Here is a 41,898-nt window from a genome sequence, read left to right as displayed (position 1 = left end):
GTCAACAGCGGCGCCACCTGGACCAACGACATCAGCCACGGTGAGCTGCTGCGCACCAACGCCGACCAGACCATGACCGTCGACCCCTGCAACCTCCAGCTGCTCTACCAGGGCCGCGACCCCAGGTCCGACGGCGTCGACTACGGCCTCCTGCCCTACCGGCCCGGCCTGCTGACCCTGCAGCGCTGACACCGTGACAGCCGATCCGACTCCCCTGCTGACCATCCTTCCGTCCTGATGAGAGGGCCTCCGGTGCGGCGCGATCCGCCGCACCGGAGGCTTCGGCGTAGGCCTTGGCAGGGCAAGCCGTCGGCGGAGTGGCTGGAGGCGTCCCGGCAATCGAAAGGCATGACGTGAAACGAAGGCTCAGGGCCGTACTGGCGGCCGCCATCTTGCCCTTGTTGATCGCGGTCTCGCTCCTGGCGGTACGGCCCGCCGCGGCAGCGTCGCTGACCCAGGTGACCAACTTCGGCACCAACCCCACGAACCTGAACATGTACATCTATGTTCCGGACAGGGTCGCGGCACGGCCGGCGATGCTGGTCATGGTCCACTACTGCACCGGCACGGCCGCCGGGGTCTTCAACAGCGTCGGGCGCGACTACGTGACCGCGGCGGACCGGTACGGGTACATCATCGTGGTCCCCGAGGCCACCCGGGAGGGACGCTGCTTCGACGTCTCCACCCCTGCCGCGCTCAGGCGCGACGGCGGCGGCGACTCCACCGGCATCATGTCCATGGCCGCGTGGGCCCGGCAGCGCCACAACGTCGATCCCGCCCGCATCGTGGTCAGCGGCTTCTCCTCCGGCGCGATGATGACCAACGTGCTCGCCGCCCAGTACCCGGACGTGTTCACGGCCGCCGCGGCGTTCTCCGGCGTCCCCGCCGGGTGCTTCGCCACCACCAACGGCTCGCTGTGGAACAGCCAGTGCTCCGGCGGGAACCTCATCAAGACCGCGCGGCAGTGGGGCGACCAGGCGCGGGCGATGTATCCCGGGTACACCGGCCGCTATCCCCGGATGCAACTGTGGCACGGCAGCACCGACACCACGCTGGCCTACCCGAACTTCGGCGAAGAGATCAAGCAGTGGACCGACCTGCACGGGTCGAGCCAGACACCGGCGTTCACCGACAACCCCCGGTCGGGCGTGACCCGGACCCGGTACGGCGCCACCACGACCCAGGCTCCCGTCGAGGCGTTCAGCTTCGCGGGCCACGGCCACTCCCTGCCGCTGGACGGCATGTTCCCTCACGCCATCACGTTCCTCGGCCTCGACGGCGGCGCGAACCCGTCTCCGTCGCCCACTCCGACTCCGACGGTGACTCCGACGCCGGGAACGGCCGGGGGAATCCGGGGTGTGGGCTCGGGCAGGTGCCTCGACGTGAGCGGCGTCTCGCAGGCCAACGGCGCCGCGGTGCAGCTGTGGGACTGCAACGGCCAGAGCAACCAGCAGTGGACCTCGACCGCCGCGAACGAGCTGCGGGTCTACGGCAACAAGTGCCTGGACGTGGCCGGCCAGAGCACCGCCAACGGCGCCCTGGTCCAGATCTGGGACTGCAACGGCCAGAACAACCAGAAGTGGCGCCTCAACACCGACGGCACCATCACCGCCATCGGCGCGAACAAGTGCCTGGACGTGCCCAACAGCGCCACCGCCAACGGCACCAGACTCGCCCTGTGGACCTGCAACGGCGGAGGCAACCAGCGCTGGACCCGAACCTGATCCCACCGGGCGAACCCGCCCCGGCCGGGTTCCTCACCCGGTCGATCCGAAGCCGGTCCGCGGCAGGCTCACGCGGACCGGCGCGACCGCGTCGGGCGCGCCCCGGCTGTGTCCTGCCCGCCCTGCCCGCCCTGCCCGTGCGGTCCGCTCGCGGGGAGTCGATCGGTCGGCGAGAAGGGGGGTCAATCGGTCGGCGAGAAGATGCGCTGCTGGATCTCCCTGCGGTAGTCGTCCAGCGTGTTGTCGATGTGCGTCGCCGCGGCCTGGGCCGCCGCTTCCGGGTCGCCTGCGCGGATGGCCTGGTAGATGGCGTCGTGTTCCTCGACGGCCTTGGCCGCGTGCCCGCCTATCGAGCCGCGCAGTCCGATGAGGTTGGACTGGGCCTGCAGCCGGCGGACCTCTCGCACCGCTATCTGGAGGAACATGTTGTGCGAGGCCGTCGCGATGGCGGCGTGGAAGGCGTCGTCGCCCTCGATGAAGAGATCCTCGCGCCCGTTGTCGAATCCGTAGCGGCACACCCCGGCCGACTTCTCGATGTCTCCCAGCTCCGCCGGGGTCGCGCGGCGGGCGGCCAGCCGGCTGGTCTCCATCTCCTGGGCCCGGCGGAACTCGAAGAGCATGTAGACGTGGTCCAGGTCGGTGGGCAGGAAGAAGGACGCCCAGCGGCCGGTGCCGAGCATCCCCTCGTCGTCGGCCACGTAGAGGCCGCGCCCCTTCTGGGCGCGTACCCGGCCGAGCGCCGAGAGTATCTTCACCGCCTCGCGCACGACGGTCCGGCTCGTGCCCAGTTGCCGGGCCAGCTCGTTCTCGGTGGGCATGCGGTCGCCGGGCCGCAGGCGCAACCGGCTGATCAACTCCAGCACCTGCTCCGCGGCCACCTCGTAGCCCGGCCGGTACGCGCCTTCCGCGCGCGGAGTATCGATCACGCTGCCGCTCCCCTCCCTGCCACCACCTCCCCAAGAGTACGGCCAACTGACGGCCGGACCAGCACCAATCCTTACCGATTGTCCGGCATTGAATGCTACACATCTGACGTGCTTCCGAGTCCGCCCATCGATGGGGAGGAAAGGGAAAGCCGTCTAGCTGCACTTATATGCGGAAGGGTTCCCACTCCGGCAAAGGCCCTCTTGTGATGAGTCGGAAATAAGTGGGCTTAAGGTCTTGACGCGCCTCAGCGCGAGGAACGTAATTAGTAGCTAAGTCTCCGGGATGCCTCCTGTCGGGGGTCTCCTCCTCGGCTGGACCGCATCTGGAGCGGGGCACTCCGCGGCTGTCGTGGCCTGACCGCCTCGGGCTCACGCAGTCCCTCCGGGATACGGCCGTTCGGCGACACCGGCAAGAACCGGCCGGGTGCGGTGTTCGGCGCGGGAACCAACGAAACGGCGTCGAGCCACCATGCCTGCCGGCTGAGGCTCTCACCCCCCAACGAAGGAGAACCAAGTGGCGTCCCCATCCAAACGTGTCGATGTCCGAACCGCAGGAGGAGTGACGTGATGTTGAAGCACAGATCCCTCTTCGGGGCGATCGCGGCCGCGGCGCTTCTCGTCCTGTCCACGGGTCACGCGGCGCTGAGCAACAGCGCCGGCGCGACCACGTCGTCGACGGGCACCGCCGCCCTCGCGCCGACCGCCGGGTGCGGCAAGGCCCCGGCGCTGACGAGCGGCACGCGCACGATCCAGAGCGGCGGCAAGACGCGCTCCTACATCCTGAGGCTCCCCGACAACTACAACAACAACACGCCCTACCGCGTGTTCTTCGGGTTCCACTGGCGTGGCGGCACGATGAACGAGATCGACTCGGGCGGCACCAGCGGGTACCCCTGGTCCTTCTACGGCATGCGGCAGATGTCGAACAACAACGGGATCTTCGTCGCGCCCCAGGGCATCGGCAACGGCTGGGCCAACTCCAACAACGAGGACGTCGTCCTCGTCGACGACCTGAACAGGCTGCTCGACGCCTCCCTGTGCGTCGACACCACGCAGCGCTTCGCCATGGGCTTCAGCTACGGCGGCGGGATGAGCTACTCGCTCGCGTGCAGCAGGGCGACGGTCTTCCGCGCGGTCGCGGTCTACGCCGGCGCGCAGCTCAGCGGGTGCAGCGGCGGCAACGAGCCCATCGCGTACATGGGACTGCACGGCATCGGTGACAACGTCCTCAACATCTCCCAGGGACGGTCGCTGCGCGACAGGTTCGTCCGTAACAACGGCTGCACCCCCCAGAACCCGCCGGAGCCGGGTTCGGGCAGCAGGACGCACATCACCACCACCTACTCGGGGTGCCGTGCCGGGTACCCGGTCGTGTGGGCCGCCTTCGACAACGGTCACATGCCCGGCCCCGTGGACGGGACCTACGCCGAGAGCGGCATCACCACCTGGACCAAGGGGGAGGTGTGGAGGTTCTTCTCGCAGTTCGGGAGCGACCCCGACCCCACTCCGTCTCCGACTCCGACGGTGACTCCGACGCCGGGAACGGCCGGGGGAATCCGGGGTGTGGGCTCGGGCAGGTGCCTCGACGTGAGCGGCGTCTCGCAGGCCAACGGCGCCGCGGTCAACCTCTGGGACTGCAACGGCCAGAGCAACCAGCAGTGGACCTCGACCGGCGCGAGCGAGCTGCGGGTCTACGGCAACAAGTGCCTGGACGTGGCCGGCCAGAGCACCGCCAACGGCGCCCTGGTCCAGATCTGGGACTGCAACGGCCAGAACAACCAGAAGTGGCGCCTCAACACCGACGGCACCATCACCGCCATCGGCGCGAACAAGTGCCTGGACGTGCCCAACAGCGCCACCGCCAACGGCACCAGGCTCGCCATCTGGGACTGCAACGGCGGAAGCAACCAGCGCTGGACCCGAACCTGATCCCTTTTCCGGACCTCTGAGACACCTTCAGGATCCCTCGCCGGGGAAGGCACCGCCCCGGCGAGGGATCCCCTTCCACTGCAGGGGTACTTTCACCGCCTGCCCGCCCCCCGGGGGGCAACGCGTCGTCCGCACCCGGACGACCGCGCCCCGGACGGCGCGAGGACCGGAGCCGTACCCGCCGGGCCGGCTCCGATGGGATGTTCCGTCGGCCGCTCCCCCACCCCCCACATAAGGAAATCCTGTGTTCGAATTCTCGTACTCCGCGATGCGGAGACTGGCGTTGGCCGGAGCCACCGCGCTCGGGCTGACCGCCGCGGCCGCCCTGGTGGCGCCGGTCTCCCCCGCCTCGGCGGCCACCACGACCCTCTACGCCTCCCCCTCCGGTACCGGCACCAGCTGCTCCACGGCCCAGCCGTGCTCGTTGCCCGCCGCGCAGACCGCGGTGCGGGCGCTCACCGGCGCGATGTCCGGTGACATCGTCGTGGAGCTGGCCGCCGGGACGTACCGGCTCTCCGCGCCGCTCCGGCTGACCGCCGCCGACTCCGGCAACAACGGCTACACCGTCAAGTGGCAGGCCGCCGCGGGCGCCCGTCCCGTCGTCAGCGGCGCCAGGGCGGTCACCGGGTGGTCGCTCGCCGACTCCGGGAAGAACATCTGGCGGGCCAACGTCGGCACCGGGGTCGACACCCGGCAGCTCTACGTCAACGGCGCCATCGCCACCCGCGCCCGCACCCAGGTGAACCGGGCGGACTTCACCGCGAACAGCAACGGCCTCTCTTTCAGCAACGGCGCCCTGGGCTATCTGAACAACCTGGCCAACAAGAGCCGGGTGCAGATGGAGGCCGTCAACTCGTTCACCGACCGGTACGTGTCGGTGCAGAACATCACCGGCAACTTCATCTCGATGCAGCAGCCCGGCTGGAGCAACAACAACTTCGGGTACGACACCTTCACCAGCCCGCACCGGGCGGGACCGCTCTACCTGTCCAACGCCTACGAGTTCCTCGACGCGCCGGGCGAGTGGTACCTCGACCCCTGGACCGGGGCGCTGTTCTACATCCCGCTGTCCGGGCAGAACATGAGCACCGTCAGCGTCGAGCTGCCGCAGCTGCAGTCGCTGGTCAACGTCGGCGGCACCTACGACGCGCCCGCGCACCACATCGCCTTCACCGGCATCACGTTCACCGGCACGACCTGGATGGCGCCGAGCGGCAACCAGGGCTACGTCGACCAGCAGACCGGCGTCTACATGGCCGGCAACTGGAGCTGGCCCGCCTTCACCTCCTGTCACAACGGCTGCCCGCAGTTCGAGGCCACCCGGCCGAACTGGTACCAGATGCCCGCCGCCGTGCAGGTGTCGGCCGCCAACAACATCACCTTCAGCGACTCGCAGTTCTTCAACCTGGGCCAGACGGCCATCGGCATCGGAAACGACGCCAACGCCCACGCCAGCGGGGTCGGCCTGGGCGCGAGCAACATCACCGTCACCCGCTCCGAGATCGCCCGCAGCTCGGCCGGCGGCATCGTGGTCGGCGGCGTGCGCGCCGACGCCCACCACCCCGGTGACCAGCGGATGGTCAACCGGAACGTCACCGTCAGCAACAACCGCATCCACGACCTCGGCGTGGAGTACCGGGGCATCGTCTCGGTCCTGACCACCTACGTCAGCACCTCCGCCGTCACCAACAACGAGGTCTACAACATGCCCTACACCGGCATGTCGATCGGGTACGGCTGGGGCGCCAACGACGCCGGCGGCAGCGAGCACTACGCCGGCCGCGGCCTGTACAACTACCAGCCGCGCTACAGCACGCCCACCACCGCGTCCAACAACCGGCTCTCCGGCAACTACGTGCACGACGTCATGCAGCAGATGAACGACGGCGGATGCATCTACACGTTGTCGGCGAACACGGGCGGGCTGATCAGCGACAACTACTGCCTGCGGACCAACGGCTACTTCGGCGTCTACTTCGACGAGGGATCGCGGTACTACACCGCCCGCAACAACGTCTTCTCCTCCACCGGCACCTGGGCCACCGCCAACTACTGGTACGCCGAGAACATGGGCAACTTCACCGTCACCGGCAACTGGTCGACCAACGGCAGCACCAACGTGACCAACGGCGACCGCGGCAACGTCGTCAACAACAACGTCACGGTCACCAACGGCAACTGGCCCTCGGGCGCCCAGGCCGTGATGGCGGCCGCCGGACCCCAGGGAACCACCCCCCAGCCCCAGGGGGTGCAGCTCGTCGGCGTCCAGTCGAACCGCTGCCTCGACATCCCCAACTCCACCACCACCAACGGCACCCAGGCCCAGCTGTGGGACTGCGGCACCGGCACCAACCAGCGCTTCACCCACACCCCCTCCAAGCAACTGCAGGTGTACGGCAACAAGTGCCTGGACGCCAACGGGCAGGGCACCGCGAACGGCACCCAGGTGATCATCTGGGACTGCAACGGCGGGACCAACCAGCAGTGGAACGTCAACGCCGACGGCAGCATCACCGGCGTGCAGTCCGGCAAGTGCATGGAGGCGACCAACTTCGGGACCGCCAACGGGACCAAGGTCCAGCTGTGGTCCTGCACCGGCACGACCAGCCAGAAATGGACCCTGCGCAACTGATCCAGCCGGTCTCACACCTTCGCCGGGACGGTCCACCGTCCCGGCGAAGGCCATCGCCCGGACACCCCGGCCGCGCAAGGCCGGGACGGGGAGACCGCCCCGGACGGACCCACCTGTCCGGAGCGGCCCGGGGGACGTCGTCACCGGAACGCGGTGCCGGGCGTCCCCCACCCCGACGACACCACCGATACGAGGGAAAGCGCCGAATGAGCACGCCAGGCGACATCGACGACCTCCTGCTCCACCTGGAGCGTGAAGGCCTCGTCCTCCATCTCGGCATCGGAGACGCCACCGTGTGGTTCGCCGCCGAGTTCCGCGAGCGCATAATCGCCGAACGGCTGGCGATGCTGCCCGACGAGCCCCTGGTGAGCGTCGCCACGGCCGCCGCGGTGCTCAACGTCCCGCACTCCCACGTCATCGCCGAGGTTCACGCCGCCACCCTGGCCGGTTACGACGGCGGCCGGCAGGTCCAGGTGCGGCGCGACGCCCTGGTGCGGCGCATCACCACCCTGGGCCTGCCCTGCCCGGCTCCCTCCGCCGATCCCTCGGACCTCCCCGACAGCCCTACGCGGGAAAACACGCGTCCGTAACCGCCGACCTCACCGGGAGCACTTCCGTGCCGGCCCCCTCCCACGCGCCTCCGCGCGCTCGGGGAGCGTTTCCTCCGCTCTCACGCCTGCCCCATCCGCTGACACTGGCGGCCGAGGCCGTCGATCTCGAGCTCGACCACGTCGTCCGCCCGCAGGTACGCCTCCGGGCCGATGCCGAGGGCGACCCCGGCGGGGGTGCCGGTGTTCACCACGTCGCCCGGCTCCAGGACCATGAACTGGCTGAGGTACCAGATCACGTGATGGACGCCGAAGATCTGGTTCTTGGTGCTGCCGTTCTGGCGGAGTCGCCCGTTGACCCACAGGCGCAGGCCGAGCGCCTGCGGATCACCCACCTCGTCCGGGGTGACCAGCCACGGGCCCAGCGGGTTGAACGTCTCGCACGACTTGCCCTTGTCCCACTGGCCACCGCGTTCGTTCTGGAACTCCCGCTCGGAGACGTCGTTGGCGATCGCGTATCCGGCGATCACGCCCGCCGCCTCCCGCGGAGAGGACAGATAGCGGGCCGTGCCACCGAGGACCACCGCCAGCTCCACCTCGTAGTCGGTCTTCACGCTGCCGCGCGGCACCAGGACCTCGTCCTCGGGGCCGACGACCGTGTTGGGCGCCTTCATGAAGACCACCGGCTCGGCGGGGATGGCGGCACCGGTCTCCTCCGCGTGGTCGGAGTAGTTCAGCCCGATACAGATGATCTTCCCCGGCCTGGCCACCGGAGCGCCGATCCGCTCGTACGGCCCGGCCTCGGGCAGGCCGCCCTCGGCGAGGGCGGCACGCACCCGCTCGACGCCTCCCCCTGCGAGGAACGCGCCGTCGATGTCGGCCGTCAGTCCCGACAGGTCCAGCACCCTGCCGTCGGGCCCCATGACGCAGGGCCGCTCCTGACCCGGCGGCCCCACCCGAAACAGTTTCATGAAAAGCCTTCTTCCACTTGGTTCGCAGGCATGCCCATCGGGCCGAGCCTGGCGGATTCATCGGATCGGAGTAAAGTCGACGGACCCCGCACGCCGATCGAGCGGGGTTCGCGCTCAGCGCTCCAGGCGCACGGGCTCGTCCGGCCCGCCGCGACGGACGAGCCAGGCGTCGGTGATGTGCTTGAACATCGCCTCGGCGGCGCCGCCGGGGTCGTGGGCGGCGATGCGCTCGTAGATGCGGCGATGGCCGAGGTTGGACGCCACGCACAGGGCCCGCTGAGGCTGGCCCATGTAGCGGGCGGTGTTGATGACCTGGCTCTCCAGGGCCCGCACCACGCCACGGGCGATACGGTTCCCGGACGCCTGCATGATCACGTCATGGAAGGCGCGGTCGTGGTCGGCGTACGTGACATGATCGTCCACGAGCTCGTCCATCCGGTCCACCAGCGCGCACAACCGGTCGACGGTGTCCTGGTCCGCGAGGCGGGCGGCGAAGTTCGCCATGTCGGACTCCAGCACGCGCCGGGTGACGACGAGGTCGTCGAGGATCGCCAGGCTCTCGTCCTCGGCGATGGTCGCCGCGAGGACGAGCTCGTCGAGCATGTCCCACATCGTCGGCGGGGTGACGATGGTGCCGCTGCCCTGGCGGACCTGCACCAGCCCCTTCTCCTGAAGGATCTTCACCGCCTCGCGGACGACGGTCCTGCTCACCGAGAAGGCGTCGCAGAGCGCGGGCTCGGCGGGCAGCGGCGTACCCGGGGGGTGCACTCCCCGGACGATGCGCTCCACCAGCTCCGCCGTCACCGCCCTGGCGAGGTTCGCCGGCCGTCGTACCCATGCCGGCGGGGACGCGACGCTCGGCGGCGACTCCTGCGATGTCGTCATATCTCCTCCGGTGCCCCGGGCGGCGCCACATTTCGACATCAGTATATGTCACACATATTGACGTCAGACGTCATACGAATTACGTTTCGCCTCAAACCGCGGCCGGGCGAGCCGGCCGTCCTCTGGAAAGTGAACATCAATGAAGCAGCGAACATTGTGGTCGGTCGCCCTGGTCGCCGGCCTGGCCTTAGCAGGCTGCGGGAGCGCCACCCCGCCCGCGGCGGCGCCGAGCGATTCCGCCAAGGCCACGAAGCTCGTGGTCTGGGACTGGAAATCCGGTGACGCGGCCGCGGCTTCCTACATCAAGAAGGCGAAGGACGACTTCGCCAAGAAGCATCCCGGCGTCACGGTCGAATTCGTGGCCCAGCCGTTCGACCAGTACTACACCCTGCTGGGCGCGGCCATCCAGGCCGGCACGGGACCGGACGTCATGCTCTTCAACGGAGGCGGCCAGATCCGCGACCGCGTGGACTCGCTCCTCCCCCTCGACCAGTACGTCGCCGAGGACAAGGAGCGCCTGGCGGGCTGGGACGCGTTCAGCAAGGACGGCAAGATCTACGGCGCCCCGGTGACGTTGCAGGGCCATCCGATCTACTACAACAAGACGCTTTACGAGAAGGCCGGACTCGACCCGGCGAGCCCCGCCACGACGTGGAAGGAGTTCGTCGACGACTGCGCCACGATCAAGCAGAAGGCCGGGGCCGACTGCTTCGCGCTCGGCAACAAGGAGGGCGCCGGCATCCAGTTCTTCATGTCGGGTCTCGGCTCGGGCATCCTGACGGCGCAGGAGTACGACGACTGGATCGCCGGGAAGCGCGCCTGGGACTCTCCCCACGTGAAGCAGATCTTCCAGCTGTGGAAGGACGCCGGCGACTCGGGGCTGAACAACAAGGGCGGCAACTCGACCGCGATGTTCAACGACGCCTTCACGATCTTCAACTCCGGCAAGGCCGCCCACATCATCGGGCTGATGTCGGACATCGGGCACTGGAAGGACTTCAGCGAGTTCCTGGGCGACGACAAGGTCGGCGTCATGTCGTCCCCGGTCGTCACCGACGGGACCACCCCGAGCCTCGCGTACGACGGCGGCATCGGCTACGCGGTCGCGAAGGGGGCGAAGGACCCGAAGGTGGCCGCCGACATGGTGCGGTCGCTGACCACGACCGACGCCCTGACCTCCTTCTACGCCGACGCCGGCGCGATCGCCTCCGACACCACGATCGACGTGTCGCAGGGCCCCGTGGCCGTCGGCACGATCGTGTCGCAGCTCAAGGAGGGTAAGCCGGCCCTGCACGTCGCGTTGTCCTCGAAGACCCTGGACCTGATGGGAAGGCTTTCCCAGCAGCTCCTGAGCGGATCGGCGACCGTCGACGAGGTGGTGGAGCAGCTGGCTGCCTCGGATCGGGCGAGCTGATCTCGTGCCGATCCGAGATTCGTCACCGTTGGTCCGCCCGGTCGACTCCGGGCGGGCCGGCGGGGAGGGGGCGAGGCGACGGGCACGTCCCGATGGGACCGGGCCCGTTTCCCGCCGCCCGACCTCGCGCACGTGGCGTTCCGAACGCCTCGCGCCCTACGTACTGGTGGCTCCGGCCCTGCTGATCATCGTGGCGCTGCGGCTGTGGCCGCTGCTGCTGGGCGTCAACTTCTCCTTCACGGGCGACGGCGATCGCAACGGCATGATGGTCGGTTTCGACAACTACCTGGAGATGTTCCAGGACGCGACGTTCCAGAGCGCGCTGCGCAACGTCGGGTTGCTGGTGCTGCTGCTTCCCGTGGCGGTGGCCATCCCGGGCCTGCTCGCGACGTTCATCTACCTGCGCGTGCCCGGGCACCGGGTCTTCCGCAGCGTCTACTTCTTCCCGGCCGTGCTCTCACCGGTGATCGTCGGTGCGATCTTCAACCTCATGCTCGCCTTCGACGGCTCGTTGAACACCGTCCTCGCCGTGATCGGCGTCGGCCCGGTCGACTGGCTCGGCGACCCGGACGTCGCCATGTTCGCGGTGGTCGGCGTGCACATCTGGGCGACGTTCGGAATGGCACTGGTGGTGTTCCTCGCCGGATTCGCCACCCTGGACCCCGCGCTCCTGGACGCGGCCCGGATGGACGGCGCCTCGCTCCGTCAGACCATCTGGCACGTGATCATCCCGGGCCTGACCCGCACCATCCAGTTCGTCTTCGTGACCACGATGATCGGGATGCTGACGTCCATGTTCGGCCTGCTGTACATCATGACCAGCGGCGGCCCGGAGGGTTCCACCTACCTTCCGGAGTACTACGTCTGGATCCAGCAGGGACAGATGAACCGCCCCGCGCTCGCCTCGGCCGCCTCGACGGTTCTCTTCCTCATCATGCTCGTGGTGGGGCTTCTGCAGATCAGCGTGCTCCGCCGCGCCGGAAGGGAGGACTGATGCTCGGCAAACGTCTGGGCAAGTGGGTGCTCGCCGTTCCGATGGCGCTTCTCGCGCTGGCGACGATCTATCCCCTCGTGTTCACCGTCAACGTCGCGATGAAGACCCGGCGTGACTACGTCCTCGACCGGTTCTCCCCGGTGACCTCCCTGAACTGGGACAACATCGTCACCGCGTGGACCAGCGTCGGCATGGCACGATACTTCGCCAACTCGCTCATCGTGGTGACGATCTCGGTGGTCGTCCTGCTGCTCCTCGGGTCGATGGCGGGCTTCGCGCTGAGCCAGCTGCAGTTCCGCGGCTCCAAGGCGCTCTTCCTGGGCTGTCTCGCGGCGCTGTTCATCCCGTTCCAGGTGATCATGGTGCCGCTCACGCGGGTCATGGCCGACAGCGGCCTCATCGACACCTACCCGGGACTGATCCTGGCCTACGTCGCGCAGTTCCTCCCGTTCACGATCTTCCTGATGACGAGTTACTACAAGACCGTTCCGAGGGAGATCATCGACGCGGCGAGAATCGACGGGAACACGACGTACGGCGTCTACCGGCGGGTCATGCTGCCGATAGGCATTCCGGCGCTGCTGTCGGTCGGCATCCTCAACGCCCTGTTCTGCTGGAACGACGTGCTCATCTCCCTGCTGATGATGCCGTCGGCCGACCACCGCACCCTCATGGTCGGGGTCACGTCGCTGCGCGGGCAGTACTCCGACGACATTCCCACCTTCGCCTCCGGGGTCCTGATCGCCGCGGTGCCCGTGTTGATGGTCTATCTCTTTCTCCAACGTCAGATCGCCGACGGCGTCACCGCCGGTTCCACGAAGGGCTGACATGCGTATTTCGGGGTATCGCACTTTGAAGACGGTCCAGGAATGGGACCGTCCTGTCGGTGACGCCAACGGCGTCTACGCCGACGGGGTCGTCCCGGTGTCGATCATCATGGTGGACACCGACGAGGGGATCACCGGCGTCGGCGTCGGGCCGCACGTGGAGCTGGACAACGTCTTCGCCGCCATCGAGGGTGAGGACCCGCGCGGCGTCACGGCGCTGTACGACCGCATGCTGCGGCAGACCTTCAAGGCGGGCCACGCGGGCGCGGTGTTCGGGACCATCGGCGCGCTCGACACCGCCCTGTGGGACATCAAGGCGAAGGCGGCCGGTGAACCGCTCTGGCGCCTGCTGGGCGGGCGCGACAGGCGGGTTCCCGCCTACGCCTCGGGCCTGGACATCGGCCTGACCGACGACGAGCTCGTCTCGGTGTACGAGGTCTACGCCCAGCACGGCCTGCGGGCTGCCAAGATCAAGGGCGGCCTCGACATCGAGCGGGACCGGCACCGCCTGACGCTGGTCCGGGAGGTCCTGACCGAGGCGGGGCGCGGAAAGCGGCCGGGCCTGATGCTCGACGCGAACGAGGCCTGGTCGCGCAAGCAGGCGATCCGGCACGTCTACGAGCTCGAGCGCACCCTGGATCTCACCTGGATCGAGGAGCCCGTCCGGCGGTGGGACGCCGAGGGCCTGGCCACCGTCGGCCGCGGGATCCGCGCGTCGGTCGCCACCGGGGAGAACCTCACCGGGCTCGAGCAGTACCGTCCGCTGCTGGCCGCGGGTGCCGTCGACATCGTCCAGGCGGCCGTGGTCTGGGGGATCACCCACTTCCTGCGGGTGTCCGCCCTGGCGCACGCCCACGATCTGCCGGTCAGCCCGGTCGGCAACGTCCCGGTCGGGCTGCTGCACGCCGCGACGTCGGTGCCGAACCACATGGCCAGCGAGCTGCAGGACCTGCGTCCGCCGCTCGGGGTGTCCCTCGACCTTCACATCGAGGACGGCGCGTTCCACCTCGGGGACTCGCCCGGCCTGGGTCTCAGGGTCGACGAGGACGCCATCAGGGGGCTCACCCGCCGGCCGGGCACCCTGTCGGCCGACGGTCCCGGCGTCCGGCCGGAACAGGCCGGCCGGCGGCTGCTGGCGGTGTCCGACAACGGTCACGTCGCGCAGCAGCGCCTGCTCGCCCCCCTGGTCATGGACGGTCAGCACCGGACGCCGGGGTGAGTCCCGCCATTTGACGCCGACCGTCCACACCGCATCCCGGACCGGAAGAAGGGAAGGCACGTGCGTCCGTCACCCGTGCCGCACAGACGTACATCGGCCCCGGCCCGGGCGGACGCCGTCCGGGCGGGCCACCCGATCGTGGTCGCGCCCGCCGGGGCCGCGAACGCCGACGACGAGGGCCCGGGTGACGGCGACCGGCCGCTGGCGACCCTGGAGGAGGCGCAGCGACGGGCGCGTGACGCGGCGGCCGGGGGGAACCGCGACGTCACCGTCCTGCTGCTGGACGGGACCTACCGGCCGGCCTCGCCGCTGCGCTTCGGCGCCGCCGACTCCGGCCGGAACGGGCACACCGTGACCTGGAAGGCGGCACCCGGAGCCAGGCCCGTGCTGAGCGGTGCCCGGCCCGTCACCGGCTGGGAGCCCGACGACCCCGACGGCGCGGCCACGGGCGTCTACCGGGCCCACGTCGGCACCGGATTCGACAGCCGGCAGCTCTACGTCGACGGGATCCCGGCACAGCGCGCGCGGATCGAGCTGGCACCCGGTGACATCACGCTGACCCCGACCGGCTTCACCATCGGCAACCCGGACCTCGCCTACCTCGCCACCCTGCCCGACCAGGGGCGCATCGACTTCCAGGCGATGCTGACGTTCACCAACCGGTTCGCCCCCGTGCGGAGCATCTCCGGCTCGACGGTCGTCATGCGGCAACCGGCCTGGGACAACAACACCTACGGCTACGACACCGTCCAGGCTCCGTTCCGCACGCCGAGGTTCTTCCTGCTCAACTCCAGGAGCTTCCTGGACGAGCCCGGCGAGTGGTATCTGGACACCTCAGCGGGGACGCTCTACTACAAGCCGCTTCCGGGACAGGACGTCTCGCGCGCGCGGGTGGAGCTGCCGCGGCTGGAATCGCTGGTCCAGATCGGCGGTACCTACGACGCGCCCGCCCGCGACCTGCGGTTCGAGGGCCTGACCTTCACCGGCACCACGTGGCTGCGCCCCGGCTCGCCCGACGGGTACGCGAACCAGCAGACCGGCGTGTTCGTCAGCGGCGTCCAGCCCCACCGGCCGGCCGACGCGTTCACCTCGTGCTCCTCCGGCTGCACGGGATTCGAGGCCTCTCGTGACGGCTGGGAGCAGGCGGCCGCGGCGGTACAGGTGTCCGCGGCGGACGACATCGAGTTCGCCGGCTGCACCTTCGTCAACCTCGGTTCCGTCGGGCTCGGCATCGGCAACGACGCGGGCGCCCACGCCACCGGCGTGGGACTGGGCGCGCACCGGGTCTCGGTCGTGGGGAGCACGTTCACCGCGAGTTCCGGCGGCGGCATCGTGGTCGGCGGTGTGGGCCCCGACGCGCACCACCCGTCCGACCCTCGCATGGTCAACAGCGACATCGTGCTCAGGGACAACCGCGTCCACGCGACCGCGCTCGAGTACCTGGACCAGGCCGCGATCCTCGCCAGCTATGTCACGCGGCTGACCATCGCGCACAACTACGTCTCCGACATGCCCTACATAGGCATCGGGCTCGGTTACGGCTGGGGCGCCAACGACCCGGGGGGCAGTCCCGACTACCTCGCCCGGGGGCTCTACGACTTCCGGCCGGTCCACGACACGCCGACGACTCTGAGCGACGTCCGCGTCGTGGGCAACCACGTGCGCAACGTCGTGCAGGCCCTGTCCGAGGCGAGCTGCCTCTACACGCTCTCGGCGATACCCCGCGGCGTCATCGACGAGAACTACTGCGAGAACAGCGGGCAGTACGGCCTGTACTTCGACGAGGGTTCCCGATACCTGAGCGTGAGCCGCAACGTGTTCCTCGACACCGCGGGGCAGTGGGCGCACGCCAACACCCAGAACGGCAACCACACCGGCGACCTCGCGCTGATCGAGAACTACGTGACCGACCCCGCCGTCACCGGCGTCGCCGACGGCGACCGCGGCAACGTCGTCCGCGGCAACGTCACCGTCACCCGCGGCAACCTCCCGATCGAGGCCAGCCGGGTGATCTACAACGCGGGCCCCACCGGCCCGTACCGCGGCGCCCCCGACCCGGGGCGTCCCCCGGTCGGCGCCTTCCTCGCGGCCGGTCCGGCCCCCGCGACCGCCGGTGATCCGGCCACCGTCACCGCCACGGTGCGGAACCTGGGCGACCGTCCGGTCACCGGCCTGACCGTCTCGATCACCGTCCCCGGTGGCCGGCGGGCCGAACGCACCGGCAGGCCGGTGAGACGCGTGCTGCCGCCCGGCGCCTCGGACACCGAGACGTGGAGGATCACCGCACCCGAGTCCTCCACGACCCCGGCCGACCACGCGGCCGTCGAGGCGTCGGTGATCTTCCAGGTCGGTGAGGCCGGTCACGTCCTGGACAGGTCGCTGACGCTGACCGCGCCCGGCGCGCCACGGTGAGGCCGGTGACCGGGGGTTCGCCCCGGATGTACATATGGGGCCGCTGGAGATGTTAGCGCTCAGATAAAGTCCGCCGGTGGACCGCTTCATTTCTCTGGCCGAAATGGGTGCGTGTGCGGAGCCAATACGATGCGGCCGATCCGCGTCAAGGAAAGACCCTCAGCCCTTTTCCCCGCACTCCCACCCCGGCGGGTCTTCGGCTGCCCTTACGGGCACCCGATCGCATCGTGCGGGACCGGCTTCGGGGTGAAGCGTTCAGCGATGGCGGTGATCACCCGTCATACGCGGCAGGTTCGCCGCGAGTCCTCCCGGCCTGGATTCCGGCGCTGGTCCGCGTCTCCGGTGAGCCAGGCCGGCTCCGGGCGGCGCGCCCCCGCTCGCTCACGGATGCCGCAGCAGGCTTCCCAATTGTTTCGGGCATCTTTCGAAACAACTCTTGTCTGGAATGCCCCGTCATTTTACAGTCTCACACGAGGGTCATGAAAGTCTTGCGAAACTTGCCGTCATCCCGTTGACGGGTTCGACGGACGCCGCCCACCCCCTCGTTCTCCCGAAAGGGTCTCCTGTGTTGCGATTCGGATACCGGGTGTGCATCGCGCCCGTTTTTGTTAGCGCTAACACCTCTTATCACCGTACTCCGTCCTCATCGAGGACGAAGCCGACCTGAGAGCGGCGGGACTCCACCACCGTCTCCGCGTCCGGCGGATCGCCGTCGCTACTCGCGCGGCAGCACGCCCGATGAGCAGTCCGGCCGATGAAGTCAGCGCTGACACCACGCTTGTCTCCGATCTCCGGGGCGCGCCCCGGCAGGCACGTCAACGATCACTTCTGGGCGCTCGTGGCGCCTCCACCTCCGGAGTTCGCATGTCCGTGTCCCTCCGCTCCCGCACCGCTCGTCCACGACTCCCCTCCAGGCCGCCCTACGTCGCCTTCGGCACCGACAACCTCGCAGGCGCGTACCTCTACCGGACCGACGACATGGACGACGGCAAGGGGGAGCGCACGGCCCTCGGCCGGGACCTGTTCGGCGTCCGGGCGAGCCTCCCGGACGGCGACACCCGGGCGCCGTCCGGCTACCGGTGCACGAGCCCCCGGCTCCCGGCCACACCCGGGAACAGACGCCCCGGGCGCCATCGGGGACCAGCCCTCCTGAAAGGGTCCCCACCCCCCGCCTCGATTCCCCTGGAGGTCCAATGCACAACAAACGCACGGTCCATCCGATACTCCGCCGAACGGCCGTCCTGGTGGCCGCGACGCTCATGCTCGTGGTCAATCTGGTCGGCAGCGGTTCGGCGGAGCGGGCGCTGATGTGGGACAACGGCGTCGCCGACACCCCGCCGATGGGATGGAACAGCTACGACTCGTTCAACTGGAGGGTCACCGAGGCCGACGTCAGGGCCAATGCCGACTACATGGGCACGAACCTGCGGCAGCACGGCTGGCAGTACGTCGTCATCGACTGGGCCTGGTACTACCCCGGGCAACACAACGGCAGCCCCAACCAGGACGCGAACCTGCAACCCCGGCTCCGGATGGACGCCAACGGGCGGCTGCTGCCCGACACCACCCGGTTCCCCTCGGCGACCGGCGCCAACGGGTTCAAACCGCTGGCCGACCACGTGCACGCGCAGGGGCTGAAGTTCGGCGTACACCTGATGCGGGGCATTCCCCGGCAGGCGGTCGCGGACAACGTGCCGATCCTCGGCACCGACTGCCGCGCCGGTCAGATCGCCAACAACACCACCGCGGCCTGGCTCAACCTCATGTGGGGTCTGGACATGACCAACCCCTGCGCGCAGGCGTACCTCGACTCGGTCTTCCAGCTGCTGGCCTCGTGGGGTGTCGACTTCGTGAAGGTGGACGACATCGCCGCGCCGACGTACCGGCAGGCGGAGGTCGAGGGGTACCGGCTGGCGATCCAGCGCAGCGGTCGCCCGATGGTGCTGAGCCTGTCGCCCGGCGCGACGCCGCTGGCCAGCGGGTCGCACGTGCGGGCGAACGCGCACATGTGGCGGATCGTCAACGATCTCTGGGACAACTGGCCGGCTCTCGACGCGTTGTTCGACCAGCTGCACAACTGGACGCCGCACCGGGCGACGGGAGCCTGGCCCGACCCGGACATGATCCCGATCGGACGGCTGTCGAAGTACGGCCCGGTCGGCTCGCCGCGATACTCCAACCTCACCGCCGACGAGCAGCGCACGCTCATGACCCTGTGGGTGATCAACCGGGCTCCGCTGATGTGGGGCGGCAACCTCGTCGAGAACCGGGCGTCGGAGCTGGCGCTGATGACCAACTCCGCAGTGCTCGCGGTCGACCAGCACAGCACCAACAACCGCCGGCTCCAGGGAGGGACCCGGCAGGTGTGGACCGCCGACGTGCCGAACAGCGACCACCGGTACGTCGCCCTGTTCAACCGCGAGAGCGCGACGGCCAACGTGTCGGTGAACCTCGCCGACCTCGGCATCGGCTCGGCCGTCGTGACCGACCTGTGGTCCGGCGCGAACCTCGGCACCTCAGCCGGGACGTTCACCCGTTCGCTACCTCCTCACGGTTCCGGGATCTACCGGCTGGCTCCCCAGACCACCGTCCCGACACCGGCCACCTACACGCTGACCGCACGGCACAGCGCGAAGCTGCTGGACGTCAACAACGCCGCGACGACCGACGGCGCGGACATCGTGCAATGGACGGCGAACGGGCAGGCGAACCAGCGCTGGCGTTTCCAGGACGCCGGTGGCGGCCACTACACGGTGACGAGCGTCAGCAGCGGCAAGTGCCTCGACGTGTACGGCGGTGCCACCGCGACCGCCAACGGCGCCCGGGTGGTCCAGTGGACCTGCAACGGCGGCACCAACCAGCAGTGGCGGCTCCAGGACGCCGGCAACGGCTACGTGCGTCTCGTCGCCCGCCACAGCGACAAGTGCCTCGACGTGCTGAACGCCGGCACCGCCAACGGAACCCAGGCCGTGCAGTGGACCTGCGGCACCGGCACCAACCAGCAGTGGCTGCGCACCCAGGTGTGATCACGGGCGAAAGCGGGAAACCGCGAAACAAACAGCGGAGAGGTCCGCGGGAACCCGCACGTCGCCCGCCCGCCACACCGGAACCGCCGTGACGGGGGCGGTCCGCCGGAAGCGGATCCGCCCGGTCCCGCTCGTCGGGGCGTAGGCGATCGACCGGGATCTGAAACCGGTGAAGAAGCTCTGGTTCCGGATTCCGGTAGGTCTCTTTTCAAGGGCGGAGCGGCTCGATGTTCAGGGCTCCCGAGCGGAAGGCCGCCACCTCCACCTGGGCGCCGGGAAAGCCGGCCTCGCGTACGGCCGGCACCAGGCCCGGCAGGCCGGCGGCCCGGGGCGTCAGGCCGGCGTCCAGCTCCACCCGCACCCGGTCGCCGAGGTCGCGGACCCGCAGGTCGGTGACCGGCAGGCCGGCTCGGCCGAGCAGGCGGCGCACCGCCCGCTCGGCCGTCTCGATCCGGTGCAGCCGGGCCGGCGTCACCTCCACGCCGTAGGCCACCCGGCTGGCCAGGCAGGGCGCGGCCGGCTTGTCCCAGGTGACCAGGTCCCATGCCTTGGCGGCCCGCCGTACCTCGGCCTTGGTCAGGCCGGCGTCGCGCAGCGGGGCGAGCACCCCGCGCTCGTCGGCGGCCCTGATCCCCGGCCGGAACGGGTCCACGGCGTCGTCGGCGTTGGTGCCGGTGGCGACGTGCGCGAAGCCGTGCTCCGCCGCCACCCGGCCGATCACGTCGAGCACCTCCGACTTGCAGAAGTAGCAGCGGTCGCGGCCGTTGGCGCGGTAGGCGGGGTTGGCCATCTCGGCGGTGGCCGGCAGCAGGTGCCGCAGGCCGAGGGAGGCCGCGAACCGCCGGGCCATGTCGAGTTCCTCGGCCGCCAGGCTGTCGGAGACCGCCGTCACCGCCAGCACCCGCCCGGTGCCGAGTGCCCGGACCGCCGCCGCCAGCACCAGGGCGGAGTCCGCTCCGCCGGAGAAGGCGACGGCGAGCGAGGGCAGGGCCGCCAGCCGGTCGAGCAGTGTGGCGATCTTGGTGTCGGAGGTCATCCTGGTCTCTCCTGCGTCGGGAGCCGTTCGTGGGCCAGCCGCAGCGCCCGGGCGGCCGTCTCGCGCAGGGACAGGCCGAGGGCGGCCGCGGCGGCGGCCACGTCGTCGTGTTCGGGTTTGGCCGAGTGGGGCCCGTGCTTGACGCGCACGCGGTGGCCCGCCAGGTCCACCTCGGTGGTGTGCCGGGGCAGGGCCGTGCGCTCGACCGCGACCTCGCGCACGCCGAGCGCGCCGGTCTCGACGAAGAGCAGGTCGCGCAGGGCCGGTGCGGAGGGAGGGCGGCACAGCAGGTGCAGCACGTGCGCGGGGCGGCCCTTCTTCATGGTGGCCGGGGTGGCCCAGGCGTCCAGGGCGCCGGCGTCCAGGGCCCGGGCGATCGTGTGGCCGAGCACCTCGCCGGTGACGTCGTCCAGGTTGGTCTCCAGGACGACCAGGGGCTCGGTGCCGGCGTCGCGGGCGGGCTCGGCGACGGTGACGGCGACGATGTTCGGGCGGTCGGGAAGCTCCCTGGTGCCCGCGCCGTAGCCTGTCGCCGTCGGGGTCATCGCCGGCGGCGGGCTGTAGCGCGCTCCCATGGCGCGCAGCAGCGCCGCCCCCGTGGGGGTCACGGTCTCCCCCGGCAGGTCGCTACCGGTCACCAGGGCCCCCCGCAGCAGGGCTGCGGTCGCGGGGGCCGGTACGGGCAGCACGCCGTGGCGGGTGGTCACCGTTCCGGTGCCCAGGGGGATCGGGGCGCAGTGCACGGCCGTGACACCGAGCAGGTGCAGCGCGGCGGCCACGCCGACGATGTCCACGAGCGCGTCGTGGCCGCCCAGCTCGTGCAGGTGCACCTGGCCGGGGTCGGCGCCGTGGATCCGGCCCTCCGCCTCGGCGATCGCCCGCAGCGCGGCGGTGGCGAGGGCGGCGACCGGTTCCGGGCGGGCGGCCCCGGCCATGGAGATCAGCTCGGCCGCCCGCCGCTCGGTCGCCGTGTCGGTGACCGCGACTCGTACGCGGGTCACCGCCAGCCCGTGGCTGACCGACCGCCCGGCCGTCAGCTCCCAGCCGGTGAGACCGGTCGACCCCACCGCCGCGCGGATGCCGTCCAGCGGGGCCCCAGCGTCGATGAGCGCCGCCAGCAGCATGTCCCCGGCCAGCCCGGTGAACGGGTTGACCCAGCAGATCACGGCCCTTCTCCCGGGGACGCCTGGGGCGCGGGGACGGGAGGGGACGGCGGGCGGGTGCGACGGGTAAAGGTGTGGGCGAGGCGGTGAGCGGCCATGGCGGCACCGAAGCCGGAGTCGATGTTGACCACGGTGAGGCCGGCGGCGCACGAGGACAGCATCGCCAGCAGGGCGGTGACACCCTCCAGGGCCGCGCCGTACCCGACGGAGGTGGGCACGGCGATCACCGGCGCCGCCACGAGGCCGCCGACGGCGCTGGCCAGCGCGCCCTCCATGCCCGCCACGACGATCACCGCGTCGGCCGCGCGCAGCCGCCCGGTCTCGGCGAGCAGCCGGTGGATTCCCGCCACGCCCACGTCGCGGATCACGGTGACGTCCAGCCCGAGCGCCCGGGCCACGGCCGCCGCCTCGGCCGCCACCGGCCCGTCGGACGTGCCCGCCGTGACCACCGCGACCGCGAAGGGCCCGGTCGCCGCCGGCCGCCACACCAGCAGCCGCGCCGCCGGGTCGTGGGATCCGCCCGGCACGGCCGCCAGGACGGCCTCGGCGACCGCCTCCTCGACCCGCGTGGCCAGCACCGGGCCGGTGTTGCGGGCGAGCAGGGCGGCGACGATGGCGGCGATCTCCCCTGCGGTCTTGCCCGGCCCGTAGACGACCTCGGGCGTCCCCTGGCGGGCCTCCCGGTCCACGTCGACCCGGGCGAACCCCAGGTCCACCGACCGGTTCACGTCGACCCGGTCGAACCCCGAATCCACCGCGTCCACCGCGTCCGTCGCGCGTTCGCTCATGCCCGGCCGCCGGACAGGTAGGGAATGGTCTGCGGGCCCTCCGGCAGCACGCACACGCGGGCGCCCGGCCCGGCGGCGGCCAGCGCCTCGGTCACCGTGGCCGCGATGTCGCCGGTCTGCTCCAGGTGGGCGGTGGCCAGGTCGGCGTCGCTGAGGTGGGAGGTGTGCATCACCACCCGCGCGCCCGCCTGGATACGTGCCTGGATCTGCACCTGCCACTGGTCGGGGACGGTCACCGGCCGGGCGGCGATCGCGTCGAGCAGCGCCCGCGGGGAGGGCTCCGAGGCCAGCACCTCGCGGTAGGAGCCGTGGTCGGGGAAGCCGTCGCGGCACTCGGCGGCGCAGACGATCACGCCACCGGGCCGGACCACCTGGAAGGCCGCCGACATGCCCTTGACCGCCTGGTAGAGGTTCTGGTCGAGGGGGTAGCCGGAATTGGTGGTGACCACCACGTCGAAGGGCGCCTCGACCCGTCGCATGGCGACCTCGCGGGCGGCGGCGGTGGCGGCGGCGTGCATGGGCAGGATGTCGCCGCCGAACGCCGCCGCGATGTCCTTGTCCCGGTTGAGGATCACATCGAGGGCGAAGGTCACCCCGGTGCCCTCGGCGATGGCCCGCACGTCGTCGTGCACGGGGTTGCCCTCGATCACTCCCCAGGTGGCCCGGGGGTCGCCGATGCGCGCGGCGTCGTGCAGGGTGAGCACGGTCTCCAGCGCGGCCAGACCGGGGGCGACCAGCTTGGGACCGCCGGAGAAGCCCGCGAAGAAGTGCGGCTCCACGAAACCGGTGGTGATCCGCACGTCGGCCTCGACCCAGGCGGTGTTCAGCCACACCGGCACGTCCTTGCCGAAGCGGCCGAGGTAGGTGAGGGACGCGAGGTCGCGGGCGTCGTGGTTGACGATCCGCACGGAGTCGACGACCCTGTCGCCGAACATCGCGCGCAGTTCGGCCTCGGTGTTGCCGCGATGGGTGCCGGTCGCGACGAGGACGGTCACGTCGTCGAGGTCGATGATTCCGTCGAGCTCGTCGAGGATCGCCGGGATCATCAGGTGCCGCGGCTGGGGGCGGGTGATGTCGCAGGCCGAGATGGCGACGGTCTGGCCGGGCCGTACCCTCTCGCGCAGCGGCGGCCCGGACACCGGGTCGCGCAGGGCCGCCCGCAGCACGCCCATCTGGTCGGGCGCGGCCGCGTGGTGGACGGGGGTCACCACCGTGGTGGCCTCGTCGGGCAGGTCGACCGTCAGACCGGTCTCCCCGTAGGCCAAGCGGACCTTCATCGTGTCTCCTCACCACCGAGCTCCGGCCAGAGCCCGTCGGCGATTTTAGTACCGGCCGGGGCCGGGTCACCGTCGGCCCCGGCCGGGGAGCCCTCCACGTCCTCGAGCACCGAGCGAAGCCACGTCTCGGTCGTGCCGATGTGCACCAGCGCCGCCGCCTGGGCGAGCGTCGCGTCACCGGCGGCCAGGGCGTTGTAGATCGCCTCGTGCTCGGCGATGGTCTTGTGCGAGCTGCCGGTCTCGACCGTGCCGCGCCACACCCGCATCCGCAGGGTGCGGCCGGAGATCCCGTCGAGCAGGGTGGACAGCGTCTCGTTGCCGGTCGCCAGCACCACGGCGCGGTGGAAGGCCGCGTCATGGTGGTTCAGCTTCTCCACGTCGTCGCGGGCCGCGCGCATCGCGGCCAGGTGCTCGCCGATCTCGGCGAGCTGTCCGGCGGAGATCCGGGACGCGGCCAGCGCGGTCGCCGCGGGTTCCAGCATCCGCCGCACCTGGACGATCTCCAGCAGCGTGTCGTCGCGCAGCAGCTCGACGGCCAGTCCCAGCCCTTCCAGCAGCAACCGCGGTTCCAGGCTGGTCACGTAGGTGCCGTCACCCCGCCGTACGTCGAGCACCCGGGCCACGACCAGCGCCTTGACCGCCTCGCGCAACGGGTTGCGGGAGACACCGAGCTGGGCGGCGAGCTGGTTCTCGGGGGGGAGCCGCGCCCCGGGAGGAAGATCGCCCGACTGGACGAGCGCCCGGATGCGGGAGATCGCCTCGTCGGTCAGGGACACGGGCACGACCTCCGGTCGTGGAGGCGCTCGATCAGTACGCAGGTCACGGCGGGAACATAACAGACATCCCATGTTCGTGCGAGAGATTGATCTGCCGCACGACAAACATGGGCTGTCATGCTCGCAGCAGATCTACTAAATATCCGACTAATACCCAATGTTAGCGATATCTCGCCTAAGGGTCTAGACACATGGCGCTCGGGAGATTACAAAGACATCCCATGTCCATGCGGTGAAGATCTCTTCACCTTCCGGAAACATCCTCTGGAGGCAGACCTTCGTGCGCGCACATCGTCAGAGCGGGTCCTCGTGACAGAACTGATCACCACGGTCGAGGCCCACGACATCCGGTTCCCCACCTCTCGATACCTCGACGGTTCCGACGCCATGAACCCCGAGCCCGACTACTCCGCCGCCTACGTGATCGTGCGGACCGACGGCGGGCAGGAAGGGCACGCCCTCGCCTTCACCGTCGGGCGCGGCAACGAGCTCGCCGTCGCCGCCGTCGAGTCGCTGGCGCCGCTGGTCACCGGACGGCCGGTGGCCGAGGTGCTCGGCGATCTCGGCGGGGTGTCGCGCCGGCTCACCGGCGACAGCCAGCTGCGCTGGCTCGGCCCGGAGAAGGGCGTCATCCACATGGCGGCGGGAGCCGTGCTCAACGCCCTGTGGGACCTTCGCGCGCGCCGGGCGGGCAAGCCGCTGTGGCGGCTGCTGTCGGAGCTGTCACCGGAGGAGATCGTCGACGTCGTCGACTTCCGCTACCTGGAGGACGCGCTCACCCGGGAGGAGGCGCTGACCATCCTGCGCGACGCCGAGCCGGGCCGCGACAGGCGCCGGGCACACCTGCTCGCCGAGGGCTACCCGGCCTACACCACCACCCCCGGCTGGCTCGGCTACACCGACGACAAGCTGGTCCGGCTGGCCAAGGAGGCGGTCGCCGACGGGTTCCGCCTCATCAAGCTGAAGGTCGGCGCCGATCCGGCCGAGGACGTGCGGCGCGTGCGGCTGGCCCGCGAGGCGGTCGGCCCCGACGTGCGCATCGCCGTGGACGCCAACCAGGCGTGGAACGTCGGCCAGGCGATCGAACGCCTGGCCCCGCTCGCCGAGTTCGACCTGTACTGGATCGAGGAGCCCACCTCCCCCGACGACGTGCTCGGCCACGCCGCCATCCGCGAGCGGGTCGCGCCCATCAAGGTCGCCACCGGCGAGCACGGCCACAACCGGGTGATGTTCAAGCAGTTCCTGCAGGCGGGCGCGATCGACATCCTGCAGCTCGACGCGGCCAGGGTCGCCGGGGTCAACGAGAACATCGCCATCCTGCTGCTGGCCGCCAAGTTCGGGGTGCCGGTGTGCCCGCACGCGGGCGGCGTCGGCCTGTGCGAGATGGTCCAGCACCTGGCGATGTTCGACTACGTGGCCGTCAGCGGCAGCACCGAGGACCGCGTCATCGAGTACATCGACCACCTGCACGAGCACTTCACCGACCCGGTGGTGATCAGGGACGGCCGGTACGTCGCCCCCCTCGAACCGGGCGGAGGCGGCGAGATGCGCCCGGCGTCGCGCGCCGAGTACGCCTACCCGCACGGTCCCCGGTGGGCCGCCGGCACCGACACAGACACCGACACGGTCCTCGCCGCCGGAGAGGTGATGTGATGGGCACCTTCGACGGGCTCACGGCCGTCGTCACCGGCGGCGCCTCCGGCATCGGCCTGGCCACCGCCACCCTGCTGGCCGAGCGCGGGGCCCGCGTGGCCTGCCTCGACCTGTCCCCCGGCGTGCCCGAGCCCCTGCTCGGGCTGCGGGCCGACGTGGCCGACGACGCGTCGGTGCGGACCGCCGTGGCCGAGGCCGCGGACCGGCTCGGCGGCATCGACATCCTGGTGAACAACGCGGGGATCGGAGCCCAGGGCGGGATCGAGGACAACGACGACGACGAATGGCGCCGGGTCTTCGACGTCAACGTGTTCGGCATGGTCCGGGTGGCCAGGGCGGCGCTGCCGTACCTTCGGGCGTCACGGGCCGCGGCGATCGTGAACACCTGCTCCATCGCGGCGACCGCCGGGCTGCCCAGCCGGGTCCTGTACTCCTCCACCAAGGGCGCCGTGCTGGCCATGACCCGGGCCATGGCGGCCGACCTGGTCACGGAGGGCATCCGCGTCAACTGCGTCAACCCCGGCACCGCCGACACCCCGTGGGTGAACCGGCTGCTGGAGGCCGCCACCGACCCCGAACAGGAACGCCGGGCGCTCACCGCCCGTCAGCCGATGGGCCGTCTGGTCTCGGCGGACGAGGTGGCCGAGGCCGTCGCGTACCTGGCGAGCCCCCTCGCCGCCTCCACCACCGGCACCGATCTGGCCGTGGACGGCGGCATGCACGGACTGCGGCTGCGGCCCAGCACAGGAAAGGAACGACCATGAGACGAGGACTCGCCCTGGGAACGGCCGTCGCCCTGGCGGCCGGCCTGACCGGCGCCTGCGGGGGCGGCGCCGACAGCGGCGGCGGCACGGCGGCCGCCCCGCAAGACGCCAAGCCGGTCATCGGGGTGGACTACCCCCGCTCCGACACCGACTTCTGGAACTCCTTCATCAAGTACGTCCCCCAGTTCGGCACCGAGAACGGCCTGGAGCTGAAGACCACCAACTCCCAGAACGACATCTCCAAGCTCACCGCCAACGTGCAGAGCCTCATCGGCCAGGGCGTCAAGGGCCTCGTGCTGGCGCCGCAGGACACCGCCGCCGTGGCCCCCACCCTCCAGCAGCTCACCGCCAAGAAGATCCCCGTCGTCATGGTCGACACCCGCCCCGAGCAGGGCGACGCCTACATGGTGGTACGCGCCGACAACCGGGCCTACGGGCAGAAGGCGTGCAAGTTCCTCGGCGAGAAGCTGTCCGGCAAGGGCAAGGTCATCATGCTCCAGGGCGACCTGGCCTCCATCAACGGCCGCGACCGCACCGAGGCGTTCAACGAGTGCATGAAGGCCGACTACCCCGGCATCACGGTGTTCGGCGAGGCCACCAACTGGGATGGCGCCATCGCCTCGCAGAAACTGCAGACGCAGCTCACCGCGAACCCCGACATCAAGGGCGTCTACATGCAGTCGAGCTTCGCCCTGTCGGGCACCCTCCAGCTGCTCAAGCAGCGCGGGCTGCTGGTCCCGCCGACCGACCCCAAGCACGTCTTCGTCGTCTCCAACGACGGCATCCCCCAGGAGCTGAAGGAGATCGCCGCCGGCAACATCGACGCCACCGTCTCGCAGCCGGCCGACCAGTACGCCAAGTACGCGCTGCAGTACACCAAGGCCGCCATCGAGGGGAAGACGTTCCAGCCCGGCCCGACCGACCACGACAGCACCATCATCCAGGTGCGGCCGGGCCTGCTGGAGGACCAGCTCTCCGCCCCCCTGGTCACCGCCGACGGCGCCACCTACGGCGACGTCAAGAGCGTCAAGTCGGACGACTCGTCGCTGTGGGGCAACAATCTTGGCGGCTGACCCGGCGCCCACCCCTCTCGTCGAGGCGGTGGGCGTCACCAAGAAGTACGGCGAGACCGTCGCGCTGGACCGCGCCGGAATCCAGATCATGCCCGGCAGGACCCACGCCCTGGTCGGCCGCAACGGGGCCGGGAAGTCCACCCTGGTCTCGATCCTCACCGGCCTCCAGCCCCCCGACGAGGGCGAGGTGCGGTTCGGCGGCGAGCCCGCCCCGCGCCTCGCCGACCGCGACGCCTGGCGGCGGCGGGTGGCCTGCGTCTACCAGAAGTCCACGATCATCCCCGAGCTGACCGTGGCGGAGAACCTCTACCTGCACCGCCACGACCTGAACCGGTTCGGGCTGGTCCGCTGGGGCGCGCTGCGGCGCAAGGCGGCCACGCTGCTCGCCGACTGGTCGGTGGACGTCGACGTGCGCCTGCCGGCCGGCGAGCTGGACGTCGAGCAGCGGCAGTTCGTGGAGATCGCCCGTGCGCTGTCCTTCGGCGCCCGGTTCATCATCCTCGACGAACCGACCGCCCAGCTCGACGCCGCCGCCATCGCCCGGCTGTTCGCCCGCATCCGCGCCCTGCAGGAACAGGGGGTGACCTTCCTGTTCATCAGCCACCACCTGCAGGAGATCTACGAGATCTGCGACACGGTCACGGTCTTCCGCGACGCCCGGCACATCCTGACCACCGCGGTGGCCGACCTGACGCACGCCGAGCTGGTGGCGGCGATGGCGGGAGAGGCCACCGGCCTGACCGAGGCACTCCCCCGGGCGTCCGTACCCGCCGGCGCCGGTGAGGTGCTCGGCGTGCGCGGCCTGTCGTACGGCGACGCCTACCGGGAGATCGACTTCCGCGTCCGGGCCGGCGAGATCGTCGGCCTGGCGGGCGCGGCCGCCAGCGGCCGGACCGAACTGGCCGAGACCGTCGCCGGGCTGCGCGCGGCCGATTCGGGCGCGATCGAGGTCGCCGGCCGTCGTCCCCGTCCCGGCAGCGTGCCCGACGCGCTCGCCGCGGGCGTCGGCTTCGTCCCCCGCGACCGGCATCACCAGGGGTTCGTCTCGATGATGTCGATCGCCGACAACGCCACCATGACCGTCCCCGAACGGCTCGGCGAGGCCGGCCTGATCAACGGCCGGCGGCGGGACCGGCTGGCCAAAACCCTGATCGACAACCTGGCGATCAAGACCCCCGGCCCCGGCCTGCCCGTGATGGGCCTGTCCGGCGGCAACCAGCAGAAGGTCGTCATGGCCAGGGCGCTGGCCTCCGACCCCCGGCTGCTCGTGCTGATCACCCCCACCGCCGGGGTGGACGTGAAGTCCAAGGAGTTCCTGCTCGGCAAGGTCGAGGAGACGGCCGCCAAGGGGAGCGGCGTGCTGATCGCCTCCGACGAACTCGACGACCTGCGGCTGTGCGACCGGCTGCTGGTGATGTTCCAGGGCCGTCTCGTCGCGGAGATGCCCGCCGGATGGCACGACCACGACGTGGTGGCGGCCATGGAAGGAGTCCGGCTCGATGCCTGAGAAAACCCTCACGCCCGCCACGGGCAGCGCCGTCCCCCAGCGGGAGCGGCCACGGGTGCGGCTGGCCCGGCTGCGCGACCTCGCGCTGGTCCCCGCGATCATCGCGATCGCCGTCGTCGGCCAGATCGTCCACCCGATCTTCCTGCAGCCCGACAACCTGATCAACATCCTGCAGACCATGTCGGAGATGTCGCTGCTGGTGATGGCGCAGACGATCGTCCTGGTCGCCGGCAAGATGGATCTCTCCCTGGAGTCGACCTTCGGTCTCGCGCCGGGCGTGGCCGCCTGGCTCACCGTCGCCGTCGGCTCGGGCGCCGGGCTGGGCCTGCTGCCGGGCGCCTGGGCGATCCCGGTCACCCTGGCCGTCGGCGTGCTGATCGGCGTGATCAACGCGCTGCTGATCGTGCGGTTCGGGCTCAACGGCTTCATCGTCACCCTCGGCATGCTGATCGTGCTGCGCGGCCTGCTCACCGGCATCTCCGGCGGCCAGACCTTCTTCAACCTGCCACCGTCGATGCTCTACCTCGGCTCGGCCCTGTGGCTCGGCGTGCCCGCCTCGATCTGGCTGTGCCTGCTGCTGTTCGCCGCCGGCATCGTGCTGCTCGGCTTCACCCGCTACGGCCGCGCCCTGTACGCCATCGGCGGCAACGTGGACGCCGCCAAGGCCGCCGGCATCCGCACCGGCCGGGTGCTGTGGACCGCCCTGGTGGGCGCCAGCCTGCTCGCCGCCCTCGGAGGCCTGCTGCTGTCGGGACGCCTCGCCTCGGTGGCCGCCGCCCAGGGCGACGGCGCCATCTTCACCGTGTTCGCCGCGGCCGTCATCGGGGGCGTCAGCCTCAACGGCGGCAAGGGCACCATGTTCGGCGCGTTCACCGGCATCCTGCTCCTCTACATGATCCAGAACGTCCTCACCCTGGCCGGCGTGCCCGCCCAGTGGATCCAGGCCCTCAACGGCGCCATCATCCTCATCGCCCTCATCCTGTCCCGTCTCACCGGAGGAAAAGTCCAGGAATAACCCGCCTCAGGTACCCCCTCCCGTTCCTCCGCCATGGCATTTCCAACCGCCACACCCCCTACCGATTGGAACGACATGTCCGACGAGCACCACTCCGACGAGCACCACCTGACACGCAGGCGACTGATGCAGCTCGGAGCGGCCGGAGCCGGCTCCATGCTGTTACCCCTGCAGTGGACCGCGGCCGCCAGAGCCGCCTCGGCGCCCCCTCCGGCGGTGACCGCCGCAGGCGACCTGGCCCTGTGGTACGACGAGAGCGCCGGCACCGACTGGCTGCGCGCCCTCCCGATCGGCAACGGCCGCCTGGGCGCCATGGTGTTCGGCAACGTCGACACCGAGCGCCTGCAGCTCAACGAGGACACCGTCTGGGCCGGCGGGCCCTACGACCAGAGCAACACCCGGGGCGCGGGAGCGCTGGGCCAGATCCGGCAGCTGGTCTTCCAGAACCAGTGGAGCCAGGCCCAGACGCTGATCGACCAGAACATGCTCGGCAGCCCCGCGGGGCAGCTGGCCTACCAGACCGTCGGCAACCTGCGGCTCGCCTTCGGCAACACCTCCGGGGTCTCGGAGTACAACCGCTACCTGGACCTGACCACGGCCACCACGACGGTGTCGTACCTGAAGAACGGCGTGCGCTACCAGCGCGAGACGTTCGCGAGCGCGCCGGACCAGGTGATCGTCATGCGCCTGACCGCCGACAGGGCCGGCTCGATCTCGTTCTCCGCGACGTTCGACAGCCCCCAGCAGACGACGCGATCCAGCCCGGACGGCACGACGGTGGCGCTCAACGGCGTCTCGGGCAACATGGAGGGCAAGACCGGCGCGGTCCGGTTCCAGGGCCTGGCCAAGGCCGTCATCGAGGGCGGCACCGTCAGCAGCTCCAACGGCACCCTGCAGGTGACGGCCGCGAACAGCGTGACGGTGCTGATCTCGATCGGCTCCAGCTACCGCAACTTCCGCGACGTCAGCGGCGACTACCAGGGCATCGCACGGCAGCATCTCAACGCCGCCGCCGCCAGGAGCTTCACCGACCTGCGCGCCCGGCACGTGGCCGACTACCAGCGGTTGTTCGGGCGCACGACGCTGGAGCTCGGCCGCACCTCGGCGGCCGACCAGCCGACCGACGTGCGGATCGCGCAGCACAACAGCGTCAACGACCCGCAGTTCTCGGTGCTGCTGTTCCAGTACGGCCGCTACCTGCTGATCTCCTCCTCCCGGCCCGGCACCCAGCCGGCCAACCTGCAGGGCATCTGGAACGACTCGCTGGCGCCGGCCTGGGACTCGAAGTACACCATCAACGCCAACCTGCCGATGAACTACTGGCCGGCCGACACGACGAACCTGTCGGAGTGCTTCGACCCGGTGTTCGCGATGATCAACGATCTCACGGTCACCGGCGCCCGCACGGCCCAGGTCCAGTACAACGCCGGCGGCTGGGTGACCCACCACAACACCGACGCCTGGCGGGCCACCTCCGTCGTCGACGGCGCGACGTGGGGCATGTGGCAGACCGGCGGCGCGTGGCTGGCCACCCTGATCTGGGAGCACTACACCTTCACCGGCGACCTCGCGTTCCTCCAGCAGTACTACCCGGCGATGAAGGGCGCCGCGCAGTTCTTCCTCGACACCCTCGTACAGGAGCCGAGCCTCGGGTTCCTGGTCACGAACCCGTCCAACTCCCCGGAACTGACCCACCACAGCGGCGTCAGCGTCTGCGCCGGCCCCACGATGGACAACCAGATCCTGCGCGACCTGTTCAACGGCTGCGCCAAGGCCAGCCAGGCGCTCGGCGTCGACTCGGACTTCCGAACCCGGGTCCTGTCCGCCCGGGACCGGCTCCCTCCGATGAAGACCGGCTCGCGCGGCAACATCCAGGAGTGGCTGTACGACTGGATCGAGACCGAGCCCGCCCACCGGCACGTCTCCCACCTGTACGGCCTGCACCCCAGCAACCAGATCACCAAGCGCGGCACCCCGGCGCTGTACACCGCCGCGCGGCGCACCCTGGAGTTGCGCGGCGACGACGGGACCGGCTGGTCGCTCGCCTGGAAGATCAACTACTGGGCGCGGATGGAGGAGGGCGCCCGCGCGCACACCCTCATCCGTCTCCTGGTGACGACGGCCCGGCTCGCGCCGAACATGTTCGACCTGCATCCGCCGTTCCAGATCGACGGCAACTTCGGCGCCACCTCCGGCATCGCGGAGATGCTCCTGCAGAGCCACAACGGCGAGCTGCACGTGCTCCCGGCGCTGCCGTCAGCCTGGCCGGCCGGGAAGGTGCAGGGCCTGCGGGGGCGTGGCGGCTACACCGTGGGCACGACGTGGAGCTCGGGCACGGCCACCGAGATCCTCGTCAGGTTCGACCGCGACGGGACCGTCAACGTCCGCAACCGGATCTTCACCGGCACCTACCAGGTGGTCGACGCCGACAGCGGCGCCGCCGTCACCGTCACCAAGCCCGAGTCCGACGTCGTCGCGCTGACCGGCCAGGCCGGCCGCACCTACCGCCTGACCGGAACCGGCACACCGCAGCAGCCCACCTATGCGCGGATCACCAACGGGACCACCGGCCTGGCCCTGGACAGCGGCGGCAACGTCGCCTCCGGGTCGAACCTCAAGCAGTGGAACAGCAACGACGGCAGCACCAACCTGCACTGGCAGCTCGTCGACCTGGGCGGCGGCTGGTACCGCATCGTCAACCGCACCAACGGCATGGTCATCGACAGCTGGGGCAACACCGCCAACGGCGCCGTCGCCCGGCAGGCGGCCTGGAGCGGCGGCAACAACCAGCAGTGGCGCCTCAACAGCGTGGGCAACGGCCGCAACCAGATCATCAACCGCGGCACCGGCACGGCCCTGGACGGCATGGGCAACAGCACCGCCGGTTCCACCGTGGCCATGTGGACTCCGAACAGCAGCACCAACAACCAGTGGACCATCACGGGCGTATGACGGTCGGCGACCTGTCACGGGCCTGATCCACACGTGCTTCGCCGCAGCCGGCCACCGGTCGCGGCGAAGCACGTCCCGGTGCGCGCGTCGTGCGCCGGGACGGCTCCGGCGCCCACGCGGAAACGCCGGTCGGCACGGTGACCGGAAGGGGGCCAATATCGTTTCAACGCAACTGTTTGCGCTAACATCACCGCGATCAACGCTAGGTCCCCGTCACGGCGGCGTCAATTGCTCACGTGCCAGAAATTTATGCAAGACCTAAAAAGGGTTTCTGTCCTCCCCTGAAGCCGCCGTGCTCTCGCGGACGACAAGCCCGGTATCCGGTCCGGCCCGCTTTCACCGGAGCGGCTCCGCGGTCGTCGTGCGGCGCCCGTCCCGTTCCGTCGTGCGGCGCCCATCTCGGTCGGCGGCCGGCGCCGAGCCTGTGACGAGGGCTTTTCCGCCGGGGTCGCGTCGAGAGCGTTTCGGGGTGCCGCACTCTCCGGTCCCGGCCGTCGCGGACGCCTTCCTTCGAGGGCGGACCGGCCATGATCCGACGAGTCCAAAAATTGATCTGAAGGGCAACCGCTACGCCTACCAGGCGGGTTACACGAATCAACCAGATTCAGTCCGAAATCTATGGTTGCCAAGTCGTAACTTCTGTGAAACTTTCACTTGCGCAGGCGTCGTCGGAAGATCTCTCTCCGGACGAATGTCCAGGCAGGGAAGCATGCCGGCGGCGATGTGCAGGTCAGCGAGGACCGCAGCCCGTTGACGCCGATCGACCAGTCGGATGTACTCCGCGACATCACCCCCTCAGGAGCAGGCCATGGAGATCTGGAACCAGAAATGTTAGCGGTAACAATTTTCGGTAGCCGATACCTGGCCTCTGACCGGCCGAGGAGCACTGGATGCACCCCCTCCCTGGACGCCCGCCTGGCACGGCATCGCCGCCACTCCCACGACTTGCCGGCCCACCACCCGCGGCGCCAGGGCCACGTGCCGCGCATCGACCCCGTCGGTGCGCCGTCAATCGCCGCCGGCCGCCAGGACGCGACCTTCCGGGTTATCTCATGAGTGCGATGTTATCGCTAACAATTTCTCCGAACGCGGCATCTCCGCACCGGAAGCCGTGGTCAACCACCCCAAGGGCCTGACCGCGTGACACGGGTGACCGGCCCTGGTGGCTTCCGCCGGTCACCGCACCCCCCATCTTCAAGGAGCTTCCCATGCCTTTGAGCCGTCGCCAGCTCTTCCGGGCCGCGGGCGCGACCGCCGCCTTCTCAGCCATCGGCCAGGTGGTGGGCACGTCCCCCGCCCTGGCCGCGCTCCCCTGGGCCAGATCCGAGATCGGCGCCTCGGCCTACGAGTTCGACCTCGGCCAGGTCCGGCTGACCTCCAGCCGCTGGCTGGACAACCAGAACCGCACCCTCAGCTACCTGCGCTTCGTCGACGTCAACCGACTGCTGTACGTCTTCCGCGCCAACCACCGCCTGTCCACCAACGGCGCGGCGGCCAACGGCGGCTGGGACGCGCCCAACTTCCCGTTCCGGTCCCACATGCAGGGCCACTTCCTGACGGCCTGGGCGCAGGCCTACGCCGTGCTCGGGGACACCACCTGCCGGGACAAGGCCAACCAGATGGTCGCCGAGCTGGCCAAGTGCCAGGCCAACAACGGCGCGGCCGGGTTCAGCGCCGGCTACCTGTCGGGCTTCCCCGAGTCCGACATCACCGCGGTGGAGAACCGCACGCTGAGCAACGGCAACGTGCCGTACTACTGCATCCACAAGACCCTCGCCGGGCTGCTGGACGTGTGGCGGCACATCGGCAACACCCAGGCCAGGACCGTGCTCCTGGCCCTCGCCGGGTGGGTGGACACCCGGACCGGGCGCCTGTCCTCCAGCCAGATGCAGTCCATGCTGGGCACCGAGTTCGGCGGCATGAACGCCGTGCTCACCGACCTGTACCAGATGACCGGGGACTCCCGCTGGCTGACGGTCGCGCAGCGTTTCGACCACGCCGCGATCTTCAACCCGCTCGCCTCCAACCAGGACCAGCTCAACGGCAAGCACGCCAACACGCAGGTGCCCAAGTGGGTCGGCGCCGCGCGCGAGTACAAGGCGACCGGGACCACCCGCTACCGCGACATCGCCGCCAACGCCTGGGCCATCACGATCAACGCCCACACCTACGTCAACGGCTCCAACAGCCAGGCCGAGCACTTCCGTCTCCCCAACGCCATCGCCGCGCACCTGACCAGGGACACCGGCGAGGCCTGCAACACCTACAACATGCTCAAGCTCACCCGGGAGCTGTGGACGCTGGCGCCGACCCGGGCCGACTACTTCGACTACTACGAGAACGCCCTGATCAACCACCTGCTCGGCCAGCAGAACCCGGCCGACAGCCGGGGCCACGTCACCTACTTCACCCCGCTCAACCCCGGCGGCAGGAAGGGCGTCGGCCCGGCCTGGGGCGGCGGCACGTGGAGCACCGACTACAACTCGATGTGGTGCTGCCAGGGAACCGGCATCGAGACCAACACCAAGCTGATGGACTCGATCTACTACCACAACGACACCACGCTGTTCGTGAACCTGTTCGCGCCCTCCACGCTCGACTGGTCGCAGCGCGGCATCACGGTCACCCAGACGACGACGTACCCGGTGAGCGACACCACGTCGTTGCAGGTCACCGGCAACGTGAGCGGGTCGTGGACGATGCGGGTCCGCATCCCCGCCTGGACCCAGGACGCGACGATCAGCATCAACGGCGTCCAGGAGAACGTCCCCACCACCCCGGGCTCCTATGCCTCGATCACCCGGTCGTGGACGTCGGGCGACACGGTGACCGTGCGGCTCCCGATGCGGGTGATCATGAAGGCCGCCAACGACAACCCGAACATGCAGGCCGTCACCTACGGCCCGGTCGTGCTGGTGGGCAACTACGGGAACACGGCCCTGTCGGCGGCGCCGACGCTGACCCCCTCGTCGATCACCCGGACCAGCACCTCGGCGCTGGCGTTCACGGCCACGGCCAACGGGGCGACGGTGAACCTGGCCCCGTTCCAGGACGCCGCCAGCTACAACTACGTCGTCTACTGGAACACCTCCGGGCAGGGCGGCGGGGGCGGCGGGGCGAGCTTCCGGCTGATCAACGCGGCCAGCGGGCTGGCGCTCGGCATCCAGAACATGTCGACCGCCGACGGCGGCCTGGCGCTGCAGTGGACCGACAACGGCACCGCCGACCACGACTGGGTGCCGGTCGTGGACGGCAACGCCCTGCGGTTCCGCAACGTCAACAGCGGCAAGGTGCTGGGCGTCGAGAACATGTCGACGGCCGACAACGCCCGGGTCCTGCAGTGGGGCGACACCGGCACCGCCGACCACCGGTGGACGGTCACCGACGCCGGCGACGGCTCGGTCAAGATCCGCAACGTCAACAGCTCGAAGCTGCTGGGCATCCTGAACGGTTCGACCGGCAACGGCGCCCAGGCGGTGCAGGACCCCGACAACGGCTCCGCCGACAACCAGTGGCGGTTCGTGCCCAACGGCGCGCGCCGCATCCAGAACGTGGCGACCGGCATGGTGCTCGGGGTCACCAACATGTCCACCGCCGACGGCGCGCTCGTCGTCCAGTGGGGCGACACCGGCACCGCCGACCACCTCTGGACCGCCGTCGTCGACACCGGCGGCTACCTGCGCCTGCGCAACTCCAACAGCCAGAAGGTGCTGGCCGTGGAGAACGCCGCCACCGCGGCGGGTTCCCGGATCCTGCAGTGGGCCGACAACGGCGCCGGCGACCACCGCTGGCGGCTGCGCTACGGGAGCAACGCCGCCTTCCGCATCCAGTGCGGCAACGGCGGCCGGGTCCTCGGCCTGGCCGGCACCGCCCAGGGCGCGCAGGTCGTGCTCGCCGACGACAACGGCTCGAACAACAACCTCTGGAGGTTCCTGTGAGACGTGTGCTCGCGGTTCTCTCATCCCTGGTCCTCGTGGTCGTGTATCTCACGACCCAGTCCGCGAACGCGGCGACCGTCGACACCAACGCCTGGTACGTGCTGGTCAACCGCACCAGCGGCAAGGCCCTGGACGTCTACAACCAGTCGACGGCCGACGGCGGCCGCATCGCCCAGTGGACCCGCACCAACGGCAACAACCAGCAGTGGCAGTTCGTCGATTCGGGCGGCGGCTACTACCGCGTCAAGTCCCGCCACTCGGGCAAGGTCCTGGACGTCAGCGGCTTCTCCACCGCCAACGGCGGCGCCGTCGTGCAGTGGTCCGACCTCAACGGCACCAACCAGCAGTGGCGCCTCGCGGACTCCGACGGCGGCCACGTCCGCCTGATCAACCGCAACAGCAACAAGGCCCTGGAGGTCCAGGGCGCCTCCACCGCCGACGGCGCCAACATCGTCCAGTACGACGACTGGGGCGGCGCCAACCAGCAGTGGCAGTTCGTCAAGATCGGCGGAACGGACCCGACGCCCAGCCCGACCCCGACGCCCGGTCCGGGCGGTAACTACACCAACCCGGTGGTCTGGCAGGACTTCGCCGACGGCGACATCATCCGGGTCGGCGACGCCTACTACTACTCGGCGTCGACGATGCACTACTCCCCCGGCGCGCCGATCCTGCGCTCCTACAACCTGGTCGACTGGGAGTACGCGGGCCATTCGGTCCCGCGCCTGGACTTCGAGTCCAACGCCTACGACCTCAACGGCGGCCGGGCCTACGTGAAGGGCATCTGGGCCTCGACGCTCAACTACCGGCCGAGCAACAGCACGTACTACTGGATGGGCTGCACCGAGTTCAACCGCACCTACGTCTACACCGCCTCCGCCGTGGACGGCACCTGGACCAAGCGCGCCCGGATCAACAACTGCTACTACGACGCCGGCCTGCTCGTCGACGACAACGACACCATGTACGTCGCCTACGGCAACGGCACCATCAGCGTCGCCCAGCTCTCGGCCGACGGCCTCAGCCAGGTGCGCGCCCAGCAGGTGTTCCAGACGCCCTCCAGCGTCGGCACCCTTGAGGGCGCCCGCTTCTACAAGCGCAACGGCTACTACTACATCTGGCTGACCCGCCCGGCCAACGGCCAGTACGTGCTGCGCTCCAGCAGCCCGTTCGGCCCGTACGAGATGCGCCAGGTCCTGCTGAACATGCCCGGACCGATCTCCGGCGGCGGCGTGCCGCACCAGGGCGGCCTGGTCCAGACGCAGGGCGGCGCCTGGTACTACATGTCGTTCGTCGACGCCTACCCCGGCGGCCGGATGCCGGCGCTGGCGCCGATCAACTGGAGCGCCGACGGCTGGCCGACCGTCCAGACGGTCAACGGCGGCTGGGGCGTCAACTATCCGAAGCCGAACATCCAGACCTCCAAGACCGTCGCGTCGATGATCGGCCCGGACAGTTTCACCTCGAGCAGCCTCGGCCACCGGTGGGAGTGGAACCACAACCCCGACACCAGCCGCTTCTCCACCGGCAACGGCCTGCGCCTGCAGACCGCGACCGTCACCAACGACCTCTACAACGCCCGCAACACCCTGACCCACCGCATCCAGGGCCCGTCGTCGACCGCGACGATCGAGCTCGACTACTCGCAGATGGCCAACGGCGACCGTTCCGGGCTGGCGATGCTGCGAGATCAGTCGGCGTGGATCGGCGTCAAACGCGACAACGGCGTCAACCGGGTCGTGATGACCAACGGCCTGACCATGAACAGCAGCTGGGCCACCACGGGCACCGGCACCGAGGCGGCGAGCGCGAACATCTCGGGCGGCAAGATCTGGCTGCGGGTGAACGCCGACATCCGGCCGGGATCCGGCAGGCAGGCCCGGTTCTCCTACAGCACCGACGGCGTGAACTTCACCGCGCTCGGACCGGCCTTCACGTTGAACAACGCCTGGCAGTTCTTCATGGGTTACCGCTTCGGCATCTTCAACTACGCCACCCAGTCACTGGGCGGAGCGGTGACCGTGAACCGGTTCGACCTCACCACACCGTAAAACCGAAGGGCATTACGCGATGAACCCCCCAAATAATCGCTCATCTCGGCCTTCCGGCCGCACACGGCTACGGAGATTCCTGTCCCTCCTGAGTGCCGGCGTGCTCGCCATCGGCGTGTCGGCGGCGATCTCCGCTCCGGCGGACGCCGCCTCCACGCTGGGCGCGTCGGCGGCCGAGAGAGGCGGCCGCTACTTCGGCGCCGCCGTCGCCGCCGGCCGGCTCAGCAACTCCACCTACGTCGGCATCCTGAACCGCGAGTTCAACTCGGTGACCGCCGAGAACGAGATGAAGTGGAGCTCCACCGAGCCCGGGCGCGGCAGATTCGACTACACCAGCGCCAACCGGATCGTGAACCACGCCCTGGGACAGGGCATGAAGATCCGCGGTCACACGCTGCTCTGGCACAACCAGCAGCCCGGCTGGGCCCAGGGCCTGTCGGGTTCCGACCTGCGCAACGCCGCGATCAACCACGTCACCCAGGTCGCCACGTACTTCCGCGGCAAGATCGACTCATGGGACGTCGTGAACGAGGCGTTCGCCGACGGCGGCAGCGGCGGACGGCGCGACTCCAACCTGCAGCGCACCGGCAACGACTGGATCGAGGCCGCCTTCCGGGCCGCCGACGCCGCCGACCCTGGTGCCAAGCTCTGCTACAACGACTACAACACCGACTCGATCAACGCCAAGAGCACCGGCATCTACAACATGGTGCGCGACTTCAAGGCGCGCGGCGTGCCGATCGACTGCGTGGGCTTCCAGTCCCACCTGGGCGGCTCCCTGTCCAGTGACTACCAGGCCAACCTCCAGCGCTTCGCCGACCTCGGCGTCGACGTCCAGATCACCGAGCTCGACGTGGCCCAGGGACCCAACCAGGCCAACATCTACGCCGGCGTGACCCGGGCGTGCCTGGCGGTGTCCCGGTGCAACGGCATCACCGTCTGGGGCATCCGCGACACCGACTCCTGGCGCGGCGACGAGAACGCGCTGCTGTTCGACGGCAACGGCAACAAGAAGGCCGCCTACACCAGCACGCTCAACGCCCTCAACGCCGGCTCGACGCCGAACCCGACGCCGAGCGTGACGCCGACCTCCGGCGGGCCGATCGACACCAACGCCTGGTACGTGCTGGTCAACCGCAACAGCGGCAAGGCCCTGGACGTCTACAACCAGTCGACGGCCGACGGCGCCCGCATCAGCCAGTGGTCTCGCACCAACGGCAACAACCAGCAGTGGCAGTTCGTCGACTCCGGCAGCGGCTACTACCGCGTCAAGGCCCGCCACTCCGGCAAGGTCCTGGACGTCAGCGGCTTCTCCACCGCCAACGGCGGCGCCGTCGTGCAGTGGAGCGACCTCAACGGCACCAACCAGCAGTGGCGCCCGGCGACCTCCGACGGCGGCCACGTCCGCCTGATCAACCGCAACAGCAACAAGGCCCTGGAGGTCCAGGGCTCCTCCACCGCCGACGGCGCCAACATCGTCCAGTACGACGACTGGGGCGGCACCAACCAGCAGTGGCAGCTCTCCCGTGTCAACTGAGCGATTCCCGAACAAGGAGCACATCGTGGAAATCACGCACGCCCGGCGCCCGCGCCGAAATACGGCGGCGATCATCGCGGCCGTGACCACGCTCATGGCCGGTTTCCTGGTCGCGCTGGTCTCGACGAACGCCGCGAACGCGGCGACCGTCGACACCAACGCCTGGTACGTGCTGGTCAACCGCAACAGCAACAAGGCCCTGGACGTCTACAACCTCGCCACCAACGACGGCGCCCGCATCACCCAGTGGGCCCGTAACAACGGCAACCAGCAGCAGTGGCAGTTCGTCGATTCGGGCGGCGGCTACTACCGCGTCAAGTCCCGCCACTCGGGCAAGGTCCTGGACGTCAGCGGCTTCTCCACCGCCAACGGCGGCGCCGTCGTGCAGTGGAGCGACCTCAACGGCACCAACCAGCAGTGGCGCCTGGCCGACTCCGACGGCGGCCACGTCCGCCTGATCAACCGCAACAGCAACAAGGCCCTGGAGGTCCAGGGCGCCTCCACCGCCGACGGCGCCAACATCGTCCAGTACGACGACTGGGGCGGCGCCAACCAGCAGTGGCAGTTCGTCAAGATCGGCGGAACGACCCCGACCCCGACGCCGACGCCGACCGGTACCTGTAACCTCCCGTCGACGTACCGGTGGAACTCCACCGGCGTGCTGGCCAACCCGAAGTCGGGCTGGGTCTCGCTCAAGGACTTCACCGTCGCCCCGTATGAGGGCAAGCAGCTGGTCTACGCCACCACCCACGACTTCGGCAGCAGCTGGGGGTCGATGAACTTCGGCCTGTTCACCAACTACTCGGAGATGGCCTCGGCCAGCCAGAACACCATGTCCTCGGGCACCGTGGCACCCTCGCT

At 70.0% G+C, this 41,898-nt stretch carries 29 protein-coding genes; 21 read left to right on the top strand and 8 right to left on the bottom strand.

Annotated features, from left to right (window positions below):
* Both AB0F88_RS43815 and AB0F88_RS43810 read left to right on the top strand, forming a co-directional pair.
* Window positions 1-189: non-reducing end alpha-L-arabinofuranosidase family hydrolase (locus tag AB0F88_RS43815; protein ID WP_362698459.1), on the top strand; the 189-nt coding region annotated here is incomplete at its 5' end.
* A gap of 164 nt (window positions 190-353) precedes the next feature.
* Window positions 354-1,724 (top strand): PHB depolymerase family esterase, encoded by a 1,371-nt coding sequence (locus AB0F88_RS43810; RefSeq protein ID WP_362698456.1) that lies wholly within the window; start codon window positions 354-356, stop codon window positions 1,722-1,724.
* 182 nt (window positions 1,725-1,906) lie between these two features.
* Here the strand turns inward: AB0F88_RS43810 and AB0F88_RS43805 are convergent, their stop codons facing one another.
* Window positions 1,907-2,650: a FadR/GntR family transcriptional regulator gene (locus tag AB0F88_RS43805; protein WP_362698453.1), complete on the bottom strand. Its 744-nt coding sequence runs from the start codon at window positions 2,648-2,650 to the stop codon at window positions 1,907-1,909.
* A 567-nt stretch (window positions 2,651-3,217) separates the two neighbouring features.
* Here AB0F88_RS43805 and AB0F88_RS43800 point away from each other — a divergent pair.
* The 3 genes from AB0F88_RS43800 to AB0F88_RS43790 all read left to right on the top strand — a co-directional run bounded on the left by AB0F88_RS43800 (window position 3,218) and on the right by AB0F88_RS43790 (window position 7,801).
* Window positions 3,218-4,579, top strand: a complete 1,362-nt coding sequence (locus AB0F88_RS43800) for a lectin (RefSeq protein ID WP_362698450.1) — start codon at window positions 3,218-3,220, stop codon at window positions 4,577-4,579.
* 244 nt (window positions 4,580-4,823) lie between these two features.
* Window positions 4,824-7,211: a ricin-type beta-trefoil lectin domain protein gene (locus AB0F88_RS43795; protein ID WP_362698447.1), complete on the top strand. Its 2,388-nt coding sequence runs from the start codon at window positions 4,824-4,826 to the stop codon at window positions 7,209-7,211.
* Between the two features lie 206 nt (window positions 7,212-7,417).
* On the top strand, window positions 7,418-7,801 hold the full coding sequence (locus AB0F88_RS43790; protein ID WP_362698444.1) for a hypothetical protein: 384 nt from the start codon (window positions 7,418-7,420) through the stop codon (window positions 7,799-7,801).
* A gap of 80 nt (window positions 7,802-7,881) precedes the next feature.
* Here the strand turns inward: AB0F88_RS43790 and AB0F88_RS43785 are convergent, their stop codons facing one another.
* Together AB0F88_RS43785 and AB0F88_RS43780 are read right to left on the bottom strand one after the other, a co-directional pair.
* Window positions 7,882-8,730 (bottom strand): fumarylacetoacetate hydrolase family protein, encoded by an 849-nt coding sequence (locus tag AB0F88_RS43785; protein WP_362698439.1) that lies wholly within the window; start codon window positions 8,728-8,730, stop codon window positions 7,882-7,884.
* 114 nt (window positions 8,731-8,844) lie between these two features.
* On the bottom strand, window positions 8,845-9,615 hold the full coding sequence (locus AB0F88_RS43780; protein WP_362698436.1) for a FadR/GntR family transcriptional regulator: 771 nt from the start codon (window positions 9,613-9,615) through the stop codon (window positions 8,845-8,847).
* A 139-nt stretch (window positions 9,616-9,754) separates the two neighbouring features.
* Between AB0F88_RS43780 and AB0F88_RS43775 the strand changes: the two genes are divergently transcribed.
* The 6 genes from AB0F88_RS43775 to AB0F88_RS43750 all read left to right on the top strand — a co-directional run bounded on the left by AB0F88_RS43775 (window position 9,755) and on the right by AB0F88_RS43750 (window position 19,507).
* Window positions 9,755-11,029, top strand: coding sequence for an extracellular solute-binding protein (locus tag AB0F88_RS43775; RefSeq protein WP_362698433.1), 1,275 nt, complete (start codon window positions 9,755-9,757; stop codon window positions 11,027-11,029).
* Between the two features lie 166 nt (window positions 11,030-11,195).
* Window positions 11,196-12,023: a sugar ABC transporter permease gene (locus AB0F88_RS43770; RefSeq protein ID WP_362698430.1), complete on the top strand. Its 828-nt coding sequence runs from the start codon at window positions 11,196-11,198 to the stop codon at window positions 12,021-12,023.
* Window positions 12,023-12,850 (top strand): carbohydrate ABC transporter permease, encoded by an 828-nt coding sequence (locus AB0F88_RS43765; RefSeq protein WP_362698427.1) that lies wholly within the window; start codon window positions 12,023-12,025, stop codon window positions 12,848-12,850. The genes AB0F88_RS43770 and AB0F88_RS43765 overlap by 1 nt, the downstream gene beginning before the upstream one ends.
* Window positions 12,851-12,875: 25 nt before the next feature.
* Window positions 12,876-14,069 (top strand): mandelate racemase/muconate lactonizing enzyme family protein, encoded by a 1,194-nt coding sequence (locus tag AB0F88_RS43760; RefSeq protein ID WP_362698424.1) that lies wholly within the window; start codon window positions 12,876-12,878, stop codon window positions 14,067-14,069.
* 60 nt (window positions 14,070-14,129) lie between these two features.
* Window positions 14,130-16,481 (top strand): NEW3 domain-containing protein, encoded by a 2,352-nt coding sequence (locus AB0F88_RS43755; RefSeq protein ID WP_362698421.1) that lies wholly within the window; start codon window positions 14,130-14,132, stop codon window positions 16,479-16,481.
* A gap of 1,193 nt (window positions 16,482-17,674) precedes the next feature.
* On the top strand, window positions 17,675-19,507 hold the full coding sequence (locus AB0F88_RS43750; RefSeq protein ID WP_362698418.1) for an alpha-galactosidase: 1,833 nt from the start codon (window positions 17,675-17,677) through the stop codon (window positions 19,505-19,507).
* A 208-nt stretch (window positions 19,508-19,715) separates the two neighbouring features.
* On the opposite strand, the gene larE is transcribed toward AB0F88_RS43750, so the two are convergent.
* From larE to AB0F88_RS43725, 5 genes are read right to left on the bottom strand one after another with little or no spacing between them, the layout of a single operon-like run.
* A complete protein-coding gene (gene larE / locus AB0F88_RS43745) occupies window positions 19,716-20,543 on the bottom strand; it encodes an ATP-dependent sacrificial sulfur transferase LarE (RefSeq protein WP_362698415.1) in 828 nt (275 codons plus the stop codon).
* Window positions 20,540-21,709: a nickel pincer cofactor biosynthesis protein LarC gene (gene larC / locus AB0F88_RS43740; protein WP_362698412.1), complete on the bottom strand. Its 1,170-nt coding sequence runs from the start codon at window positions 21,707-21,709 to the stop codon at window positions 20,540-20,542. The genes larE and larC overlap by 4 nt, the downstream gene beginning before the upstream one ends.
* Window positions 21,706-22,494, bottom strand: coding sequence for a nickel pincer cofactor biosynthesis protein LarB (gene larB, locus AB0F88_RS43735; RefSeq protein WP_362698409.1), 789 nt, complete (start codon window positions 22,492-22,494; stop codon window positions 21,706-21,708). Before larB ends, larC begins: the two co-directional genes overlap by 4 nt.
* Entirely contained in the window at window positions 22,491-23,771 is a 1,281-nt protein-coding gene (gene larA / locus AB0F88_RS43730) for a nickel-dependent lactate racemase (protein WP_362698406.1), read from the bottom strand. The genes larB and larA overlap by 4 nt, the downstream gene beginning before the upstream one ends.
* A complete protein-coding gene (locus AB0F88_RS43725; protein ID WP_362698403.1) occupies window positions 23,768-24,547 on the bottom strand; it encodes a FadR/GntR family transcriptional regulator in 780 nt (259 codons plus the stop codon). Before AB0F88_RS43725 ends, larA begins: the two co-directional genes overlap by 4 nt.
* 309 nt (window positions 24,548-24,856) lie before the next feature.
* Between AB0F88_RS43725 and AB0F88_RS43720 the strand changes: the two genes are divergently transcribed.
* The 10 genes from AB0F88_RS43720 to AB0F88_RS43675 all read left to right on the top strand — a co-directional run.
* Window positions 24,857-26,200, top strand: coding sequence for an enolase C-terminal domain-like protein (locus tag AB0F88_RS43720; RefSeq protein WP_362698400.1), 1,344 nt, complete (start codon window positions 24,857-24,859; stop codon window positions 26,198-26,200).
* On the top strand, window positions 26,200-26,964 hold the full coding sequence (locus tag AB0F88_RS43715; RefSeq protein WP_362698397.1) for an SDR family oxidoreductase: 765 nt from the start codon (window positions 26,200-26,202) through the stop codon (window positions 26,962-26,964). The genes AB0F88_RS43720 and AB0F88_RS43715 overlap by 1 nt, the downstream gene beginning before the upstream one ends.
* Complete coding sequence (locus AB0F88_RS43710) at window positions 26,961-28,037, top strand: sugar ABC transporter substrate-binding protein (protein ID WP_362698394.1); 1,077 nt, start codon at window positions 26,961-26,963, stop codon at window positions 28,035-28,037. Before AB0F88_RS43715 ends, AB0F88_RS43710 begins: the two co-directional genes overlap by 4 nt.
* Window positions 28,027-29,544, top strand: a complete 1,518-nt coding sequence (locus tag AB0F88_RS43705) for a sugar ABC transporter ATP-binding protein (protein WP_362698391.1) — start codon at window positions 28,027-28,029, stop codon at window positions 29,542-29,544. Before AB0F88_RS43710 ends, AB0F88_RS43705 begins: the two co-directional genes overlap by 11 nt.
* Window positions 29,537-30,559, top strand: a complete 1,023-nt coding sequence (locus tag AB0F88_RS43700) for an ABC transporter permease (RefSeq protein WP_362698388.1) — start codon at window positions 29,537-29,539, stop codon at window positions 30,557-30,559. Before AB0F88_RS43705 ends, AB0F88_RS43700 begins: the two co-directional genes overlap by 8 nt.
* Before the next feature lie 75 nt (window positions 30,560-30,634).
* Window positions 30,635-33,511: a glycoside hydrolase N-terminal domain-containing protein gene (locus tag AB0F88_RS43695; RefSeq protein WP_362698385.1), complete on the top strand. Its 2,877-nt coding sequence runs from the start codon at window positions 30,635-30,637 to the stop codon at window positions 33,509-33,511.
* A 1,208-nt stretch (window positions 33,512-34,719) separates the two neighbouring features.
* Window positions 34,720-37,449: a beta-L-arabinofuranosidase domain-containing protein gene (locus AB0F88_RS43690; RefSeq protein WP_362698382.1), complete on the top strand. Its 2,730-nt coding sequence runs from the start codon at window positions 34,720-34,722 to the stop codon at window positions 37,447-37,449.
* Window positions 37,446-39,500 (top strand): family 43 glycosylhydrolase, encoded by a 2,055-nt coding sequence (locus tag AB0F88_RS43685; RefSeq protein WP_362698379.1) that lies wholly within the window; start codon window positions 37,446-37,448, stop codon window positions 39,498-39,500. Before AB0F88_RS43690 ends, AB0F88_RS43685 begins: the two co-directional genes overlap by 4 nt.
* Before the next feature lie 100 nt (window positions 39,501-39,600).
* Complete coding sequence (locus tag AB0F88_RS43680; RefSeq protein WP_362698376.1) at window positions 39,601-41,037, top strand: endo-1,4-beta-xylanase; 1,437 nt, start codon at window positions 39,601-39,603, stop codon at window positions 41,035-41,037.
* Window positions 41,038-41,062: 25 nt separating this feature from the next.
* On the top strand, window positions 41,063-41,898 hold an 836-nt coding region (locus AB0F88_RS43675; protein ID WP_362698373.1), incomplete at its 3' end, for a non-reducing end alpha-L-arabinofuranosidase family hydrolase.

Source organism: Streptosporangium sp. NPDC023963, from assembly GCF_040639135.1.
Classification (GTDB): Bacteria; Actinomycetota; Actinomycetes; order Streptosporangiales; family Streptosporangiaceae; genus Streptosporangium.
This window is presented reverse-complemented; position numbering and strand designations above follow the sequence as displayed.

Excerpts from the sequence above, each read along its gene's own strand:
- AB0F88_RS43800 (WP_362698450.1), top strand. The coding sequence starts at position 3,218 with ATGTTGAAGCACAGATCCCTCTTCGGGGCGATCGCGGCCGCGGCGCTT.
- AB0F88_RS43790 (WP_362698444.1), top strand. The coding sequence starts at position 7,418 with ATGAGCACGCCAGGCGACATCGACGACCTCCTGCTCCACCTGGAGCGT.
- AB0F88_RS43785 (WP_362698439.1), bottom strand. The coding sequence starts at position 8,730 with ATGAAACTGTTTCGGGTGGGGCCGCCGGGTCAGGAGCGGCCCTGCGTC.
- AB0F88_RS43780 (WP_362698436.1), bottom strand. The coding sequence starts at position 9,615 with ATGACGACATCGCAGGAGTCGCCGCCGAGCGTCGCGTCCCCGCCGGCA.
- AB0F88_RS43775 (WP_362698433.1), top strand. The coding sequence starts at position 9,755 with ATGAAGCAGCGAACATTGTGGTCGGTCGCCCTGGTCGCCGGCCTGGCC.
- AB0F88_RS43765 (WP_362698427.1), top strand. The coding sequence starts at position 12,023 with ATGCTCGGCAAACGTCTGGGCAAGTGGGTGCTCGCCGTTCCGATGGCG.
- AB0F88_RS43750 (WP_362698418.1), top strand. The coding sequence starts at position 17,675 with ATGCACAACAAACGCACGGTCCATCCGATACTCCGCCGAACGGCCGTC.
- larE (WP_362698415.1), bottom strand. The coding sequence starts at position 20,543 with ATGACCTCCGACACCAAGATCGCCACACTGCTCGACCGGCTGGCGGCC.
- larB (WP_362698409.1), bottom strand. The coding sequence starts at position 22,494 with ATGAGCGAACGCGCGACGGACGCGGTGGACGCGGTGGATTCGGGGTTC.
- larA (WP_362698406.1), bottom strand. The coding sequence starts at position 23,771 with ATGAAGGTCCGCTTGGCCTACGGGGAGACCGGTCTGACGGTCGACCTG.
- AB0F88_RS43715 (WP_362698397.1), top strand. The coding sequence starts at position 26,200 with ATGGGCACCTTCGACGGGCTCACGGCCGTCGTCACCGGCGGCGCCTCC.
- AB0F88_RS43710 (WP_362698394.1), top strand. The coding sequence starts at position 26,961 with ATGAGACGAGGACTCGCCCTGGGAACGGCCGTCGCCCTGGCGGCCGGC.
- AB0F88_RS43700 (WP_362698388.1), top strand. The coding sequence starts at position 29,537 with ATGCCTGAGAAAACCCTCACGCCCGCCACGGGCAGCGCCGTCCCCCAG.
- AB0F88_RS43695 (WP_362698385.1), top strand. The coding sequence starts at position 30,635 with ATGTCCGACGAGCACCACTCCGACGAGCACCACCTGACACGCAGGCGA.
- AB0F88_RS43690 (WP_362698382.1), top strand. The coding sequence starts at position 34,720 with ATGCCTTTGAGCCGTCGCCAGCTCTTCCGGGCCGCGGGCGCGACCGCC.